Annotated in this window: 53 protein-coding genes (2 of these 53 only partly in view); 28 read left to right on the forward strand and 25 right to left on the reverse strand. The window is 69.3% G+C overall.

Translation table 11 applies throughout. From position 1 onward, the window contains the following. Positions 1–568, reverse strand: partial view of a purine-nucleoside phosphorylase gene (locus ACWGKS_RS22865; protein ID WP_358510329.1) — the 5' portion only. Its footprint begins 251 nt before the window's first position; 568 of the gene's 819 nt are visible here — the first part of the coding sequence; its start codon is at positions 566–568; its stop codon lies off the left edge, out of view. Positions 569–920: 352 nt separating this feature from the next. Between ACWGKS_RS22865 and ACWGKS_RS22870 the strand changes: the two genes are divergently transcribed. The 3 genes from ACWGKS_RS22870 (at position 921) to ACWGKS_RS22880 (ending at position 3,399) form a co-directional block, all read left to right on the forward strand. Continuing rightward, positions 921–2,303 carry an NAD(P)H-quinone dehydrogenase gene (locus ACWGKS_RS22870; protein WP_358510326.1) on the forward strand — a complete coding sequence of 461 codons (1,383 nt, stop codon included), beginning with the start codon at positions 921–923 and terminating at the stop codon, positions 2,301–2,303. 99 nt (positions 2,304–2,402) lie between these two features. Next, positions 2,403–2,735 (forward strand): TFIIB-type zinc ribbon-containing protein, encoded by a 333-nt coding sequence (locus ACWGKS_RS22875; protein ID WP_358510323.1) that lies wholly within the window; start codon positions 2,403–2,405, stop codon positions 2,733–2,735. A gap of 19 nt (positions 2,736–2,754) precedes the next feature. Further along, positions 2,755–3,399 carry an AAA family ATPase gene (locus ACWGKS_RS22880; protein WP_452524003.1) on the forward strand — a complete coding sequence of 215 codons (645 nt, stop codon included), beginning with the start codon at positions 2,755–2,757 and terminating at the stop codon, positions 3,397–3,399. Positions 3,400–3,461: 62 nt separating this feature from the next. On the opposite strand, the gene ACWGKS_RS22885 is transcribed toward ACWGKS_RS22880, so the two are convergent. From ACWGKS_RS22885 to ACWGKS_RS22905, 5 genes are all read right to left on the reverse strand, one after another. Continuing rightward, the gene (locus tag ACWGKS_RS22885; RefSeq protein ID WP_358510464.1) at positions 3,462–4,703 is read right to left on the reverse strand and encodes a chemotaxis protein CheA; all 1,242 of its coding nucleotides are present in this window, start codon (positions 4,701–4,703) and stop codon (positions 3,462–3,464) included. 203 nt (positions 4,704–4,906) lie between these two features. After that, entirely contained in the window at positions 4,907–6,346 is a 1,440-nt protein-coding gene (locus ACWGKS_RS22890) for a dicarboxylate/amino acid:cation symporter (protein ID WP_358510317.1), read from the reverse strand. 422 nt (positions 6,347–6,768) lie between these two features. Further along, complete coding sequence (locus tag ACWGKS_RS22895; RefSeq protein WP_358510314.1) at positions 6,769–8,526, reverse strand: acetyl/propionyl/methylcrotonyl-CoA carboxylase subunit alpha; 1,758 nt, start codon at positions 8,524–8,526, stop codon at positions 6,769–6,771. Positions 8,527–8,614: 88 nt separating this feature from the next. Then, positions 8,615–8,854 (reverse strand): acyl-CoA carboxylase subunit epsilon, encoded by a 240-nt coding sequence (locus tag ACWGKS_RS22900; protein WP_358510311.1) that lies wholly within the window; start codon positions 8,852–8,854, stop codon positions 8,615–8,617. Beyond that, positions 8,851–10,461, reverse strand: coding sequence for an acyl-CoA carboxylase subunit beta (locus ACWGKS_RS22905; protein WP_358510308.1), 1,611 nt, complete (start codon positions 10,459–10,461; stop codon positions 8,851–8,853). The genes ACWGKS_RS22900 and ACWGKS_RS22905 overlap by 4 nt, the downstream gene beginning before the upstream one ends. Positions 10,462–10,723: 262 nt before the next feature. On the opposite strand from ACWGKS_RS22905, the gene ACWGKS_RS22910 reads away from it, so the two are divergent. Continuing rightward, positions 10,724–13,369 (forward strand): phosphoenolpyruvate carboxylase, encoded by a 2,646-nt coding sequence (locus tag ACWGKS_RS22910; RefSeq protein ID WP_452524007.1) that lies wholly within the window; start codon positions 10,724–10,726, stop codon positions 13,367–13,369. Between the two features lie 59 nt (positions 13,370–13,428). Here the strand turns inward: ACWGKS_RS22910 and ACWGKS_RS22915 are convergent, their stop codons facing one another. After that, positions 13,429–14,043, reverse strand: coding sequence for a Uma2 family endonuclease (locus tag ACWGKS_RS22915; RefSeq protein WP_452524008.1), 615 nt, complete (start codon positions 14,041–14,043; stop codon positions 13,429–13,431). 129 nt (positions 14,044–14,172) lie between these two features. On the opposite strand from ACWGKS_RS22915, the gene ACWGKS_RS22920 reads away from it, so the two are divergent. The 4 genes from ACWGKS_RS22920 to ACWGKS_RS22935 all read left to right on the forward strand — a co-directional run bounded on the left by ACWGKS_RS22920 (position 14,173) and on the right by ACWGKS_RS22935 (position 17,467). Further along, positions 14,173–15,015 (forward strand): biotin--[acetyl-CoA-carboxylase] ligase, encoded by an 843-nt coding sequence (locus ACWGKS_RS22920; RefSeq protein ID WP_358510302.1) that lies wholly within the window; start codon positions 14,173–14,175, stop codon positions 15,013–15,015. 72 nt (positions 15,016–15,087) lie between these two features. Continuing rightward, positions 15,088–15,609, forward strand: coding sequence for a PH domain-containing protein (locus ACWGKS_RS22925; RefSeq protein WP_358510299.1), 522 nt, complete (start codon positions 15,088–15,090; stop codon positions 15,607–15,609). 131 nt (positions 15,610–15,740) lie between these two features. Continuing rightward, positions 15,741–16,736, forward strand: coding sequence for an adenylate/guanylate cyclase domain-containing protein (locus ACWGKS_RS22930; RefSeq protein ID WP_358510296.1), 996 nt, complete (start codon positions 15,741–15,743; stop codon positions 16,734–16,736). A 95-nt stretch (positions 16,737–16,831) separates the two neighbouring features. Continuing rightward, positions 16,832–17,467, forward strand: a complete 636-nt coding sequence (locus tag ACWGKS_RS22935) for an MBL fold metallo-hydrolase (protein WP_452455219.1) — start codon at positions 16,832–16,834, stop codon at positions 17,465–17,467. A gap of 64 nt (positions 17,468–17,531) precedes the next feature. Here ACWGKS_RS22935 and ACWGKS_RS22940 read toward each other — a convergent pair whose 3' ends face one another. From ACWGKS_RS22940 to ACWGKS_RS22960, 5 genes are all read right to left on the reverse strand, one after another. Continuing rightward, entirely contained in the window at positions 17,532–18,653 is a 1,122-nt protein-coding gene (locus ACWGKS_RS22940; RefSeq protein WP_358514310.1) for a DNA alkylation repair protein, read from the reverse strand. A gap of 211 nt (positions 18,654–18,864) precedes the next feature. After that, positions 18,865–19,659: a succinate dehydrogenase/fumarate reductase iron-sulfur subunit gene (locus ACWGKS_RS22945; protein ID WP_358514312.1), complete on the reverse strand. Its 795-nt coding sequence runs from the start codon at positions 19,657–19,659 to the stop codon at positions 18,865–18,867. Further along, positions 19,656–21,641: a fumarate reductase/succinate dehydrogenase flavoprotein subunit gene (locus ACWGKS_RS22950; protein ID WP_452524012.1), complete on the reverse strand. Its 1,986-nt coding sequence runs from the start codon at positions 21,639–21,641 to the stop codon at positions 19,656–19,658. Before ACWGKS_RS22950 ends, ACWGKS_RS22945 begins: the two co-directional genes overlap by 4 nt. Before the next feature lie 22 nt (positions 21,642–21,663). Continuing rightward, positions 21,664–22,473 carry a hypothetical protein gene (locus ACWGKS_RS22955; RefSeq protein WP_358514316.1) on the reverse strand — a complete coding sequence of 270 codons (810 nt, stop codon included), beginning with the start codon at positions 22,471–22,473 and terminating at the stop codon, positions 21,664–21,666. Positions 22,474–22,842: 369 nt separating this feature from the next. Continuing rightward, entirely contained in the window at positions 22,843–23,844 is a 1,002-nt protein-coding gene (locus ACWGKS_RS22960) for a LysR family transcriptional regulator (RefSeq protein ID WP_358514318.1), read from the reverse strand. Between the two features lie 131 nt (positions 23,845–23,975). Between ACWGKS_RS22960 and ACWGKS_RS22965 the strand changes: the two genes are divergently transcribed. From ACWGKS_RS22965 to ACWGKS_RS22975, 3 genes are read left to right on the forward strand one after another with little or no spacing between them, the layout of a single operon-like run. Next, positions 23,976–24,626, forward strand: a complete 651-nt coding sequence (locus tag ACWGKS_RS22965) for a succinate dehydrogenase cytochrome b subunit (protein ID WP_358514351.1) — start codon at positions 23,976–23,978, stop codon at positions 24,624–24,626. Next, positions 24,627–26,573, forward strand: a complete 1,947-nt coding sequence (locus ACWGKS_RS22970; protein ID WP_358514320.1) for a fumarate reductase/succinate dehydrogenase flavoprotein subunit — start codon at positions 24,627–24,629, stop codon at positions 26,571–26,573. Further along, positions 26,570–27,316, forward strand: a complete 747-nt coding sequence (locus tag ACWGKS_RS22975) for a succinate dehydrogenase/fumarate reductase iron-sulfur subunit (protein ID WP_067603574.1) — start codon at positions 26,570–26,572, stop codon at positions 27,314–27,316. The genes ACWGKS_RS22970 and ACWGKS_RS22975 overlap by 4 nt, the downstream gene beginning before the upstream one ends. Before the next feature lie 13 nt (positions 27,317–27,329). Here the strand turns inward: ACWGKS_RS22975 and ACWGKS_RS22980 are convergent, their stop codons facing one another. The 6 genes from ACWGKS_RS22980 to ACWGKS_RS23005 all read right to left on the reverse strand — a co-directional run bounded on the left by ACWGKS_RS22980 (position 27,330) and on the right by ACWGKS_RS23005 (position 31,755). After that, complete coding sequence (locus ACWGKS_RS22980; protein WP_358514323.1) at positions 27,330–27,950, reverse strand: AAA family ATPase; 621 nt, start codon at positions 27,948–27,950, stop codon at positions 27,330–27,332. A 32-nt stretch (positions 27,951–27,982) separates the two neighbouring features. After that, complete coding sequence (locus ACWGKS_RS22985) at positions 27,983–28,618, reverse strand: GNAT family N-acetyltransferase (RefSeq protein WP_452524015.1); 636 nt, start codon at positions 28,616–28,618, stop codon at positions 27,983–27,985. A 78-nt stretch (positions 28,619–28,696) separates the two neighbouring features. Continuing rightward, entirely contained in the window at positions 28,697–29,332 is a 636-nt protein-coding gene (locus ACWGKS_RS22990) for a GNAT family N-acetyltransferase (protein ID WP_358514327.1), read from the reverse strand. Between the two features lie 17 nt (positions 29,333–29,349). Continuing rightward, positions 29,350–30,222 carry an RNA-guided endonuclease IscB gene (gene iscB / locus ACWGKS_RS22995; RefSeq protein WP_358514353.1) on the reverse strand — a complete coding sequence of 291 codons (873 nt, stop codon included), beginning with the start codon at positions 30,220–30,222 and terminating at the stop codon, positions 29,350–29,352. A gap of 365 nt (positions 30,223–30,587) precedes the next feature. Next, the gene (locus tag ACWGKS_RS23000) at positions 30,588–31,289 is read right to left on the reverse strand and encodes a TrmH family RNA methyltransferase (RefSeq protein WP_358514329.1); all 702 of its coding nucleotides are present in this window, start codon (positions 31,287–31,289) and stop codon (positions 30,588–30,590) included. Between the two features lie 67 nt (positions 31,290–31,356). Continuing rightward, positions 31,357–31,755, reverse strand: coding sequence for a DUF3054 domain-containing protein (locus ACWGKS_RS23005; protein WP_452455221.1), 399 nt, complete (start codon positions 31,753–31,755; stop codon positions 31,357–31,359). A gap of 199 nt (positions 31,756–31,954) precedes the next feature. Here ACWGKS_RS23005 and ACWGKS_RS23010 point away from each other — a divergent pair, with 199 nt between their 5' ends. The 3 genes from ACWGKS_RS23010 (at position 31,955) to ACWGKS_RS23020 (ending at position 37,808) form a co-directional block, all read left to right on the forward strand. After that, complete coding sequence (locus ACWGKS_RS23010) at positions 31,955–33,691, forward strand: serine/threonine-protein kinase (RefSeq protein WP_358514333.1); 1,737 nt, start codon at positions 31,955–31,957, stop codon at positions 33,689–33,691. 46 nt (positions 33,692–33,737) lie between these two features. Next, positions 33,738–35,648, forward strand: a complete 1,911-nt coding sequence (locus ACWGKS_RS23015; protein WP_452524018.1) for a serine/threonine-protein kinase — start codon at positions 33,738–33,740, stop codon at positions 35,646–35,648. Positions 35,649–35,714: 66 nt separating this feature from the next. After that, complete coding sequence (locus ACWGKS_RS23020; RefSeq protein WP_358514337.1) at positions 35,715–37,808, forward strand: serine/threonine-protein kinase; 2,094 nt, start codon at positions 35,715–35,717, stop codon at positions 37,806–37,808. A gap of 77 nt (positions 37,809–37,885) precedes the next feature. On the opposite strand, the gene ACWGKS_RS23025 is transcribed toward ACWGKS_RS23020, so the two are convergent. Continuing rightward, positions 37,886–40,081, reverse strand: coding sequence for a prolyl oligopeptidase family serine peptidase (locus tag ACWGKS_RS23025; protein WP_452455222.1), 2,196 nt, complete (start codon positions 40,079–40,081; stop codon positions 37,886–37,888). 110 nt (positions 40,082–40,191) lie between these two features. On the opposite strand from ACWGKS_RS23025, the gene mshB reads away from it, so the two are divergent. Continuing rightward, complete coding sequence (gene mshB, locus ACWGKS_RS23030) at positions 40,192–41,058, forward strand: N-acetyl-1-D-myo-inositol-2-amino-2-deoxy-alpha-D-glucopyranoside deacetylase (protein WP_358514341.1); 867 nt, start codon at positions 40,192–40,194, stop codon at positions 41,056–41,058. A 60-nt stretch (positions 41,059–41,118) separates the two neighbouring features. Then, on the forward strand, positions 41,119–41,688 hold the full coding sequence (locus ACWGKS_RS23035; protein WP_358514343.1) for a hypothetical protein: 570 nt from the start codon (positions 41,119–41,121) through the stop codon (positions 41,686–41,688). Between the two features lie 39 nt (positions 41,689–41,727). On the opposite strand, the gene ACWGKS_RS23040 is transcribed toward ACWGKS_RS23035, so the two are convergent. The 3 genes from ACWGKS_RS23040 to ACWGKS_RS23050 all read right to left on the reverse strand — a co-directional run bounded on the left by ACWGKS_RS23040 (position 41,728) and on the right by ACWGKS_RS23050 (position 44,650). Continuing rightward, positions 41,728–42,777, reverse strand: coding sequence for a site-2 protease family protein (locus ACWGKS_RS23040; protein ID WP_452455223.1), 1,050 nt, complete (start codon positions 42,775–42,777; stop codon positions 41,728–41,730). A gap of 102 nt (positions 42,778–42,879) precedes the next feature. Then, complete coding sequence (locus ACWGKS_RS23045; protein ID WP_358514347.1) at positions 42,880–44,241, reverse strand: hypothetical protein; 1,362 nt, start codon at positions 44,239–44,241, stop codon at positions 42,880–42,882. Positions 44,242–44,404: 163 nt separating this feature from the next. Continuing rightward, entirely contained in the window at positions 44,405–44,650 is a 246-nt protein-coding gene (locus ACWGKS_RS23050) for a putative acetyltransferase (protein WP_358514349.1), read from the reverse strand. A 182-nt stretch (positions 44,651–44,832) separates the two neighbouring features. Between ACWGKS_RS23050 and fdxA the strand changes: the two genes are divergently transcribed. Both fdxA and dapC read left to right on the forward strand, forming a co-directional pair. After that, a complete protein-coding gene (gene fdxA / locus ACWGKS_RS23055) occupies positions 44,833–45,153 on the forward strand; it encodes a ferredoxin (RefSeq protein ID WP_087101814.1) in 321 nt (106 codons plus the stop codon). 143 nt (positions 45,154–45,296) lie between these two features. Next, positions 45,297–46,406 (forward strand): succinyldiaminopimelate transaminase, encoded by a 1,110-nt coding sequence (gene dapC / locus ACWGKS_RS23060; RefSeq protein WP_452455224.1) that lies wholly within the window; start codon positions 45,297–45,299, stop codon positions 46,404–46,406. Between the two features lie 71 nt (positions 46,407–46,477). On the opposite strand, the gene ACWGKS_RS23065 is transcribed toward dapC, so the two are convergent. After that, the gene (locus tag ACWGKS_RS23065) at positions 46,478–47,350 is read right to left on the reverse strand and encodes a hypothetical protein (protein ID WP_452524022.1); all 873 of its coding nucleotides are present in this window, start codon (positions 47,348–47,350) and stop codon (positions 46,478–46,480) included. Between the two features lie 253 nt (positions 47,351–47,603). Here ACWGKS_RS23065 and ACWGKS_RS23070 point away from each other — a divergent pair, with 253 nt between their 5' ends. The 3 genes from ACWGKS_RS23070 (at position 47,604) to ACWGKS_RS23080 (ending at position 50,517) form a co-directional block, all read left to right on the forward strand. After that, the gene (locus ACWGKS_RS23070) at positions 47,604–48,440 is read left to right on the forward strand and encodes a 2,3,4,5-tetrahydropyridine-2,6-dicarboxylate N-succinyltransferase (RefSeq protein ID WP_358514672.1); all 837 of its coding nucleotides are present in this window, start codon (positions 47,604–47,606) and stop codon (positions 48,438–48,440) included. A gap of 121 nt (positions 48,441–48,561) precedes the next feature. Next, complete coding sequence (gene dapE, locus ACWGKS_RS23075) at positions 48,562–49,626, forward strand: succinyl-diaminopimelate desuccinylase (protein ID WP_358514670.1); 1,065 nt, start codon at positions 48,562–48,564, stop codon at positions 49,624–49,626. A gap of 114 nt (positions 49,627–49,740) precedes the next feature. Continuing rightward, positions 49,741–50,517, forward strand: a complete 777-nt coding sequence (locus ACWGKS_RS23080) for an LOG family protein (RefSeq protein ID WP_358514668.1) — start codon at positions 49,741–49,743, stop codon at positions 50,515–50,517. 6 nt (positions 50,518–50,523) lie between these two features. Here ACWGKS_RS23080 and ACWGKS_RS23085 read toward each other — a convergent pair whose 3' ends face one another. Then, positions 50,524–50,913, reverse strand: a complete 390-nt coding sequence (locus ACWGKS_RS23085; protein WP_358514666.1) for a hypothetical protein — start codon at positions 50,911–50,913, stop codon at positions 50,524–50,526. Positions 50,914–50,975: 62 nt separating this feature from the next. Between ACWGKS_RS23085 and ACWGKS_RS23090 the strand changes: the two genes are divergently transcribed. The 4 genes from ACWGKS_RS23090 (at position 50,976) to ACWGKS_RS23105 (ending at position 54,541) form a co-directional block, all read left to right on the forward strand. Further along, the gene (locus ACWGKS_RS23090) at positions 50,976–51,503 is read left to right on the forward strand and encodes a hypothetical protein (RefSeq protein ID WP_358514664.1); all 528 of its coding nucleotides are present in this window, start codon (positions 50,976–50,978) and stop codon (positions 51,501–51,503) included. A gap of 195 nt (positions 51,504–51,698) precedes the next feature. Next, positions 51,699–52,280: a hypothetical protein gene (locus ACWGKS_RS23095; protein ID WP_358514662.1), complete on the forward strand. Its 582-nt coding sequence runs from the start codon at positions 51,699–51,701 to the stop codon at positions 52,278–52,280. Between the two features lie 463 nt (positions 52,281–52,743). Further along, complete coding sequence (locus tag ACWGKS_RS23100; protein ID WP_014909697.1) at positions 52,744–52,911, forward strand: DUF3117 domain-containing protein; 168 nt, start codon at positions 52,744–52,746, stop codon at positions 52,909–52,911. Positions 52,912–53,026: 115 nt separating this feature from the next. Continuing rightward, positions 53,027–54,541, forward strand: coding sequence for a leucyl aminopeptidase (locus ACWGKS_RS23105; RefSeq protein ID WP_358514660.1), 1,515 nt, complete (start codon positions 53,027–53,029; stop codon positions 54,539–54,541). 146 nt (positions 54,542–54,687) lie between these two features. On the opposite strand, the gene ACWGKS_RS23110 is transcribed toward ACWGKS_RS23105, so the two are convergent. After that, a complete protein-coding gene (locus ACWGKS_RS23110; protein WP_358514658.1) occupies positions 54,688–55,278 on the reverse strand; it encodes an O-methyltransferase in 591 nt (196 codons plus the stop codon). A gap of 286 nt (positions 55,279–55,564) precedes the next feature. Here ACWGKS_RS23110 and sigE point away from each other — a divergent pair, with 286 nt between their 5' ends. The 3 genes in view from sigE to ACWGKS_RS23125 are tightly spaced (at most 2 nt apart) and all read left to right on the forward strand, a layout consistent with a single transcriptional unit that may run on beyond the window. Continuing rightward, on the forward strand, positions 55,565–56,158 hold the full coding sequence (sigE, locus tag ACWGKS_RS23115) for an RNA polymerase sigma factor SigE (RefSeq protein ID WP_358514656.1): 594 nt from the start codon (positions 55,565–55,567) through the stop codon (positions 56,156–56,158). A 2-nt stretch (positions 56,159–56,160) separates the two neighbouring features. Then, positions 56,161–56,820 (forward strand): anti-sigma factor family protein, encoded by a 660-nt coding sequence (locus ACWGKS_RS23120; RefSeq protein ID WP_358514654.1) that lies wholly within the window; start codon positions 56,161–56,163, stop codon positions 56,818–56,820. Beyond that, positions 56,817–57,391 carry the 5' portion of a transcriptional regulator gene (locus tag ACWGKS_RS23125; protein WP_358514652.1) on the forward strand. The gene runs 469 nt beyond the window's last position, so the window shows 575 of its 1,044 coding nt (coding positions 1–575); its start codon is at positions 56,817–56,819; the stop codon falls past the right edge of the window. Before ACWGKS_RS23120 ends, ACWGKS_RS23125 begins: the two co-directional genes overlap by 4 nt.

The raw sequence follows: 57,391 nt of genomic DNA on the forward strand, positions 1-57,391 counted from the left end.
GACCCGAGGTCGCCACGTACACGCCTTCGGGCAGTGACGCGTCCACTTCGCGGGCGATCTCGCGCAGTCGCGTGCTGTAGGCCGCGCTCATGTCCACGAAGTCGGGGCCCACCAGGGGCGACCGCGCGGTCAGGTTGATGTGGTCGCGCAGGATCACCGGTTGCCCGGGCGCGAAGTCGGTGCGCAGGGAACCGGATGATCCGGTGAGCACGACCACCTCGGCGCCGGCGGCGATGCCGGTGCGCACGGCGTGCGCGACCGTCATCGCGTCGTGCCCCTCGTACATGTGCACCCGCCCCATGAACGCGACCACGCGCTTGTCGCCCACCCACATGCTGCGGACGCGTCCGCTGTGTCCCTCGGCGGTGGGTTCGACGAACCCGGGTAGTTCGACGGCGTCGAACTCGATGTCCGCCGAACCCAGGGTGTCGACCGCTCCGGTCCAGCCGGAGCCGAGCACCACCAGGGCGTCGAAACTGTCGGCGCCGGCCCGGGTGAGCAGCTCCTTGGCCGCCTCCGTCGCCAGCGCCTTCGCGTCACCGGTCGTCCGTTGCTCTGATTCACTCACAAGTCGGATGCTATCGCTGGGTCATCACATAACTCCGGAACGCAACGCTCTGTGGTGGTGTCGGCCTGGTGGGCGTTCTGAGTCGGAACGGAGGCGAACGAATCGGTCACCGTTGGTGAACTCCCCTGGTGCCCACGGGTGGTGTTCGTCGCATCCGGGCAGGTCGTGGGTTCGGACACGAGGGGCCACCTGCGTGCGGGGCGGTGACGTGCGGGGCGCCTGCGGTTTTCGGCGGTCCGTATGGCCGACAATGGAGGAAAGCGATAAATCCTAGTGGTGGCCTGTCGTGCCCGAATGTCCACCCGGACCGGGAACGGGCATGGCGCATCACCGGCAGAGGGAGTGAGGCAGCGTGACGAAGGTCGTGATCATCGGTGGCGGGCCCGGGGGCTACGAGGCGGCATTGGTCGCAGCGCAGCTCGGCGCGGACGTGACGGTGGTGGAACGCGACGGCATCGGCGGCGCCTGCGTCCTCACCGACTGCGTTCCCTCCAAGAGCCTCATCGCCACCTCCACCCGTACGACCTATGTACGCGAGTCGTCGTTCCTGGGCATCAACATCCCCGAGGTCGCGGAGGGCGAGCAGGCGGTCGAGGTCGACATCCGGCACGTGAACGGTCGGATCAAGCGCCTGGCCCGGGCCCAGTCCGAGGACACCCGAGCGCGCCTGGTCAAGGAGGGGGTCGACGTCCTGGTCGGCGAGGCCCGCCTGGTCGACCCGCACATCGTGGCCGTCGGCGACCAGCGCATCCGCGCCGACGTCATCCTGCTGGCCACGGGAGCCCACCCCCGTGAGCTGCCCACCGCGGTGCCGGACGGGGAACGCATCCTCACGTGGCGCCACCTCTACGACCTGGAGGAACTTCCCGAGCGGCTCATCGTGGTCGGTTCCGGTGTCACCGGGGCCGAGTTCGCCAGTGCTTACCAGGCGCTGGGCTCCGACGTCACCCTCGTCTCCTCGCGCAAGCTGGTCATGCCCACCCAGGACTCCGACGCCGCCCAGGTGTTGGAGGGCGTCTTCGCCCGCCGTGGCATGACGGTCCTCAGCCAGACCCGCGCCGAGTCGGTGGTACGCACCGAGGACGGCGTACGCGTCACCCTCTCCGACGGTCGCACGGTCGACGGCAGCCACTGCCTCATGACCGTCGGCATGATCCCCAACACCGACGGACTGGGCCTGCAGGAGGCCGGGGTCGGTCTTGGCGACGGCGGCTTCGTCGAGGTGGACCGGGTCTCCCGCACCACCGTCCCCGGTGTCTACGCCGCCGGTGACTGCACCGGCGTGAACATGCTGGCGTCCGTCGCCGCGATGCAGGGACGCATCGCGATGTGGCACGCCCTGGGCGAGGCCGTGGCCCCGCTCCAGCTGTCCACCGTCGCCTCCACCGTGTTCACCCACCCCGAACTGGCCGCGGTGGGCATCAGCGAGGACGACATCCGCAGTGGTCGGGTGGACGGCCGGATCGTGACCCTGCCGCTCAACACCAACCCGCGCGCCAAGATGACCCAGGTCAAGGAGGGCTTCGTCAAGCTCATCTGTCGTCAGCACACCGGCATCGTCCTGGGCGGCGTCATCGTGGGCCCGCGCGCCAGTGAGCTCATCCTGGGTGTGTCGATAGCGGTCCAGCAGCGCCTGACCGTGGACGACATCGCGCACACCTTCTCCGTGTACCCGTCGCTGTCCGGCAGCGTCACCGAGGCGGCCCGCTCCCTCATGCTGGCCTCGCCCGAGTAACCGCGGAACCCGCCCGCCGTGTGGATCTGTGCAGGACACACGGCGGGTTCCGGTCAGGTCTTTAACCGTTTTTGACGGGAATCCTCCTAGCCTTCGGGCGTGATCTGCCCGAAATGCCAAAGTCCAATGCGCACCTTCGACCGTCAAGGCGTCCATATCGACCGCTGCGACGGTTGTCAGGGCATCTTCCTCGACCGGGGTGAACTGGAGCGCATCGTCACCGCCGAAGAGCGCCATTACGGCATCACGCCGTCCGCTCCGACCATGCCACCGCCCCCGGACCCCTACAGCCCGAGCCGCGGCCGAGGTGCCTACCCCGACTCTCCGGGTGGTTACCGACCGGACTCCCCACGTGGATACCGCGGCTACCGTGACTCGCCCCGGCCCTACCGCCGTCGGCGCAAGGGTTTCCTGGAACAGCTCTTCGACTGATCCGGGTGGTGAGTCGACCATGCACCCCTTGATCTGCGGACACTGCGGCGATTGGGATCCCGAGCCGGACACGAGCGCGGGACCGCATCTGCTGCGTTGTGCCTCCTGCGGGCACACCCGGCCCTTCCAGCGGTTGCCGTTGCTGTGCGTGGCCGGGCCCAGCGGGACCGGGAAGTCCACCGTGGCCCGTGCCCTGCTGACCGGGTTGAGCGACCGTTTCGTCGTCCTCGAACAGGACCTGCTGTGGGTGGGCGGCCTACGGGACCCCGCCGACGACCACCGTCTGTTCCGTTCCACCTGGCTGCGTACCGCCGCCATGGTGCAACAGAGCGGGCGGCCCGTCGTGCTGTGCGGGACGGTGGCGCCACCGGAGTTGGAGTACCTGCCCGAGCGGGCCCTGTTCGACGGGGTGCACTACCTGGTGCTCACCTGCGACCCGCAGGTCCTCGCCCGTCGGCTGCTGTCCCGACCGGCCTGGCGGGACTGGGACCGGGAACGTGTCGACGAGACCCTGGAGTACCAGGAGTGGCTGGTGGCCGAGGCCGACCGGCTCGAAGCGCCGCTGACCCTGCTGGACACCACGGGTACGCCCCCGGCGCAGACCGCCGAGGCGGTGCGCCGGTGGGTGCTCGAACGGGCGGAGACGTTCGTTCCCGCCGAGTGAGACGACGAAGGGCCCCGGGAACGGTGTGAACCGTTCCCGGGGCCCTCGTTCGTCGTCAGGCGTCAGAAGTCGAAGCCGCCGAAGTCCCCGAAGTCGCCACCGCCGTCGAAGTCGCCGCCACCGAGGTCGCCACCGGCGTCCTCCATGCCCGCGCCCATCATCCCGGCGCCCATCATCGACCCCATCATGGAGCCCATCATCATGCCGGTGAACATGCCCATCATCATGTTCATGCCGAAGTAGCCGCCCGCGTAGGGGGCGTAGGCCGGACCGGCTTCGTAGTAGGGACGACGGTCACCGTCGACCTCCACCATGCGCACGTCCGGCTGTCCTCCGGTGCGCACCGCCTGGGCGCACACGGGGCACGCGGTGACCGAACGGGGAGAGCCACCGGGCGGTGCCCAGGTGACGTCCTCGCTGGACGGGCCGTGCTGTGGGTTGAAGAAGCAGGGGCCGCGTCGCGCGGGTACCGGGTCGCCGTTCATCCGGGCCCGGGTGGCCGTCATGTAGTACCGGCCGTCCTCCAAAGCGCCGGTGACCGCCTTGATCTGCTCCGGCTCCTGGATGGTGTCCAGCAGCGACTTGGCCTGGTCGTAGGAGTCCATGGCCCGCGAGTAGTCGTTGCGGGTCGCTTCGTCCACCGCCGAGAGGTCGATCTCCAGTCGGGCGACGTCCTCGCCGAGGCGTACGACGTCCTCGGTGGCCATCTGCTTGATCTCCTGGAGCTGCTTGGCCTTCTCGGCCTCGCGCTTTTGCCGGCTCTTGTACACGTACCAGCCGCCGGCCGCGACGACCAGTGCGAGGATGACCAGCATCACCAGACCGGAACCGCCACCTCCGGGCGCCTCGGCCGGGGCCTCGGTGGTCTCCACGGCCTGTGGCACCGCGGCGAGGGTGTCGATCTGGTTGCCGCCATCGTTGAGCGCGGTCTCCCGGATCGCCTCGGTGTCGTCCAGGTTCGGGGAGGTCACGTAGAAGTGGTCGCTACCGCCCAGGATCCCGTAGGCGCCGTCACCGACCTCGGACATGACGGGGGCCATGAGCGTGTTGACCCCGGCCTCGGAAGTGGCGGCCTCGAAGGGCAGGATCACGTAGTAGACGGGGGAGTCCGCGGCCTCTGCCGCGGCTTCCAGGGCTCCCTCGTCGGCGGTGGAGATCTGCTCGATGGACGGGTCGATGAAGACACCGTCGCCCTCCAGCTCCTCGACGATCTCCTGGGTGGTGGGTGCCTCGATCTCGGTGTCAGCCGCGGCGGGCATCGCCGCCGCGGTCATCACCGCCGCCGCGAGTCCGGCGGTCAGCACTGTGGTTCTTACCAAGCGGTGCGACATTTCGTTCCTCTCGCCTCCCTTATCCACGGTGACGAACAGGAGACCCGCTCAGTTCCCGAAGACGGGCCGATGTGCGCGGTTTCTCCATCGAGGTCGCCAGGTCACACGGGTACCCGACGCGAAGAGGCCCGTCGGAACACTTCCGACGGGCCTCTTGATCGGTTCGTGCGCGAGGGCTAGCTCTTCGCGCTCGTACCGGCGGTGGCGCGTTCGGCCTCGGGGTCGCGCTCCTCCGCCTCGGCGGACCGCTCCTCGGCGGACAGGGTGCCCGGCTCGTCCAGCGGGACGAAGCCGGTGGAACCCCGGGGGGCGTTGTAGCGGACAAGGTCGAGGATGCCCTCGCGCTTGGAGACGACGGCCGGGATCAGGGCCTGACCGGCGACGTTGGTCGCGGTGCGCCCCATGTCCAGGATCGGGTCGACGGCCAGCAGCAGACCCACGCCCTCCAGGGGCAGGCCCACCGTGGACAGGGTCAGGGTGAGCATGACCGTGGCGCCGGTGGTGCCCGCGGTCGCGGCCGAACCGATGACCGAGACGAACACGATCAGCAGGTAGTCGGTGAACGCCAGATCGATCCCGAAGAACTGGGCGACGAAGATCGCCGAGATCGCCGGGTAGATCGCGGCGCAACCGTCCATCTTGGTGGTCGCGCCGAACGGCACCGCGAACGCCGAGTAGTAGCGGGGCACGCCCAGGTTCTGCTCGGTGACCCGCTGGGTGACGGGCATGGTGCCCATCGAGGAGCGGGACACGAAGCCCAGCTGGACCGCGGGCCACACTCCGGAGAAGTACTTGGCGGGCGAGAGCCCGTTGACCAGGGCGACCAGCGGGTAGACGACGAACAGCACCAGCGCCAGGCCGACGTAGATGGTGATCGTGAACTTGCCGAGTGCGCCGATGGTGGTCCAGCCGTAGCTGTAGACGGCGTTGCCCAGCAGACCCACGGTGCCGATCGGGGCCAGGCGGATGACCCACCACAGCGCCTTGAGCACGACCTGCAGGGTCGACTCGGTGAAGTTGATGAAGGGCTCGGCCGGCTTGCCGACCTTGATGGCGGCGATGCCCAGCACGACCGCGATGACGATCAGCTGCAGGGCGTTGAAGCTGAGGGAGGTGCTCAGGTCGTCGGCGTTGGTCTCGGCGGCCAGACCCAGGAAGTTGGCCGGCACCAGGCTCTCGATGAACGCGAGCCAGGAACCGTGGCTGGACGGTTCGGCCAGGTTGGAGTCGTCCACGGCGCTGTTGAGGCCGGGACGGATCGCCAGCCCGAGGGCGATGGCGATGGCGACCGAGACCAGCGCGGTGATCGCGAACCACAGAAGGGTCTTCCAGGCCAGACGCGCGGCGTTGGTGACGTTGCGCAGGTTGGCGATGGAGGAGATGACGGCGAGGACGATCAGCGGCGGCACGATCGTGCGCAGCAGGGTGACGAAGGTGCTGCCGATGGTCTCCAGGGTGGTGGCGAGCCAGTTCGGCTCACCGTCGCCCACCGGTCCGATCTGGAGGGCGACCACACCGAGGGCGAGGCCGAGGACGAGGCCGAGGAGGACCTGGACTCCGAAGGACGGAAGCGGAAAGCGCCGCCTCTGCTTGACCTGGTCGGTCTGAGTGGACACGGAAGTGGCTCCAAGCGAGATGCCGGAACGAGGGCACGCCATGGTGTGCGGGCGTACGAGGACTCCGGCTAGGGGAAACGGGTGGGTGTCACCGGAAAGGATGGTGACGACGGGGAAGGCGTGGCGGCGCGCAGCCCGGACGGGCGCGCGTGGACCTAGCTACACGCGTGGCTGGCGAAGCGGCACAGGTCGATGTGCCACCTTCGTGTCAGTCCCCAGATGTTCGTCACGATCGAGAACACTAGTCCGGTTTCCTTATGTTTTCCATACGCCCTCGAACGATTTCTGTCGCACCTCGACCCGGAAGCCTTGCTGTGCTGGATCTTCCCGCTTTCGAGGGCGATGAGGATCACCCCGAAGGGCCCGGACGGCGCAGGGGCGCCGCGGGACCCGCCCGCGACGCCCCTGGAACGAACCGACGCTCAGGCGTCCTTGATCTCGCAGATGATGGCGCCGTTGCCCACGGTCTCGCCCGGGGCGACCTTCAACCCGGTCACCGCACCGGCCTTGTGCGCGCTCAACGGCTGCTCCATCTTCATGGCCTCGATGACCACCACCGTGTCACCCTCGGCGACCTGGGCGCCCTCCTCGGCCACGACCTTGACCACGGTGCCCTGCATCGGTGAGACCAACGCGTCACCACTGACCACCGCCGCGCCGCCGCCCTTACGGGGGGCGCGCTTCCTCCTGCCATCGGTGGCGGGGGCGGCGGCCACGCCCAGGGAAGCGGGCAGGACCACCTCCACGCGCTTACCGCCGACCTCCACGGTCACGGTCTCCCGCTCGGCCGGCTCGGCGGAACCCGCCTCGCCCTCCCACGGGGTGATCGTGTTCTCGAACTCGGTCTCGATCCAGCGGGTGTAGACCCCGAACTCCTGGTCGGGGTCGGCGGGGGCGAACGCCTCGTCGGTCACCACGGCCTGGTGGAAGGGGATCACGGTGGGCATCCCACCGACGGTGAACTCGGCCAACGCCCGCCTGGAGCGCTGCAACGCCTCGGCGCGGGTGCGGCCGGTCACGATCAGCTTGGCCACCATCGAGTCGAAGGCCTGCGGGACGGTGAACCCGGCCTCGCAACCGGTGTCCACCCGCACCCCCGGGCCGGTGGGCAGGGACAGCTCGGTGATGGTGCCCGGGGCCGGCATGAAGCCCCGGCCCGGGTCCTCGGCGTTGATCCGAAACTCCAAGGAGTGGCCGCGCACGGCCGGGTCGTCATAACCCAGTTCCTCGCCGTCGGCGACGCGGAACATCTCCCGCACCAGGTCGATACCGGTCACCTCTTCGGTGACGGGGTGCTCGACCTGCAGACGGGTGTTGACCTCCAGGAAGGAGATGGTGCCGTCGACACCGACCAGGAACTCACAGGTGCCCGCGCCCACGTACCCGGCCTCCTTGAGGATGGCCTTGGAGGAGGCGTACAGGCGTTCCATCTGATCCTGATCGAGGAACGGCGCGGGGGCCTCCTCCACCAGTTTCTGGTGGCGGCGCTGCAGCGAGCAGTCGCGGGTGGAGACCACCACGACGTTGCCGTGGGCGTCGGCCAGACACTGGGTCTCCACGTGCCGGGGCTTGTCCAGGTAGCGCTCCACGAAGCACTCACCACGCCCGAACGCCGTCACCGCCTCGCGCACGGCCGACTCGTAGGCGTCGGGGACCTCTTCCAGGGTGTAGGCCACCTTCAGTCCGCGCCCGCCACCGCCGAAGGCGGCCTTGATCGCGATCGGCAGCCCGTGCTCTCGGGCGAAGGCCACGACCTCCTCGGCCGAGGTGACCGGGTCGGGGGTGCCGGCCACCAGAGGGGCGCCGACCTTCTGCGCGATGTGGCGGGCCTGGACCTTGTCGCCCAGCGCGGTGATCGCCGCCGGGGGCGGACCGATCCAGGTCAGGCCGGCGTCGATGACGGCCTGGGCGAACTCGGCGTTCTCGGCCAGGAACCCGTATCCGGGGTGCACGGCGTCGGCGCCGGCGGTGGCGGCGATGGCCAGGAGTTTGTCGATGGCCAGGTAGGAGTCGGCCGGGGTGGACCCGCCCAACGAGTGGGCCTGGTCGGCGATCTTGACGTGCAGGGCGTCCAGGTCGGGTTCGGCGTAGACGGCCACGCTCTCGATGCCGGCGTCACGGCAGGCGCGGGCGATGCGTACGGCGATCTCACCACGATTGGCGATCAGTACTTTGCGCACGATGGGAAAACCTCCAGCTGGGGCGCGGAGCGGATCACGCGCCGACCGCTCAACGAAGAGTCTAGGGAACGAAGGAGCACGGCAAAGCTCATCTCGTGCTCATGCGCCAGGCGCCGGGGCCGGGGCGCAAGGGGGTACGCATACCGCGTGATCGGTCGCGCCATCCGGACGTGGACCGCGCGGGTTCGCCCTTCTCGGCCGCGGCACGGGCCGCCGCCGCGCGGGCGGTGAGCACGGCCGTGAGCGCGGCGAGCTCCTCGGCGGAGGGTTCACCGCGCACCACGACCAGGTGCGGTGGTCTGTCCGATGACGGGTTCGGCGCGCTCACAGCGGAATGTTCCCGTGCTTCTTGGGCGGAAGCTGCTTGCGCTTGTTGCGCAGCGCCTTGAGCGCCTTGGCGATCTGGGTCCGCGTCTCGGAGGGCATGATGACTCCGTCGACGTAGCCGCGCTCGGCCGCCGCGTACGGGTTCAACAGGGTGTCCTCGTACTCGCCGACCAGACGGGTCCGCTCGGCCTCGACGTCCTCGGCCCCGGCCAGGGTGCGCCGGTGCAGGATGTTCACCGCGCCCTGGGCGCCCATGACCGCGATCTGCGCGGTGGGCCAGGCCAGGTTGATGTCCGCGCCCAGGTGCTTGGAGCCCATCACGTCGTAGGCGCCGCCGAAGGCCTTGCGGGTGATCACCGTGATCAGGGGGACCGTGGCCTCGGCGTAGGCGTACAGGAGCTTGGCGCCACGACGGATGATGCCGTCCCATTCCTGGTCGGTGCCGGGCAGGAAGCCGGGCACGTCCACGAAGGTCAACACCGGGACGTTGAAGGCGTCACAGGTGCGTACGAACCGGGCGGCCTTCTCGGAGGCGTCGATGTTCAGACAACCCGCGAAGCTCATCGGCTGGTTGGCGACGATACCGACGGACCGTCCGTCCACCCGGCCGTAGCCCACCACGATGTTGGTCGCGAAGCGCTCGTGCACCTCCAGGAAGTCACCGTCGTCCAGGACGGCCTCGATGACCCGCTTGATGTCGTAGGGCTGGTTGGCCGAGTCCGGGATGAAGGTGTCCAGGGCCAGGTCGCCGTCGGTGACCTCTTCACCGAGGTCCTCCTCGGGGGCCAGACTCGGCGGGTCCTCAAGGTTGTTGTCCGGCAGGTGCGACAGGAGCGTCTTGACGTAGTCGATGGCGTCTTGTTCGTCGGCGCCCATGTAGTGGGCCACGCCCGACGTGCCGGAGTGGGTGGCGGCGCCGCCCAGCTCCTCCATGGACACGTCCTCACCGGTGACGGTCTTGATCACGTCGGGTCCGGTGATGAACATCTGGGAGGTCTTGTCGACCATCACCACGAAGTCGGTCAGGGCCGGCGAGTACACGTGTCCGCCCGCGGTGGCCCCCATGATCAGGGAGATCTGCGGGATCACCCCTGAGGCGTGGGTGTTGCGCTTGAAGATCTCGGCGTACAGCCCGAGCGCGACCACACCCTCCTGGATGCGGGCGCCGCCACCCTCGTTGATGCCCACCACGGGGCACCCGTTGGTGAGGGCGTGGTCGAGGGCTTTACAGATCTTCTCACCGTAGACCTCGCCCAGTGATCCACCGAAGACGGTGACGTCCTGGCTGAACACCGCGATCGGGCGCCCGTCCACGGTTCCGTGCCCGGTCACGACGCCGTCGCCGTAGGGGCGGTCGGCGTCCAACCCGAAGTTGGTCGAGCGGTGGCGGGCCAGGGCGTCGAACTCCACGAACGAGCCGGGATCGAGCAGTGCGTCGATCCGCTCGCGCGCGGTCATCTTGCCCTTCGCGTGCTGTTTTTCGACAGCCCGTCGGGACCCGGCGTGCACGGCTTCGTACCTACGTCGTTGCAGGTCCGCGAGCTTGCCGGCGGTCGTGTGTATGTCGATCTCGGAAGCGGAGAGCGGTTCAGGGGCTTCGGTGGCCATAACTGCTCAGGGTAGCTCCGGGGATCCCGTGGGCCCGAAGGTGCCCCTTGCTTACTTGTCGGGTCGGGGGGTCCGGGTGGACTCGGAGTCAGGAGGGCGCGTCGGGCCGGGAAGGGCGGGAAAGCCGTCCGATATACCGAAAAATGCGTGAGCCGCTGTGAATTCGCCCGCCCTCGGCACAATTGTTAACGCGATGGCAAAGCGAGCACGAACACACCCCCGACCGTGTGTGCGCAGGGGCGATCTCGGTATCGTCGGCCACATGACAGCGGTTAGCGCAGAACGTGACAGTGCCCGGCAGGAAGTACCCGAGCAGCTCAGGAATGACGTCAAATTGCTCGGCGAGATGCTCGGAACGGTCCTCGCCGAAAGCGGCGGTGAGGAACTGCTCGCCGATGTCGAGAAACTCCGCCACGCCGTGATCGGGGCCCGCGACGGCTCCGTCACCACCGAGGAGATCACCGCGATCGTCGGTGCCTGGCCGCTGGAACGCGCCAAGCAGGTCGCCCGCGCGTTCACGGTCTACTTCCACCTCGCCAACCTGGCGGAGGAACACCAGCGCATGCGCGCCCTGCGCGAGCGCGACGACGCCGCGAACCCGCCCCACGAGTCCCTGGCCGCCGCGGTGCGCGCCATCCGTGCGGGCGACGGCGGCGAGGAACGGCTCGCCGAGCTGGTCGCGGGCATGGAGTTCCACCCGGTCCTCACCGCCCATCCCACCGAGGCGCGACGCCGCGCCGTGTCCACCTCCATCCTGCGGGTCAGCTCCGAACTGGACGCCTGGCACGGCGCCCACGAGGGCAGCACCGCGGCGGGCGAGGCGCACCGTCGCCTTCTGGAGGAGATCGACCTTCTCTGGCGCACCTCGCAGCTTCGCTACACCAAGCTCGACCCGCTGGACGAGGTGCGCACCGCCCTGGCCGCCTTCGACGAGACGATCTTCTCCACCATCCCGCAGGTGTATCGGACCCTGGACGCCGCCATCGACCCCGAGGGCACCGGCACCCGCGCACCCCGGGCCACCCCCTTCGTTCGTTACGGCAGCTGGATCGGCGGCGACCGTGACGGCAACCCGTTCGTCACCCACGAGGTGACCCGGGAAGCCGTCACCATCCAGTCCGAACACGTCCTCCGTGCCCTGGAGAAGGCCTGCGAACAGGTGGGACGCACCCTCACCGTCTACTCCAACCTCACCCCCGCCGACCGGGGCCTGCTCGACACCCTCGCCGAGGCCAAGGCCGCCTACCCGTCGCTGATGGCCGAGGTCGAGAAGCGTTCGCCCAACGAACCCCACCGCCAGTTGCTGCTCCTGGCCACCGCACGGCTGCGTGCCACGCGCGAACGCGACGCCGACCTCGCCTACCCCGGCGCCGAAGCGTTCCTCGCCGACCTGCGCCTGGTGCAGGAATCCCTGGTCGCCGCCGGGGCCGTACGACAGGCCTACGGCGAACTCCAGCACGTGGTGTGGCAGGCCGAGACCTTCGGTTTCCACCTGGCCGAACTGGAGATCCGTCAGCACAGCGAGGTGCACGCGGCCGCGCTCGCCGAACTGGAGGCGGGCGGCACGCTCTCCGAACGCACCGAGGAGGTGCTGGCCACCCTGCGCACCATCTCCTGGATCCAGGAGCGCTTCGGTGTGGAGGCCTGCCGTCGCTACATCGTCAGCTTCACCCGTACGGCCGAGGACATCGAGGCCGTGTACAAGCTGGCGACCTATGCCCTGCCGCCCAAGCGGGTGCCGGTCCTGGACGTCATCCCGCTGTTCGAGACCGGTGCCGACCTGGAGGCCTCGCCCCACGTCCTGGCCGGCATGCTCGACCTGCCCCAGGTGCGGCAGCGGCTGGTCGACAACGACCGTCGTCTGGAGGTCATGCTCGGCTACAGCGACTCCGCCAAGGACGTCGGCCCGGTCAGCGCGACCCTGCGCCTGTACGACACCCAGGCCCGCCTGGCCACGTGGGCCCGCGAGCAGGACGTACGCCTGACCCTCTTCCACGGTCGGGGCGGTTCCCTGGGCCGTGGCGGCGGCCCGGCCAGCCGTGCCCTGCTCGCCCAGGCCCCGGGCTCGGTGGACGGCCGGTTCAAGGTCACCGAACAGGGAGAGGTCATCTTCGCCCGCTACGGGCAGTCCGCCATCGCCCGTCGCCACATCGAACAGGTCGGCCACGCCGTCCTGATGGCCTCCACCGACGAGGTTCAGGAACGCGAACGCGCCGCCGCCACGCGTTTCCGTCCCCACGCCGACACCATCGCCACCGCAGCCCAGGACGCCTACCTGGAGCTGATCGGCACCGAGGAGTTCGCGGTGTGGTTCTCCCAGGTGAGCCCGTTGGAGGAACTGGGAGAGCTGCGACTCGGGTCGCGTCCCTCCCGGCGTGGGGCGGCCAAGGGCCTGGACGACCTGCGGGCCATCCCGTGGGTGTTCGCCTGGACCCAGACCCGCGTCAACCTGCCCGGTTGGTACGGGCTCGGCACCGGCCTGGCCGCCATCGACGACCTGCCCACCCTCCAGGCCGCCTACCGGGAGTGGCCGATGTTCGCGTCGTTGCTGGACAACGCGGAGATGAGCCTGGCCAAGACCGACCGCACCATCGCGGAGCGGTACCTGGCGCTGGGCGGCCGTCCCGAGCTCACCGAGAAGGTGCTGGCCGAGTACGACCTGACCCGAAGCCTCGTCCTGCGAGTGACCGGGCATAGCCGTCTGCTGGAGAACCGCGCGATCCTGTCCCGCGCCGTGGATCTGCGCAACCCGTACGTGGACGCGCTCAGCCACCTACAGTTGCGGGCCCTTGAGGCGCTGCGCGGCGAGGAGGCGGACTCCCTGTCGGAACAGGACGGCCAGCACCTGGAGCGGCTGCTCCTGCTGTCCGTCAACGGCGTGGCCGCCGGCCTCCAGAACACCGGCTGATCGGCCCTCGACCGGACTCGGGCCCCGCACCCCTCGTGGGTACGGGGCCCGATCACGTGTCAGAGGGGGAACTCGCCCGTGTCCAGCGTCAGGTCGAAGGGGGCGGGAAGGAGGAGTTCCTTACCGAAGGGCACCTTGGTGATGCTCGTGTAGCGGCCGTTCTCCGGATCGGAGAAGAGCGTGATCTCGCCGCCACCACCGTCCGGATCCCAGCGATCCACCAAGAGGTACAAGGGCACCCCGGCATGCGCGTAACCCCAGAGCTTGGGCTTACGATCCATCTTCGCGGTGCTCTGGGAGGTCACCTCGACCAGCAGCAACGCGTCCTCGGCCGAGTGCTCGGCGCTCCGCATCATGATGGAACCGGGGAGTACGACCAGATCGGGAATGTAGAGACCGCTGCGCATCGGTACCCGGACATCGATGTTCTGGTGTACCTCGGCTTCACCGATGGCACTGCCTTCACGCAGGATCTCCTTGATGATCCATTTGTTGATCAAGGCGATGATGCGTGCGTGCTCGTCCTTGGGGGGAGCCATGATGCTGATCGCGCCTTCGATGATCTCGGCCCGCCAACCTTCGGGCAGGTCCAGCTCTTCCCAGGCACGCAACACGACTTCCCAGTGAGACGGCATGTCGACCGCGCTCTCCGACTCCGCTTCCGCGATGGCCATGTGTCGCGACACCTCCAGTAGCTGAACGTAGCGGCGCACGATCACCGATGTGGTGGTTTCAGCCTAACCTGTGCCCTCACGAGGCGAAGGTGTTTCCATCGGAGATTCCGGCGCTGCTGTAATGGGGCTATGACCGGCGAACACAGCGACGAGATCCCCGCTCTGGACCAGACCGCTCTCACCGACGCCATCGTGCGTCCCGGGGGGCTCTGGCGGAGCGTGGAAGTGGTGCCCGAGGCCGGGTCCACCAACACCGACCTGGCCATCCGCTCCAAGGACGGGGCCCCCGAGGGGACCGTGCTGGTGACCGAGCACCAGACCGCGGGGAAGGGCCGACTGGGGCGCGGGTTCACCACCCCGGAGCGGGTGGCCCTCACCTTCTCGCTGTTGGTGCGGCCGTCCGTCCCCTCGGAACGCCTGGGTTGGGTGTCCCCGTTGATGGGGGTGGCCGCCGTCGTCGCCGTGCGAGAGGTGAGCGGGGTGCCGGCCGCGCTGAAGTGGCCCAACGACGTCCTGGTTCCGGGGGAGGAACGGGACGGCAAGCTCGCCGGGATCCTCGCCGAGGCCGACTTCTCCGACCCCGACCGGATGGGGGTGGTGGTGGGCATGGGCCTCAACGTCTCCCAGGGGCGGGCCGAGCTGCCCGTGGAGACCGCCACCTCACTACGGGCCGAGGGCGCGGGTGGAGTGGGGCGCGACGAACTGCTGCGGGCCGTCTTGGCCGCGTTCGAGGAGCGCTACACCGCCTGGGTCGACGCCTCAGGGGACGCAGAGGCCAGTGGGCTGGCCGACGAGTATCGCCTCATGTGCGTCACCCTGGGCCGCGCGGTCCGGGTCCACCTGCCCGGAGACCGCCTGTTGGAGGGCACCGCCGCCCGGGTGGACGACCAGGCCAGGCTGGTGGTGGCCGGACCGACCGGGGAGAAGGCGCTGAACGTGGGCGACGTGGTCCACGTGCGCCCCGGCGATTAGGTCACGGAGAGTTGTCCACAGGGACCATTCGGCGTCTCCCGTGGCGCGGAAGCTTGTGTCATTATCACCGGTATGGCTATCGCGGACCGTTATCTCTCCGACGACGAGGAACTCGTCTACGTCGCACGGCAACACTGGACCGTCCTCGCGGGTGAGTTCGTGATGCTGTTCGTCATCATCGCGGTGGCGGGTACGGCGCTGTTCTTCATCCCCTGGAGTGAGGACTGGAGCCTCATCGCCGGGGGCATCGTGGTGGCCGTCGGGGTCGTCGCCGCGCTGGCCTTCTGGTTCGTCCCCATGCTCAAGTGGTCGACCACCGTCTACATCCTCACCAACCGGCGGCTCATGATGCGCGACGGCATCATCTCCAAACAGGGCCGCGACATGCCGCTCACCAGAGTGAACGACGTTTCGTTCAACATCTCCCTGTGGGAACGGATCATGCGGTACGGAACGTTGTCCATTCAGTCGGCGTCCGAACAGGAGGGCATGGTCCTTCAGAGGGTGCCCCGACCCCAGTGGTTCCAGTCGGAGATCTACCGCCAGGTCAACTCGGCCCAGCGACCGGACTACCCGGCCGGGCCACCGGTCTGACCAGCGGTTTCGTCACCCGGGCCCCGAGGGGTTCGGGAGTAGGCTGGAGCCGGAACCAAGGCCGCGCCCCCGGGCCGGTGCCATAGTGATTGCTCCCCGCCAGGCGGGGAAGGTCCCGTGAAAGAGAACGTATGCCGTCGCGTCCTGACCCGAAAGCGATCGAGTCCGCCCTACTCGGTGGTGAAGCGGTCTACACCAGGGAACAGGCGGTCGAGCTCTCCGGAGCCGATCCCGAGCTCGCCGGCCGAGTCTGGCGTGCCCTGGGCTTTCCCACCCTCGGTGACGACACGATCATCTTCACCGAGAGCGACGTCGAGGCCCTGCGCATCGCTCACTCCCTGCTGGACGAGGGCGTCCTCGACGAGGAGGGAGTGGTCCGTTTCGCCCGCGCGATGGGACAGACCATGGCCCGCCTGGCCGACTGGCAGACCAGCATCCTCAGCACGCTCATCTTCAAGGACGGTGGGGAGGACCCGGCCAACAGCCCGCTGATGAACCAGGTCAAGGAGCTGTTGCCGGACGTCGAACGCCTGCTGCTGCACATCTGGCGTCGGCAACTGGCCGCGTCCACGGCGCGCACGCTGGCCGTGATGTCCAACGGCAACGACGCCATCCCGAACTACTACCCGCTGATCGTGGGCTTCGCCGACCTGGTCTCCTTCACCACGCTCAGCCGTGAGCTCGACGAGATGGAGCTCGCCGGTGTGGTGGAGGGCTTCGAGGCGACCGCCGCCGACATCGTCGCCTCCGGGGGCGGACGGGTGGTCAAGACCCTCGGCGACGAGGTGCTCTTCGTGGCGGACTCGCCCACCCAGGCGGCCGACATCGCGCTGCGCCTGGCCTCGGGGGTCAAGACCCACGTGGAGGTCCCCGACGTACGGGTGGGTGTGGCCTACGGCCCGGTGCTGACCCTGCACGGAGACGTCTTCGGCACCACGGTCAACCGATCCAGCCGGCTCACCTCCTTCGCACGGCCGGGGACCGTCCTCATCGACGATGCCCTCGCCGAGAGCCTCGAAGGGGTGGAGGGGATCCAGGTGGTGCAGGTCAGGGCCCGACACGCGCACGGCCTCGGCCTGATCCAGCCCTACACGCTGCGTCGCGACTTCGACGCCCCGAACCCTTGACACACCGGGGAGGTCGACGCGAACAGCGTGTGCGAGGGGACCGCGCCCGATAGGCTCGAAGCTCCTGCCCCGTAAGACGTTCAGGTGGTGAGCCTGTGAGTTCCCAGTCGCCCGTCCAGCGGCTACGTACCTCGGGAATCTTCAGTTTGGAAGGTTCCGAGTCCAATGTCGAGAACAACGTGTGGATCGTCGGCGACGACGACACCGCCGTGGTGATCGACGCATCCCACGACCACGAGCGAATAGCCCGAGGTCTGGGTGATCGCGAGCTCATGGCGATCGTGTGCACCCATGGACACAACGATCACATCGATGCCGCGGTGGCCTTGGCCGACCTCACCGATTCCCCGATCCTGCTGCACCCCGACGACGCCGAGCTCTGGCAGCAGGTGTACCCCTACCGCGAACCCGACGCCCCGTTGTTGCACGGCGAGGTACTGACCGCGGGCGGGATCGAGCTGACCATCCTGCACACCCCGGGGCACACACCCGGTGGGGTGTCCCTGTACGCCCCCGAACTCGGGGTGGTGTTCAGTGGGGACACGCTCTTCCCGGACGGTCCCGGTGCCACCGGCCAGCCGTCGTCGGACTTCCCGACCATCATCGCCTCCATCCGCGACCAGCTGGCGGTCCTGCCGGGTGACACCGTGGTGCACCCCGGCCACGGCGAGTCCACCACGATCGCCGAGGCCGCCGCCCACCTGGAGGGTTGGGCCCAACGCGGCTTCTGACCGGAGTCCCCGCGGAGCGCGTCGAACCCGCGGGGCCCGGGGCCGCCCGTTCGCCGGTGACCGCTCAGACGCGGAGGTCGAAAGTGGCGGACGCCTTGACCAGGCCGTTGACCTGGATCTCCACCAGGTGTTCGCCCGGGTGGTAGGCGCGGGTGCTGATCGGGCGCACCGGGTGTTTCTTCTCCAGGACCCGACGTTCCCCGGAGCACAGCTCCACCTTGGTCCACTTGAACACCTTGCGGCCCAGGGAGCCGTCGGCGCGGACGTGGTGCACCACGTAGTCGACCACCATCATGTGCGGACGGATGTCGGTGTTCTCCAGTTCGATCCGTACCAGCAGGGTCTGGCCCAGGTCCAGTAGGCCCGGGGACAGAACGAGCCCGTGGGCTCGGGCGTGCTCGCCGCCGGTGGCGCCGAGCAGCGCCAGGGCCCGCTGATCGCCCTCCTTGACCAGGGTGCGCAGGGCGTGCCGAACGGTCCACGCGGTCTCGGGGGTGGGGCTCTGCCGGGTCCACCGCTCGGCCAGGTCCAGGACCAGTTCGGGGTGCTCGCGGGCGATGTCGTTGAGGTTGTTGGCCACCGACGTGCGCACGTGCTTGGAGGGGTCGCTGCGCAGCGCCTCCAACACGTCGAGCACCGGTAGTGGATCGGTGACGAATCCGGGGAGCCGGCGTGCCCAGGGCAGTCGGGGTCGGATGCCCTCACTGGCGAACCGGCGCACGTGGTGATCGGGGTCGACCGCGCAGGCGCGCATCAGCGCCATGGTCGCTTCATAGTGCCGCAGCACGAACGGCCGGACGGCGAACTCACCGGTGTGCCGCTTGGTGATCTCCACCAGGGCGGGCAGCGAGACCTCCGGGTGATCCAGCCCGTACTCCTCCACGAACCGGGCCACGGGCATGAGGTGGAACCCGTCGTTGAACATGCCGTCGTCCTCGCCCAAGGGGTCCTTGAGGGAGGCGACCAGCACGGCGATCGCCTCGGGGTAGTGCTCGGGGAGCCGGTCCCGCAGCCCCCGCGCCATCACCAGCACCCGATCCTTGAGTTCCAGGGGTTCGACTTCGCGATCGACCTGCACGGCGTAGGATTCCACGTCGAATCCTGGAAACACCGTGCGAATGGAATCACCGAGCACGCGCGCCGCCGCGCCGTCGAAGTGCTTCTTGAGGCTGTATGCACCGGCCATGCCCGCCCACTCCCGCCGTCGATTGGGGGTAAAGCTATCCCGCTCCTACGACGAAGTCGAGAATTTCCTGAATCCATGACAAAGGTGATTCCCAAGGCCTTTTCGGTGTTCTTGTAAGAAAACCCCGGTCGAAACCGGAAATGGATCACGGGTGTTTCCGAGGGGCGGCGGGAGAACACCCGCCGCCCGGCCCCTTCGATCCGACTCCGGCTCACTCCCGCCGAGGTTCGGAGTCGCGGACGTTCGGCACCATCGGGGTGTCCTTCGGTCGCATCCCGATCTTCGACCCCAGCCACACCAACGGGTCGTACTTGCGGTCCACCACCCGTTCCTTGAGCGGGATCAGCGCGTTGTCGGTGATGCGGATCCCCTCGGGACACACCTCCGTGCAGCACTTGGTGATGTTGCAGTAGCCCATCCCGAACTCGTCCTGGGCGATTCGGCGACGGTCCGCGGTGTCCTCCGGGTGCATCTCCAGTTCGGCCACCCGCATCAGGAAGCGGGGCCCGGAGAAGTGCTCCTTGTTCTCCTCGTGGTCACGGATCACGTGGCACACGTTGTTGCACAGGAAGCACTCGATGCACTTGCGGAACTCCTGGGGACGCTCCACGTCCACTTGCCGCATCCGGAAGTCGCCCGGCGAGGTGTTCGGGTCCGGGGTGAACGAGGGGATCTCGCGCGCCTTGTCGTAGTTGAACGACACGTCGCACACCAGGTCCCGGACGACCGGGAAGGTGCGCATGGGCGTCACCGTCACCACCTCGTCCTCCTCGAACACGCTCATCCGCGTCATGCAGGACAGCCGCGGCATCCCGTTGATCTCCACCGAACAGGAACCGCACTTGCCGGCCTTGCAGTTCCACCGCACGGCCATGTCGGGGGCCTGGGTGGCCTGGAGGCGGTGCAGTACGTCCAAGACCACCTCGCCCTCGTTGACCTCGACCTCGTACTCGGTGAGTTCGCCCTCGTCCGATCCTCGCCACACCCGGAACGTCCGCTCGGTCATGACGTGCCCTCCTCGGTCGTGTCCGTCCTCTCCGCGTCCTCGTCGGTGTCGGTACGCGGACCCTCCTCCGGTGGCCCCTCCTCGGGCAACTCCTCCTCGGTGAGGTACTTGGCCAGTTCCTCCCGCTCGAACAGGCGCAGCAGTTCGGCGGGGACGTCGGCGAGCGGACGCCGGGTCAGCTCCACCCGACCGTCGACCGCCCGGGCGGCCAGGTTCACCCGCCGCCATCGCGCCGACATGTCGGGGAAGTCGTCACGGGTGTGCCCACCCCGCGACTCGGTGCGTTCCAGGGCGGCCCTGGTGACGGCCTCCGACACCAGCAGCATGTTCGGCAGCGCCAACGCCAGGTGCCAACCCGGGTTGTACACGCGATCGCCCGGAGCGCTGATCACCTGTACGCGTTCGGTCAGCTCCGACAGTCGCTCCAGGGCCTTCTCCATCTCCGGTCCCTTGCGGATGATGCCGACCAGGTCGTTCATGGTGTCCTGAAGCTCGGAGTGCAACGTGTAGGGGTTCTCGCCCTCGCCCTGCTTGAGCGGGGCCAACGAGGAGCGGACGGCCGCCGCCACCACGCGATCCACCGGACCGGGGGAGGGCTTCGACTCGGTCAATGCGTCGACGTAGGCGGCGGCGCCCAGTCCGGCCCGCCGCCCGAACACCAGCAGGTCCGACAGCGAGTTGCCGCCCAACCGGTTGGAGCCGTGCATCCCGCCCGCCACCTCCCCGGCGGCGAACAACCCAGGCACGTCGGAGGCGGCGGTGTCGGCGTCCACCCGGACCCCGCCCATGACGTAGTGGCAGGTGGGGCCGACCTCCATGGGTTCGGCGGTGATGTCCACGTCCGCCAGTTCCTTGAACTGGTGGTGCATGGACGGCAACCGGCGCCGGATCTCCTCCGCCGGCAACCTGGTGGACACGTCAAGGAACACGCCGCCGTGCGGCGACCCGCGCCCCTCCTTCACCTCGTTGTTGATCGCCCGGGCCACCTCGTCGCGGGGCAGCAGCTCCGGTGGCCTGCGGTTGTTCGCGGGATCGTCGTACCAGCCGTCGGCCTCCGCCTCGGTCTCGGCGTACTGGGAGCGGAACACGTCGGGCACGTAGTCGAACATGAACCGATCGCCCTTGGAGTTGCGCAGCACTCCGCCGTCACCGCGGACCGACTCGGTGACGAGGATGCCCTTCACCGAAGGTGGCCAGACCATCCCGGTGGGGTGGAACTGCACGAACTCCATGTTGATCAGCGACGCCCCGGCGCGCAGGGCCAACGCGTGCCCGTCACCGGTGTACTCCCAGGAGTTGGAGGTGGTGCGGAAGGCCTTGCCGATCCCGCCGGTGGCCAGCACCACGGTAGGCGCCTCGAACAACACGAAGCCGCCGTCCACACGCCGGTAACCGAACGCGCCGACCACCCGGCCCTCGTCTCCGGGCTCGCGCAGGAGGTCGGTGACCGCGGTCTCGGCGAACACCCGCAACCGGGCGTCGGGGTCGCCGTGCTCGACGGCGTCCGCCTGCTGGAGCGCCACGATCCGCTGTTGGAGGGTGCGGATCAGCTCCAGCCCCGTGCGGTCGCCCACGTGCGCCAGTCGCGGATACTCGTGCCCGCCGAAGTTGCGTTGGCTGATGCGCCCGTCGGCGGTGCGGTCGAACAGGGCGCCCCAGTACTCCAGCTCCAGGATCCGGTCGGGGGACTCCTTGGCGTGGAGTTCGGCCATGCGAGGGTCGTTGAGGAACTTGCCGCCGCGCAGGGTGTCGCGGAAGTGCACGGTCCAGGTGTCGTCGGCGTTGGTGTTGCCCAGGGCGGCCGCGGCCCCGCCCTCGGCCATCACCGTGTGGGCCTTGCCGAAGAGCGACTTGGAGATGATCGCGGTTCGTTTGCCCTGTTCACGGGCGGCGATCGCGGCGCGTAGACCCGCTCCGCCCGCGCCGATCACCACGACGTCGTAGCTGTACCGGGTGACCCCGGCCTCTGTTTTGGGGGGCATGCGATGCTTCTTCCTTCCCCGCTCAGTTGAGGATGCGAAGGTCGGTGATGGTGCCGCTCGCGACCAGCGCGACGTAGGCGTCGGTGATCATCAGCGAGGCGATGCTGAGCCAGCCGTAGAGCATGTGCCGGTTGTTCAGCGTGGAGACCCGCGACCACAGCCAGTACCGGACGGGGTTGCGGCCGAAGCTGCGCAGCCGGCCGCCCATGATGTGTCTGCACGAGTGGCAGCCGAAGGTGTAGGCCCACAGCAACAGCACGTTCGTGAGCATGATCAGGTTGCCGACCCCGATGCCGAAGCCGCCGTCCACGCCGTGGAAGAAGGGGACGAGCATGTCCCAGGTGTTGATCAGGACGATGGCGCCCGCGGCGTAGAAGAAGTAGCGGTGTCCGTTCTGCGGGAGCATGAGCGGCCGGGTCTCGCCGGTGTAGTTCCGGTGCGGTTCGCGGACCGCGCAGGCCGTCGGCGCCTGCCAGACGGAGCGGTAGTAGGCCTTGCGGTAGTAGTAGCAGGTCACCCGGAACAGCAGCAGGATCGGCAGGCTGAGCAGGGCGTACGGCAGGAAGGGCGGGAACTCCCAGGGGACCCGGCCGAAGAGTGACGCGTCCGGGACGCACTGCTGGGCCAGACAGGGGGAGTAGAAGGGCGTCAGGTAGTGGTGTTCCTGGACCCAGTAGTGGTCCTGTTGGAAGACCCGTGCGGCTCCGTAGACGAGGAAGGTGGCCAGGCCCAACGTCGTCAGCGTCGGACCCAGCCACCATCGGTCGGTTCTGAGCGTGCGCCCGGGGACGCGCGCCCGCCCGGCGGGGTTTGCGTCTTGTGTCGAGGTCACCGTGGACTCCACCTCCTGTGGAGAGCGACCCGGACGGGGATACGGGTGCGGGCCCGCGCCCCTCCGGTGGCCGTGACCGCCCCTGGTTCTGGACGGCCGGGGGAAGCAGTAGGGAACCGGTCTGCTACGCAACGCTAGGTCGCTGTGATCACGGTCACGTTCCGGGGCTGGGGAATCCGCGAGAAATGGCTGTGATGTACGCCACTATCGCCATGCGATTTGCGAAGAAAGGAGAACTATCAGGCCATTTATCCGCGATGCGGTTTTCGGGGCTGCTGGCGAGAAAGTGCCCGGAGTTGATATAGGGGCCCAGGTGATCACGATCGTGGCCCGCGGCGTCCTCCGGGCGCGAACGGCGCGAGAGGCGCTTCAGGGGGACATGGACAGTCCGTCGTCCCGCGTCTCGCCATGACGGTTCCGTGGCCCTCCGGCGTCCGTGGCGGAGATGAGGACCTCCAGGTCGGGTCCCAGGTCCTGCGGTCCCATCGCCAGCAGGTACGCGTGCAGGTGCCGGCGGAACGCGTCCGCCGAGTGCGAGGGCTCCACGTCCTTGCGCCGGGCCAACGCCACGGTGCGCAGCAGACGGGGACGGGACAGCGGGGTGCCGCGCAGCCCGGGCCGGTTGCGCAACACCATGCTGGGCACCACCGCCAACCCCAGACCGGCCTCGACGAACCTCAGGACCGCGTCCATCTCGCCGCCCTCCACGGCCAACTCCGGCTCGAAACCGGCGGCGCGGCAGGCGCGGAGCGTCGCCTCGCGAACGTCGTAACCCCGCCGGAACATGACCAGGGGGCGCCCCTGGAGTTCGGTGATGCGCATCGAGGCGCGCCCGTTCGGCGCGGGCTCCGACGTAGGGCTGGCCACCACCAGGTTCTCCCGCAGGATCGGGGTGGTGGAGAAGTCCGGATCGCTGCTTTGCAGCGGGAGGATGATCAGGGCCATGTCGAGTTCGCCGCGACCCAGGTTGCGGATGAGGTCGCGTGAACCGCTCTCCTCCACGTGGAGTTCGATCCCGGGGAAGCGGGTATGGAAGTCGGCGAGAACGTCCGCCAGTAGTCCCGCGCACAAGGATGGGGTCGCCCCCAGTCGCACCCGGCCGCGCCGCACGCCGGCCAGTTCCGCCACCTCGCGACGGGCCGTTTCCAGGTCGGTGAGGATGCGTTGGGCGAGCGGAAGCAATGCCTCACCCGCTGGAGTGAGTGTGATGTTTCCCCGGGCACGACTGAATAACGGCGCACCCAACTCCTTCTCAAGGCTGCGGATCTGTTTGCTCAAACTCGGCTGAGCGACGCGTGAAAGCTCGGCTGCACGGGTGAAATGGCGCGTGCGGGCCACAGCGACGAAGTAGGCGAGCTGCTGGAACTGCATGCTTCATAGCCTAAGGCTATGGACACGAGGGTCGCGATGACTTGGACGTTGGGCTTAACTCGAATTTAGAGTGGCAGGCTGTGGCGAACAGTACCTTGACCAAGAAGCGGTCTACGGCCTACGGATCCACGGTGGCGCTGAAGGCGGCAATGGCGACCTCCGGTGCGATCCTTGTGCTGTATTTGATCGCGCACATGTACGGCAACCTGAAAGTCTTCGCGGGCCAGGAGGCCTTCGACGGCTACGCTCACGGACTCCGTGAGATCGGCTATCCTCTCCTGCCCGAGAGCGGCTTCCTGTGGGTCTTCCGGATCGTTCTCCTCGCGAGCATCCTGATCCACATCTATTCGGCGGCGGTGCTGACGATCCGCGCGCGCAAGGCGCGTCAGCAGCGCTACGTGGTGAAGAAGAGGGTGAAGCGCACCTACTCCTCGTACACCATGCGGTACGGCGGAGTGCTGATCGCGCTCTTCGTGATCTTCCACATCCTGCACCTGACGGTGAACGTGATCGCCCCCGGCGGCAAGTCGGACAGCCCCTACGAGCGACTCGTGAACGGTTTCCAGCCCGAGTTCTGGTTCGTGACGCTGTTCTACATCGCCGCGGTGATCGCGGTCGGCTTCCACCTGCGACACGGCATCTGGAGTGGCATGGCCACCCTGGGCGCCAACACCGCCGCGCGCCAGGGCAAGATCAACGCCGTGGCCGTGGCCATCGCTCTGGTCGTGACCGTCGGGTTCCTGCTTCCGCCCCTGGCGGTCACCTTTGGACTGGTGAGTTAATTGTCTGACATCGACCTTTACACCGAGGGCTCCCCGATCCGGGACGAGAAGGCTCCTGAGGGGCCGATCAACGAGCGCTGGGACCAGCGCCGTTTCTCGGCCAAGCTGGTCAACCCCGCGAACCGGCGCAAGCTCTCCGTCATCATCGTCGGCACCGGCCTGGCCGGTGCCTCCGCCGCGGCGACCCTGGGCGAGGCGGGCTACAACGTCTCCTCGTTCTGCTACCAGGACAGCCCCCGGCGCGCGCACTCCATCGCCGCGCAGGGTGGCATCAACGCCGCGAAGAACTACCGCAACGACGGCGACAGCATCCACCGGCTGTTCTACGACACGGTCAAGGGCGGTGACTTCCGCTCCCGCGAGTCGAACGTCTACCGCCTCGCGCAGACCAGCGTCGAGATCATCGACCAGTGCGTCGCCCAGGGCGTCCCGTTCGCCCGCGAGTACGGCGGTCTGCTCGACAACCGTTCCTTCGGTGGCGTGCAGGTCTCCCGTACCTTCTACGCCCGCGGCCAGACGGGTCAGCAGCTGCTGATCGGCGCCTACCAGGCGCAGGAGCGGCAGATCGCCGCCGGCACCGTCAAGATGCACACCCGGCACGAGATGCTCGAACTGGTCATCGTGGACGGCAAGGCGCGCGGCATCATCGCCCGCGACATGGTCACCGGTGAGATCGAGACGCACTTCGCCGACGCCGTGGTCCTGGCCACCGGTGGTTACGGCAACGTGTTCTTCCTGTCCACCAACGCGATGGGCTCGAACGTCACCGCCGCCTGGCGTGCGCACCGCAAGGGCGCGTACTTCGCCAACCCCTGCTACACGCAGATCCACCCGACCTGCATCCCGGTCAGCGGCGACTACCAGTCCAAGCTGACCCTGATGAGCGAGTCGCTCCGTAACGACGGTCGGATCTGGGTGCCCAAGAAGGGCGGCGACGACCGCGACCCGCGGCAGATCCCCGAGGACGAGCGCGACTACTACCTGGAGCGCATCTACCCGGCCTTCGGCAACCTGGTGCCGCGTGACATCGCCTCCCGCGCCGCCAAGAACGTCTGCGACGAGGGCCGCGGTGTCGGCCCCGGTGGTCTGGGCGTGTACCTGGACTTCACGGCCGCCATCGAACGCATGGGCCGGGACGCCGTCGAGGCCAAGTACGGCAACCTGTTCGACATGTACCAGCGCATCACCGGTGAGAACCCGTACGAACTTCCGATGCGCATCTACCCCGCGGTGCACTACACCATGGGTGGCCTGTGGGTCGACTACGACCTGCAGAGCACCATCCCGGGCCTGTTCGTGACCGGTGAGGCCAACTTCTCCGACCACGGCGCCAACCGCCTGGGCGCCAGCGCGCTGATGCAGGGTCTGGCGGACGGCTACTTCGTCCTGCCGAACACCATCAACGACTACCTGGCGGACGGCCCGTTCGAAACGGTCGACGAGCAGCACCCCGAAGCCGTCAAGGCCAAGGACCTGGTCACCAACCGGATCGACAAGCTGCTCTCCACCAACGGTTCCCGCACCGTCGACTCCTTCCACAAGGAGCTCGGCCACATCATGTGGGACTACTGCGGCATGGAGCGCAGCGAAGAGGGCCTGCGCAAGGCCATCGACCTCATCCGCGAGCTGCGCGCCGAGTTCTGGCGCGACGTCAAGGTGCTCGGCACCAATGAGGAGTTCAACCAGGCTCTGGAGAAGGCCAACCGCGTGGCCGACTTCCTGGAGCTCGGTGAGCTCATGTGCGTCGACGCCCTGCACCGCCGCGAGTCCTGTGGTGGTCACTTCCGAGCGGAGAGCCAGACCGAGGACGGCGAGGCGCTGCGTCACGACGACGAGTTCGCCTACGTCGCCGCCTGGGAGTTCGCCGGCGTTGACAGCAAGCCCGTGCTCCACAAGGAAGCCCTGGAGTACGAGTACGTCGAGATGAAGCAGCGGAGTTACAAGTGAACATCACCCTGCGCGTTTGGCGCCAGAAGGGCCGTGACGACGAAGGCCGGATGGTCACGTACAAGCTCACGGACGTCTCCGAGGACATGTCCTTCCTTGAGATGCTCGACGTTCTCAACGAGAAGCTCACGCTTGAGAACGAGGACCCGGTCGCCTTCGACCACGACTGTCGCGAGGGCATCTGTGGTGCCTGTGGCGTCGTGATCGACGGCGAGGCGCACGGCCCCGAGCGTACGACCACCTGCCAGCTGCACATGCGCAGCTTCAACGACGGCGACACCATCACGGTCGAGCCGTGGCGGGCCAAGGCGTTCCCGGTCGTGAAGGACCTCGTCGTCGACCGTGGTGCGTTCGACCGCATCATCCAGTCGGGCGGTTTCATCAGCGCGCCCACCGGTACCGCCCCGGACGCCCACGCCAACCCGATCCCGAAGCCGGACGCGGACCGCGCGTTCGACGCCGCGACCTGCATCGGTTGTGGCGCGTGCGTGGCGGCCTGCCCGAACGCGTCCAGCATGCTGTTCACCGCCGCGAAGGTCACGCACCTGGGCATGCTCCCGCAGGGACAGCCCGAGCGTGCCTCCCGCGTGGTGAAGATGATCAACCAGCAGGACGAAGAGGACTTCGGCGGCTGCACCAACATCGGTGAGTGCGCCGCGGTCTGCCCGAAGGGCATCCCGCTGGACACCATCTCCCAGCTCAACCGCGACCTGCTGGGCTCGCTCGGCAAGGGCATCGGCTAGTCACGATCCCCGGTCATGAGTCGGGGCCGTCTCCCTCGGGGAGGCGGCCCCTTCGTGTTGGATTCCCCGACCGGCGAAGCGAGTCGACATCCTCCTCGGCGATCCCACACGTGATGCCACGAACCCGGGCGGTACGCAGATGGTCCAGAGCCGTCTCGACGTTGGTTTGCGGCTCTCGGACCGAATCGAGGATCAAGCGTTCGTCCATCCACGCCGCAAGACCCGGTCGACGCGTCTCCAACGACGCCCAGGCGGGTTCGGGGAACCCGGGTAGGTCTCGCTCACGCCCCGCCAACCTGCGGCGATGAAGGTCGGGGTCGGAACAGACCACCTCGATCCAGACCAGGGGAGCCCTCTGCCGTTCGGCCAGGTTCCGCCACTGTTCGCGAGCCTCCTCTGCGTCGTTGACCGCGTCCACGATCACCGCCTGTCCCAGGGAGAGCAGGTCGGCCGCCATCGCCTCCACCACCACGTACGCGGCCAGACCGGTGGGCTGTTCCCGTTCGATCCCCGAACGCAGGAGCGCGGCCTCGACGGGGTCGACGGACAGTACCGGGGCGGGCGAGTGGCGTCCGAGCGCGCGGGCGATGGTGCTCTTGCCGGAACCGGGCAGACCGGCGAAGACGATCAGCATGGCCGAACCCTCCCAGGCGGTACCGACAGGGGTCAGACGGCGGGGCGGAGCATGCAGTAGGTGGAGGGGAAGTCCGGGTCGTTGACCGCTCGGACGACACGGAACTCGAACCGCTCGAAGAAGCCGATGTCGGCCGGGTTCGTCGTGTCCAGGTACACCGGGACCCCGTCGCTGTCGGCCTGGGCGAGCCCGGCGCGCACCAGGCTGGAACCCACACCGGTGCCACGGGCGGCCGGGTCGGTGCCCAGGGCCCTCAGGTACCAGTGCGGCTCCTCGGGGGCCGACCCCTTGAGTTCGGCGACGTAGCGCATGATCCGGGGCAGGCGCCGCACGCCCAACATCGACGCGAGGTGCGGCAGGGACCGCAGCATCGTCACGCCCTCCTTGGCGTCGTCGCCGGGCGGCTTCCACAGGCCGGCGCCGCGCACCACCCGGCGCCCGTCCTCGTCGGTCTCGAAGACGTGGGCGTCACCGCCGGGAACGCGGTCGAAACCGGCGGTGAGGGCGCACATCCGGATGGAACGTGCCATGCGGGTCTCGTTCTCGGGGAAGAACCACCGGAACAGCGGGTCACTGTGGTAGGCGCGGCCGAGCACCCGTGCGATGGCGGGGACGTCGTCCATGGTGGCGGTACGAATCGACTTCACAGAGCTGGCCGTCGCGGGCATCGGTTCCGTCCTTCCGAGGGGCGTCATCGCCATGCTAGATCACGGTCACGTCACGGGTGGGCGGTTCCGCGGGAACGGTCAGGACGGTTGCCGCAGCAGGAAGTAGCCGGTCCCGACGTCCTCGTGCGGGATCTCGTGGACGACCCGGAACCCGAACCGTTCGTAGAACCCGATGCTCTTGTCGTTGAGCGTCTGGGTGAACACCGGCAGCCCCTGGGAGTCGGCCTCGTCCAGCCCCGCGGAGAGCAGTCCACCGCCCACCCCGGTACCGGCCACGCTCGGGTCGACCCCGAGACCGGCCAGGTACAGGTGGGGCTCCTGAGGGGCGGCCATCTTCCACTCGGCGAAGACCCGGACGAACGCGGCGACCCGGCCACGTCCGAGCAGGGACGCCCAGTGCGGCCAGGTGCGCGGCGACACCAGCGGCCCCTCGGGGTTGCTCGTGGGCGGCGCCCACAGCGCGGCGGCGCGGGGGACCGGGACGGAACCCTCGGAGTCGGCGATGGCGGTCAGACGGGTGTCACCACCGGGGACGTAGCCGTAGCCGGTGGTCAGAGCGAAGAAGCGTCGCACCTTGGCCATGCGGTTCTCGTCGTCGGGGAAGAGCCAACGGAAGAGCGGGTCGTCGTGCAGCGCACGGCTGAGGACACGGGCGAGGTCGGGGACGTCGTCCAGGGTGGCGGCGCGAGCGACGGACGTGACGATCGGGCTCATCGATTTGTTGGGCGTGGTTACCCGGTCCTTGAGGGCCGGGAGGAAACGCCCTCTCCCTTCCAGGTGTAGCCGTAGCCGTCCGCTCTTTGGAGCAGACGCATGTACTTGTGTCCGATGCCTTGGATGGTGCCGTGGGTGGTGGTGATGTTGAAACTGCCCGAGGCGCGTACCGCGACCCGGCCGGTGTGGGTGCCTGCCTTCTTTCCCTGGGGGACCACGGCCCGGACCAGGTCACCGGTGGTGAACCCGAAGAACCCCTTTGTTCGGGGCAGGCTCAGCCTCGGGAATCCGTGTTTGTCGGGTCGGGTGCGGGCGTAGGAGCCCCGGCCCGCGCATCCGGCGATCAGGACCCGGTCGGTGGTCTGGGTGATGGTGTCGACCTTGCCCACCGCGAGGGCGTCCAGGGCGTGGGTGTCGAAGGCGACCCGTTCCATGTGCACTGCTTTGACCGGTGCCCACCTGGTGAGCCGGTCCACCCAGGCGGTGGTGGTCTCCACCCGGTGTCGCAGGGACGGGGCGAGCCATCCTTGGGGGCGGGTGCGGTTGGCGAACCTGGGGGCGCGGTGGCGCAGATTCGCTGTCCGGCGGCGCCGCCGATAGGCGGAGCGTTGCCCCATCTTCTTACGGACCTGCGCACCACGATGATCCAGCTGGATGCTGTACCGGCCGCGCCGCTGCCCGCCCTGATGGGTGAACACGGCGATGCCGGTGTGCTTACTGCCCGGGTCGATACCGACCTGGACACCGTCCACCTCGGACTCGGCGATGGTGCGGTCCTTGAGGCGGATGGTGAAGGGGGTGTGCCGAGCCACGACCGCCCGACCCTTGTGCAACAGTTTGCGGGCCCTGGCCGGATGACAGGGCTGGAGCGGAATCTGGTTCTTGTCCAGGACGAAGACGGATGGGTGCCGCTCACGCGGCCTCTCCCCAGCTTGAAGCTGGGGGGTGACGCCGGAACCGCCAGGTGCTGCGGTACCGGTCTCCCCTCGCACATGTTCCGCACCGGGTACCACCCTGGGGTGGGGCCGGAGTCCCGTTTCGTGCCCGATCCGGGGCGTGTCTACTGACTCCGATTCCAGAGCAGGCCGCTGAGGAAGCACGGCCTGGTGGGTCTTCTGTCCTGTGCGGAACGTAGCCATCGAGGTCACCTCCTCATAGGCGATGGCTGGTGCCGGTAAAGGCGGCTCTCAGCCACAAGGGGCTGAGAGCCCGGTCCTTCAAGGCCGGGATCCCTTTACGTTAGATCACGGACGAATCACGGAGTGGGTGTGGTCGCCGTGTCGGGAACGGGCTGCGCGAACACGTGTGCCCGGACCCAGGCGTGCATGGCGATCGCCGCGGCGGCCCCCGCGTTGATCGACCGGGTCGAACCGAACTGGGCGATGGACAGGACCGCCGCGCACACCTGACGGACCTCCTCCGACAGACCCGGGCCCTCCTGCCCGAACACCAGCACGGCGTTGCGCGGCAACGGGTGGGTCTCCAACGGCACGGCGCCCGGCAGGTTGTCCACGCCGATCAGTGTCAGGTCGTGCTCGGCGGCCCAGGCCACCAGCGAAGCGGTGTCGGGGTGGTGGTGCACGTGCTGGTAGCGGTCGGTGACCATGGCGCCCCGTCGGTTCCAACGGCGCTTGCCCACGATGTGCACGGCCGCGCAGCCGAACGCGTTGGCGGTGCGCACCACCGATCCGATGTTGAAGTCGTGCGACCAGTTCTCCACGGCCACGTGGAAGTCGTGGCGGACCATGTCCAGGTCGGCCACGATCGCCTCACGGCGCCAGTACCGGTAGTGGTCGACCACGTTGCGCCGGTCGCCATGGGCGAGCAGCTCGGGATCGTAGTGGTCGCCGTCCGGCCAGGGGCCGGGCCAGGGACCCACCCCGACCTCGCGTGCCTCGTCCTCACCACCGGTGATGGTGGTGTCGGAGTCGGCCTCTGGATCCGGTTGTTCGTTCATCGAACCAAGCTTACGAACGGTCCGTACCCGGTCGTCCCGACGAAGGTCACACGCGACCGGGGCCGACTCACGCCTGCGGGCCCACCGTTCGAGCCTGTGCTCGGCCCTTCCGTCGGGAGACCAACAGCGTCACGACCCGCCAACCGAGCATGGTCGCGGCCAGGAACAGCGACGTCACCACGACGAAGGAGAGCGGCGCGCCCTCCCCGGTGAGCAGGCGCAACGGCATCGCACCGATCACGGTCACCGCCCACACGAACACTCCGGTCGGCCAGATCCGGGCGGGCGAGCGCCACGCCAGGGTGGCGAGCCAACCGGCGAGCAACGCGGCCACGAACGGCCACGCGGTCCCGGCCACCGCGGCCGGGGTGAGCCCGGTCGCGTGGTCGGCCTTGCCCACCACGACGAAGACGAGTACGCAGGCCAGGTCGGCCATCAGGGCCAGGAGCGGGGTGTACGAACGCATGCCCCCAGGCTAGGCCCGCTCCCGGCGTCCATCACTCCGGGTCGCCGTCCGGAAGGCTGCGTCGAAAGGCCCCGACCACCGCGCCGGGCATGGCCGGAACAGGACGATCCCGAGACGAACACACCGTGAGAACGTGGCATCAGAGCCATTGGAGCGCTTCCACCGTGCCCCCGTCCGCCTCGACCCCCGGAACCCTCACATGACTCCATCCTTCGACCTGCCCGTCGGCGTCCTGCCCCTGGTCCCGGACGATCCCGCCCACCTCGGACCATTCCGCCTGCTCGGGCGCCTGGGCTCCGGAGGCATGGGTGTGGTCTACGCGGCCCTGGACGGACGGGATCGACGGGCGGCGGTCAAGTGCGTGCACCGCTCCCACGCCGCAGACCAGGAGTTCCGGGCCCGCTTCGCCCGCGAGGTGAGGCTGGTCCGTCGGGTGCGTGCGCCCGGCCTTCCGGCCTTCCTCGGCGCCGACACCGGCGCCGACCTGCCCTGGTTGGCCACCGAGTACGTGCCCGGGCCCACCCTGGACGAGTACGTGCGCGGGTACGGTCCTCTGCGAGGGGAAGCACTGACCTCCTTCGCCGCCGGGGTGGCCGAGGCGCTCGCCGCGATCCACGCGGCGGGTGTGGTGCACCGTGATCTGAAGCCGGGCAACGTGATCCTGTCCCCGGACGGATCCAAGGTGCTGGACTTCGGTATCGCCCGCGCGGTGGAGGAGACCGCGCTGACCCGTACCGGCGGTCTGGTGGGCACGCCTGGGTGGATCTCACCGGAACAGTACCGTGGCGCGGACGCCACCGACCGTTCGGACGTGTTCGCCTGGGCCGGGCTGGTCGCCTACGCCGCCATCGGGCATGGGCCGTTCGGTACGGCCGCCTCGGACGTCCTGGTCTCCCGGGTACTGTCCGAGGCGCCGAACCTGGAGGGGGTCCCCGCGGGGCTACGCGGACCGGTGGAGCGCGCCCTGGCCAAGGACCCCGCGCGGCGTCCCGACGCCAACGGTCTCCTGGCCGAACCGGGGCTCGTGGCCCCCCGGCCCCGGGCCGTCGCCACCTCGGCCGAACCCGTACCCGCCCCGGAGCTCGACCCGTGGCGCGCACACGCGCCACGTCGGCGTTCCTGGGCCGAGCGTCATGGTGGGGTCCTGGCCCTGGGCGCGGCCGGGCTCGCGCTCGTCCTCGTCGCTGGAACCGGTGTGTGGGCGGTGGCCGACGGGCGGCTCGGCGGTGGCCCGACCGATGTCCCCACCGACGGTCGGGAGACCTCGGATGTCACCGTCGCCGGGGGCGAGGCCGCGGACGGCGCCGTGCCCGAGGACGTCCCCGACGAGTATCGGGACCTCTACGAGACCGGCACCGTGACCGTGGCCCCGGACCCGGAGGCCGGCGACGTCCTGGTCCGCACCCTGGAGACCGACGGGGGAGGGGAGGGCCTGGACCAGGTCCGGCTCGACATGGGCGAGCACTCCTGGTCGGACACCATGAACCTGACCGTCACGGTCACGGCCGAGTACCTGCCGGACTTCGGTGAGCTACGACTGCACAGCAGCGACTTCGTGAAGGTCGAACGGATCGATCCCGGGGACGAATACCTGACCACCACCGCCGCGAACAGCGGGGGGAACCTGGCCGCACTCTCCCCCGAAGAGCCCACCGCGGAGTTCGAGGTGACCTTCATGGACAGGACCAACGGTTCCCAGCTGGACGACGTGTTCGCCGTCTACTACGCCCCCACCGCCGCCGTGCCGGACGATACCCGCCCGGAGGTCGGCTACCCGGGCGGGCTCTGTTACCCCTGGCGTGGCCCGGGTGTGGGCGAGGTGATGGTCGCGCCCGAACCGGAAGAGGTCACCCCACTCGACGCGACCCTCACCGACGGCTCCCCGGTGAACGGTTGTGTCTACGGACCCGACGAGGACGCCGCCGAGGAAGGCTGACCTCGGCCCTCGCCCCGTGCCCACCCCCCGACATCGACAGGAAACGATGATGCCACGGAACACCCCCTTCGACCGGGATCACCTACCTCCCGGTGTGGACCCGCCGGGTCGCGGCGATCCCGAACGGCTCGGCGATTATCGAGTGGTCGGGCGTATCGGCGCGGGTGGAATGGGCGCGGTCTACGCAGGGGTCACCGACGCGGGGCAGGCCGCCGCGGTCAAGGTGATCCACTCCCGGTTCGCCGCGGACCCCGATTTCCGGGACCGTTTCGCCCGTGAGGTCGGTCTGGTCTCCCGTGTGAGGGCCACGTGCGCTCCTGCCTTCCTTGGCGCGGACGTCGCCGCCGCCACGCCGTGGATGGCCACCGAATACGTTCCCGGCCTCACCCTGCGCCGGCACGTGAGACAGCACGGTTCGTTGACCGGGGGCGTGCTCACCGCGTTGGCGGTCGGTCTGGCGGAGGCGCTCACCGCGATCCACGCGGCGGGTGTGGTGCACCGTGACCTGAAGCCGGGCAACGTGATCCTGGCGCCCGACGGCCCCAAGGTGCTGGACTTCGGTATCGCTCGGGCCGTCGACGGGACGGTGCTGACCGCCACCGGTGGTCTGCACGGCACCCCCGGCTGGGTCGCCCCCGAACGGTACAGGGGAGAGGACGCCACCGGTTACTCGGACATGTTCGCCTGGGGCGGGTTGGTCGCCGTCGCGGCGACCGGCAGGGACCCCTTCGGGCGCGGCACCGTCGCCGGGGTCGTTCACCGCAGCCGGCACGAGGAGCCGGACCTTGACGGGGTGCCCGAGCCCCTCTTGGGCCTGGTCCGGCGTTCGTTGTCCAAGGACCCGGGAGAGCGGCCCCGGGCGGACGAGGCCCTGGCGGAGTTGACCCGTGGTTGGTCGGCCACTCGCGTCATGCCGAATGGGGCACTGCCGCCCACCCGTGTGGCCGAACCCGTTCAGGACGCGCACCCCACCGAGATCGTGCCCGAGCTGCTGGCCACCGAATGGACCGGAGTGGCCGACCCGGGCGTCCGCAAGGTGCGTCGGTCGGGCCGGGCACGCCGGGCGCTGTGGTTGTCCGCGGCCGCCGCCGTGCTGGTGGTCGCGCTGGTCGGAGGACTGCTGTTCCTCGACCGGATCGGGACCGGATCCTCCGGCGATGGAACGAACGGCCAAGGGGAGGACCCCACCGGTGGGGCGGCCGTGGGAGAGGCCGAGGGCCCGACGGTCCAGAGCGATCCCGAGGACGGAGTGACGGTGGTCGCCGAGGCGAGCGATCTGATGGCCGACGCACCCGACTACCTCTACCGGCACGAGTTGCAGGCCGACCAGGAACAGGCCCACCCGGCCGCCACCGTCACCGAGTACACCGAGGACCCGGGGCGGGCCATCCAGCGCAGAAGCTACGACCTCGCCGGGGTCCGCATCGACCTGCGCCACGGCGACGACCTGGAGGAACAGGTTTTCGCCCTGATCACCATCAGTGAGAGCGGCGCCCAGTCCCCCCGGTACTACCGGCAGGAGGGGAACTCCGGGGAGGACCAAGACCTTGAGGAGGAACTCGGCTGGGGGCTGGAGTGGATCCTGGAGCCGGACGCCGAGATCGAGTACCAGGGCCGCGACCGCGTCCCCTACGAGCAGGAGTTCACCGATGGTGGGGTCAGCGCGGGCCTGGAGTTCGAGGACGCCGAGGGCCACCACTACAGCGGCACCGTCACCGAACAGGTCGCCCGGTGGGGCGAGGAGGAAGGCACAGAGGGACGTCCCATGAACTTCGACCTGTGGATCGACGACGAGGGTTACCCGCTGCGCTTCGCCGGTTCCAGCGTCAGTGTCCCGGAGAATCCCGAGCACGAAGAGGTGGCCGTCAGCCAGGTGCGGGACTACACGTTCCACGAGCCCCGCGACGTCCACATCCCCGAGGAGTCGGAGATCCTGCCCGAACGCCCCGTCTTCTGACCGAACCCGGCGGCACACGGTGTGAACGCGACTTCCGCGTCGGCCCCGTCACCGTGAAAGGAAACGATGAGCACATCCCCCACCCCCGCCGAGGAGCCCACCCCTGGGCCGCACCACGTTCCCGCCGTGGGGCCGGACCACCCGCCAGAGCACCCAAAGGGCCTTCCACCCGGCCTCGACCCGCTGACCGAGACCGACCCCCCTCTGATCGGCCGCTACCGGTTGGTGGGCCGGATCGGAGCCGGCGGAATGGGAGTGGTGTACGCGGGGCTGGATTCCGAGGACCGCTGTATCGCGCTCAAGACCGTCCACGCGAAGTACGCGGACCGGCCCGGACACCGGGAGGCGTTCGCCCGCGAGGTCCAGATGCTGCGCCGCGCCGACGGGATCAGTACCGCTCGCGTCCACGGAGCCGACCCGACGGCACCGGTGCCGTGGTTGGCCTTCGACTACGTGCCCGGCCGGGACCTGCGCCGTCACGTGCGCGAGTTCGGCCCCCTGCCCGCAGACATGCTGCGCACGTTCGCCCTGGGCACGGCCGAAGGGCTGGCCGCACTGCACGCGGCGGGGATCGCGCACCGCGACATCAAGCCGGGCAACGTGATCCTGGCCCCGGACGGGCCCAAGATCGTGGACTTCGGGATCGCGATCGAGATCGGCACCGACCCAGGACAGGACGCGTCGGCCTCCTACGGGACCCCCGGCTGGACGGCGCCCGAACGTTACGCCGGTGCCGTCGCCGATCCGGCCGCGGACGTGTTCGCCTGGGGCGGTCTGGTGGCCCTGGCCGCCACCGGCCGGAGCCCTTTCGGCAAGGGGAGTCCGGCGGAACTGGCCGAACGGGTCAAGGCGGGCGACCACGACATCGAAGGGGTGCCCGAGGGCCTGCTCCCCCTGGTGGAGGGGGCCCTGTCGGTGGCCCCACTGGAACGGCCCGCCGCCGTCGACCTCTTGGCAGCGCTACTGCCCGTCATGGAGGTCGAGAACGTCGACGCCGGGACGGCCCCGGCCCCCGACCGCGCCCGTACACAGCGGGTACTGCGCGCGATGCTGGCCGACTACTGGCGCGGTGTGGACATGGCCGGACACGATCCCTCCCGCTGGGCGGTCGCGCTGGGAACCGCCTCGGCGGTGGGTCTGGGCGCGGTCGGCACGGGAACGGTGGGCTCGGGGGCGCTGGGCTCGGGCGCGGCGGGCACCGCTTCGGGGATGGCCGCGGGTGGGGCCGTAGGTGGTGGAGCCGCGGGTGGCGGCGGGATGCTCGGTGCCCTGTCGGGCGTCAAGGGGATCATGGCCGTTCTGGGTACGTTGACGCTGGTCGGAACGGGCGCGGCGGCCGGAGCCTGGTACCTCCGGGACGAGGAACCGGTCGAGGAGACGGTGGTCGCCGAGGAGGAGAACACCCTCGCCGTCGAAGCGGACCCGGAGGACGGCGAGGCCGTGCTGGCCGAGGCCTTCACCCTCGCGCTGGAGGCCGACAGCTTCACCGGTTATCGACTGCCCACCCACAACGACGCGGGACCCATGCGCACGAGCTACCACATGTACACGCGGGAACCCGAGCGCTTGATGTTGGAGGGCGGGCTCCTGGGACCGGGCGGGTCCGGTGTCCTCGCCGGTGGCGAGGACCTGGACGATCGCATCTACTTCTCGGACATTCGAAACGGGATCTCGTTCGGCGATCCGATCGAACGCCACTACAGCAGGGTGGCGCCCGGCCCCAGCGAGGTCGAAGCCGACCTTCACGCCGAATGGGCGAACCAGTTGAACCTTTTCGAGGAGATCCTGGACCAGGAGACGGAGATCGCGTACACGGGCCGCTCCGCTACGGACGAGCACGACGTCCCCGATAGTTTCGTGCAGCACGACCTGCTGGAACGGTTGGACCCGGGGGGTGCGGAGTTCGGTCGGGAGGGGCACCACTACACCGGCACCGTCGTCCACGAGTTCGACCACTTCGAGAACCTCATGATGTTGGAGACGGAATTCGAGATCTGGGTCTCCGACGAGGGGTATCCGATGGGCTACTACGTGGAGGCGGAGGCCGACGAACCCACGCGGAACTCGGAGGAGATGCTGGCCCTCACCCGCACGGTGCGGTTCTACCGCTTCGATCAGCCGGTCGAGATCGAGTACCCGGAAGAGCACGAGATCTCATAGGGGGCGGTCGACACCCCACCGCAAGCGGGTCCCGACGCGTTCACCGGCGCCGGGGCCCGCTTCGGACGTTTCGAGGGTTACGCCCCCCGGTCGCCCTTGAGGTTCTCCTTGAGGAAGTCCACCTGGAGCAACAGCAGGTTCTCCGCCGTCACCGGGTCCGCAGGGCTGTGCGTCACCCCGGCCAGCGGCAGCACCGTGTGCGGGCGGCCCGCGGCCAACAGCGCCTCCGACATCCGCTGGGTGTGCGCGAACACCACGTTGTCGTCGATGAGTCCGTGGACGAGCATCAACGGACGTTCCAGCTTCGCGGCGTCCGAGAGCAATGACGAACCCGCGTACACCTCCTCCTGTTCCTGCGGCAGGCCCAGGTAGCGCTCGGTGTAGTGGGTGTCGTACAGGGTCCAGTCGATCACCGGGGCGCCCGCCACCGCCGCGTGGAACACGTCCGGGCGGCGCAGTACGGCCAGCGCCGCCAGGTAACCGCCGAAAGACCAGCCGTGGATGCCCACCCGGGAGGTGTCCAGGTGGTCGAACCGTCGGGCGGCGTCCTCCAACGCCTCGACCTGGTCGGCCAACACCGGATCGGCGAGGTCGTGGTGGACCGCCTGCTCCCACTCCACACCCACGCCCGGGGTGCCACGGCCGTCCGCGATGAGCACGGCGAAGCCCTGCTCGGCGAACCACTGCGAGGACAGGTAGGCGCCACGGGCGTTGAGCACCCGCTGCGCGTGCGGACCGCCGTAGGGGGCCATCAGCACCGGCAGCGGCGCCTCACCCTCGCGGTACCAGGACGGCAGGACCAACGCCGTGGGGATCTTCCGTTCCCCGGCGAGCCAGGTGGTCACGCGCGGCTCCGGCAGGTCCGGGACCTCGGCGACGCTCTCGATCTCCCCGTGGGTTCGGCGGGTCTCGGTGCTCGCGCCCCGCACCACGAAGGTCCGTACCCCGGTGAAGTCCATCGACCTGTGCTGCAGCACGAGGGTGTCGCCGCGCAGCCGACCGGCACGCAGACCACCGTGGCCGTCGTCGGCGCCCTCGGGCAGCTCCACCGGTGCGCACGTGCCCTGACGGGTGTCGGCCAGCCACAACGACTGGTCCCCGGGGCGGCCGGCGGGAGAGGCGGCGAACAGCACCCGGTCGCCGTCCACGCCCACCACGGCGCGGACGTAGGAGTCGCCGCTGATCGCCTTGTCGCCCACGTACACTCGGCGCTCGCCGGTGCCGTTCTCCCGACCGATCCACACCAACGCACCGGAGGCGGTGAAGTCCGGAACGCCCGGCATGATCTCCACCCACACGCCGTCGCCCTCGGTGCGGATGCGCGAGACCAGGCCGGTCGCCGGGTCGGCGCTGAAGAGGGCGAGGGTTCGCTGGTCCCGGCTCTGGGCGGTGAACACCAGGGTGGCGTTGCCGTCCGGTCCGCTGGTCCAGCCCACGGTGGGCAGGTACGGCAGTTCTTCGCGGTCCCACTCGATCGGCGTGGGCTCGGGGCGGCCGTCGCGTCGGTAGGCGACGGGGGAGGGCACCCCGATCACGGCCAGGCGAACGTCCGGGTTGGCGGTGCCGGCCGCCGGGTAGCGCAGCGGCTGTGACTCCTGGTCGGGCCGGTTGGGGTCGCCGACGAACCAGCGATTCACCTCGGACTCGTCGACCCGGCTCACGGCCAGGGAGGCGCCGTCGGGCGACCACCAAAAGCCCCGCATCCGGTTCATCTCCTCGGCGGAGACGAGGTCGGCCAGACCCCAGGTGACGTGTTCGCCATCCGGTTCCACCAGCACGCGGTCGCGGTCCTCGTCGCCGTTGTCGACGATGTCGATCACCCGGACCGCGCCCTTGTGCACGTACGCGACCCGTTCGCCCGCGGGGCTGATCCGGGGATCCACCGCGGGGGTGACGACGGGGAGCTCACGCGGGGCGGCGTCGTCACCGACCAGGTCCACGTAGAACACCCGGCCGGACAGGGTGAAGACCGCGCGGGTGAAGGCGTCGTCCACCGTGTACGACACGATGCCGCCACCGTGTTCGCGCATCCGCTCCCTGCGGGCGCGCTCCTCGGGAGGAAGGTTCTCGTCGTCGGCGCCGAGCGCGGTGGGGTCGGCCAGGACCGTCGAGGTCCCGGTCTCGGGCAGGTACTGCCACAGACAGGTCGCCTTGTCCGTGCCGTGCCGGCCGCGCAGGAAGGTGACGCGGTCGCCCTGCGGGGAGACCTGGAAGTTACGGGGGACCCCGATCGTGAAGCGTTGGGTCCGGGCCTGTTGGCGAGGAAAGCTCATAGGCCGATTGTGTCCCATCGCATCCACCGGGCGCTCCGAATGTCGATCGACCTGCCCTGATCTGGGTGTTCCATGGGAAAGAACCCCATCTGGACGGTATCGTTCCGCATGTGAGCGACAGGCGACTGATGATGGTCCACGCGCACCCCGACGACGAGAGCATCGTCACGGGGGCGACGTTGGCGAAGTACGCGGCGGAAGGGGTCGACGTCACCCTGGTGACCTGCACCCTGGGTGAGGAGGGCGAGGTGATCCCGCCCGAGCTCGACCACCTGACCTCCGAACGCGACGACACGCTCGGGGAGTACCGGATCGGTGAGCTCGGCAAGGCGTGCGTGGCTCTGGGCGTACGCGACCACCGGTTCCTCGGCGGTCCCGGACACTACCGGGACTCCGGAATGATGGGCGGTCCCACCAACGAACACCCCAAGGCCTTCTGGGGCGCCGACGTGGAGGAGGCGGCCGGACTGCTCGCCGAGATCATCCGTGAGGTGCGCCCGCACGTCCTGGTCTCCTACGACGAGCATGGCGGTTACGGGCACCCCGACCACGTCCAGGCCCACCGGGTCACCCGCCGAGCCTGTGCCAGGGCCAACGAACGGGCCCTGCCGGGCACGCCTTGGAAGGTCGACAAGCTCTACGCCGTCGCACAGCCGATCTCGCGGATCGAGGAGTCCATCGCTCGACTGAACGAGGAGGTCGGGCCCTTCACCCCGCCCCGCGAGGTCTCCGACATCGCCCGAGGCACCCCCGACTCGATCGTCACCACCAGGATCGACGCCACCGACCACTGGGCGGCCAAGACCCTGGCGATGCGCGCGCACGTCACCCAGATCACCGTGGACGGGGAACGGTTCGCGCTGTCCAACGACATCGCCCAGGAGATCGACGCGGTCGAGCACTTCACGCTGTTGATGGGGCCGCCGCCCAAAGCCGACGTCGACGGTTACGAGAGTGACCTGTTCGCCGGACTGTGACGGCCCGCTCCCGGCCCCCCGGCCACGTCCACGGTCGGGGAACGCCTACTCTCGTCTTTCGTGACCACACCTGAATCCGTCGCGGGGCCCCGGAGCCGGCCGCCCGCCATCCTGTCCTCGGCGATGACCGTCCTGTCGTTCCTCGTCCTGCTTCCGACCGGGGCGGCGGTGGGGGTGCTGTCCGGGTTCGGGCTGTCCTGGTTCTCTCACCACTGGCCGCTCGGCCTCCCCGTCCAGGCCGGGGCCGTCGTCGGGGTGGTGGTCTTCCTGGTGCTGCTGTACACCCTCACCAGGCTGGCGGCGTGGGGCAGCCGACGCCAGTCCGGCGCCACCGGGTTCGCGGTCGGCTACGTCCTGTCCCTGCTGGGCATGATCGGCTACCTTCCGGGCGGGGACATCGTGTTCTCCGCCGCGCTGGTCAACTACGTGTACCTGTTCGGATCCATGATCGCCCTGGCCGCCGCGGTGATGCGCAGCGTCACCCTGCCCGGGCCGATCCCCTGGGAGAAGCAGACCGCCGCTCGGGGGACGACCACGGCGAGTGGCAGGGTCAACCTGACACCGCCGGACATGAGGCCAGGGACGCCCGACAGCCCCTTCGACCCGCCCAAGGGTGGATCGAAGGACTGAGCGACCGCGAAGGAGCGGGAGCGCCGCCCGGTGGGCCGGTCAGGCCCAGAACTGCAGCAGCAGCTTGCCGTGGAACATCATCCCGGGGATGGTCGGGTTGGGCAGGATCTGCTCGAACATCGTGTAGATGAGGGTGTCGAACAGGTCCCGGATCCCCGGCAGCCACAACACGGCGAACACGGCGATCGAGCAGAACAGCCCGTTGGCCACCACGAACCCGGTCCACTTGGCGCCTCGGAAGGCCGCCAGGACGTGATAGCCGTCCAGACCGGGGATCGGCAGCAGGTTCACCAGGGCACTGGTCATGTTGGCGAAGGACAGGAAGGCCAGTGAGGAGATCGCCCAGTTGACGCTGTCCTGCCCGGCCGGCACCAGCAGTGTGACGGTGAGCGCGAGCACGGCCGACAGCGCCAGGCTCGTCAGGGGGCCGGCCAACGCCACCATGACGCGGCGACCCCGGCTCGGGATGGCGTCCCAGTCCACGTAGGTGGGCGGGCCGTTCAGACCGAAGCCGCCCAGACCCAGGTAGGCCACGGGCAGGACCAGCCCGCCGAAGGCCTGCCGGTATCCGAACGGGTTCAACCGCAGGTAGGCGGAGCCGCGCAGGGAACGGTCACCGGACAGGTAGGCGGCCAGGGCGTGCCCGAACTCGTGCACCGCCACCGACACGATCCAGCCCAGCAGGATGAGCAGCGGCGGGATGAGCGGGGTGACCGCGGTGCCCTCCGCGGCCCATTCCAGTTCGATGGCGCGCCAGGACAGCCAACCCGCGAACCCTGCCAGGCCCAGCACCAGGACGAACAGCGGGCTGGGCATGAAGTCCGCCCGGCTCGGTGCGGCGGGAGCCTTCTCGTCGTCCTTGGAGCCCGTGGCCTCGGACTCCTCGGAGCGCGCGGCCTCCCCGGTCTCTTCGGTCACCTCGGTCTCCGCCGAACCGTCCACACCGACCCCGGCACGGTTCAGGGCGTCCTCGGGCATCTGCTCCCACGGGTCCGCGGCGCGTGCCTGGTCACCGGGGCCTTCGCCATCGGTGCCGGTCACGGTCGCGTCGTCGGGTTCCGCCTTGTGGGGCGGTTCGGGCGTGGGCATGATGCTCCTGCTGGTCGCGGGTGGTTCGCGCTCCAGGTTAGGGCCTGTTCGGGGCCCCCGAGCAGCGGGTGCCGTATCCCGAAGGACACCCGAAGGACGGCCTCAGACCACCGCGCGCGGAGCCACGGCGGACTTGTGCAGACAGGCGATCGCGAACGCCCGGCCCACGGGGGTGAGCTCCCGACGCCCCACGTTCTCGTCGCCCACGACCAGCCCCAGCGCCTCCAACAACCACCCCACCGCCATCACCATGGCGCGTACCTGGTCCGATGCCGTCTCGGCGGCCCGACGGTGCGCCGCGGCGTGTCTGCCGGCGGGCACCGGGGGTTCCACCGGACGCCACCCGGACTCGATGAGCACCCGCTCGGCGGACTCGGCGTCCGAGTCACCACGCCGGGCGTGCGAACCCAGCCCCTGGGGTGAGCGGGTCAACAGGATGCCCAGGAGGGTCTCGGCGGAGGCCTGTTGGATGCCGCCGGTGCGGCACAGGGTCTCGGTCGCGGCCTGCCACAGAGATTCGGGGTCCTCCCGAAGTCGCTGGCCCCGCCGGGTCAGTTCGAGTCGGCGCCCCGAACGGCGCACGGCGCGCATGGAGCGCAGCACCTGGTGCAAGGCGATGATCTGGGTCGCGTCGGTCTCACTGCGCGGTGGATTCGGGGAGCCGTGCCAACCGAACTCCTCGCACAGGGCCCGCACCACGCTCGGGGAGATGTAGCCGATCTGAGTGAGGGCGATCCCTTCCGAGGCCAGGTCGAGCAGCCGACACAGCGGGGCCATGGCGGACTCCACGTCACGCGGCACGTCCGCGCCCGCGATGATCTGGCCCACCAGCGGCCACAACCGTTGCCGGTGTGGATGGGCCGAGGAGGACAACCAGGCGCGAACCCGTTCCTCCCGAACCCGGTCCAGCCGGCTGAGACCACGATGGTCCGGGTTGGTGAGGAAGGAACGCGCGAACCTCTCCTGGGCGGGCCGCCAGCCGCGTTTGCCCGGCCGGATGTCGCCCAGTGAGATCGCCAGTTCGAGGGCGGCCGCGGTCTCCCTGCGCGCGCTCAGCTCCACGTCGCCCACGGCGGTGCCCCAGGTCAGCTCCGGCAGGTCGGGGGGTTCCACCCCGGACTCCCACATGAGCCGTTCGAACATGGCCAGTCCGGCGGTGTGGTCCTTCTCGTACAGCTTGAGCAGGGTGGTGGTCTCGGGGGAGGAGCACACGTTGGCGTAGCGGTACAGCTGCAACAGCTGGAACAGGTGACCCAGGGAGCGCACCGCGAACAACTGGTCGTCGGGGGAGTTCTGGAAGCGGACGGGCAGTTCGTACCAGCAGAACCGCTGGACGATGTGCTGGTTGAGTCGTTGCAGGTCCTGCTCGGGAGCGAGAGTGTCCAGTGCCAGACGGGCCATGTCGGAGGCCCGCTCGTCTCGCCGGGACAGTTCGGCGAGGGCGGACGCGACTGCCTCCCTCATCTTGGGCACCACCTCCCCGCGTGCCTTGTGCCCGTCCGTCCGGGGACCGGGACGGACGGGCGCGATGCATCGTTGTCGGCCCGAGGGCGCGGTCGGGGGGAACCGCCGTCGGGGCTGAGTCTCTTCTACCCTGGAAGAGGCGAAGAATGCCTGCGTGTGGGGTCTAGGGGCGCTTGCCGCGCCGTCTTGGGGGTACGGGGGGAACGACACGACTGGCGGCGATGTCGTGTTCGGCGACCTCCACCGTCGAGTCGTCTCGGCGACGTAGGGTGAGAACACCTTCGGCCCAAGACTCCACGACTCCGACGATATCGGTGAAGCCGCCTTCGGGGAGGATGATTCGCAGTGAGACACGCCGACCGACGTCGGCATGGGTGATTCTGTGGACCAGTCGTCCGCGCAAGTGCATGAATCCGGGCCCCCGAGTGTGCGCTGGCTGTTCTCCAGCGCCATACTAAGAGAACGACATCTGTGCCAATAGCTTGCAGAGCCCCACGGATCCGGTGACGCCCGCACGTCGTCCGTTTCCCTGGGAGGCTCTGGAGTCCCGCCTCCCCCGTGGGCAAGCGGGGGTGAGACAAGGAGTACGACGTGACCTACGTCATCGCGCAGCCCTGTGTTGATGTGCTGGACAAGGCGTGCATTGACGAGTGCCCCGTGGACTGCATCTACGAGGGTGACCGCATGCTCTACATCCACCCGGACGAGTGCGTGGACTGCGGTGCGTGTGAGCCGGTGTGCCCCGTCGAGGCCATCTACTACGAGGACGACCTGCCCGAGCAGTGGTCGGAGTACTACAAGGCCAACGTCGATTTCTTCGACGACCTGGGTTCCCCGGGGGGTGCTTCCAAGGTCGGCAAGATCGACCGCGACCACCCGATCATCGCCAAGCTGCCTCCCCAAGCGGAGTAGCCGCACACAGCCACGGCTTCCCCTTGGCGCAGAGGTCGCGTGGCGATAAGGCCCACGAGAACGTGACGTGTCGCGCCGGCCCCCGCCGGGGGCCGGCGCGACGCTGTTGTGTAAGGACCACGAACAGGATGGAGAGTGCCCCGATGGGTGAACGGCGACCGGTGACCGACCGGCTTCCCACCTTTCCCTGGGACCGGCTGACGCCGTTCAAGAAGACGGCGGCGGCCCACCCCGACGGCATCGTCGACCTGTCCGTCGGCACCCCGGTCGACCCGGTCCCGGTGAGCCTGCGCGAGGCGCTCGCCGCCGCGGCCAACTCGCCCGGTTACCCGCTGACGTGGGGCACCCCCGAACTGCGCGCCGCGATCCAGGGGTGGTTGGAGCGCCGTCACGGGGTGCGCGTGGCCGACGGCGCGGTGCTGCCCACCGTCGGTTCCAAGGAACTCGTGGCCTGGCTGCCCACCCTGCTCGGTCTGGGGCCGGGCGACACGGTGGTGCTGCCCGAACTGGCCTACCCCACCTACGACGTGGGCGTCCGGATGGCCGGCGCGACCCCGATGGCCACCGACGGGCTCGCCGCCCTGGGGCCCGCGCCGGTGAGGCTGGTGTGGGTGAACTCGCCCGCCAACCCGACCGGTCGGGTGCTGGGCAAGGACCACCTGCGCAAGGTGGTGGACTGGGCCCGCGAGCGCGGCGCCATCGTCGCCTCCGACGAGTGCTACCTCGACCTGGGCTGGGACGACGCCGAACCGGTGTCGATCCTGCACCCCGACGTTTGTGGCGACTCGCACGAGAACCTGCTGGCCGTGCACTCGATGTCCAAGCGCTCCAACCTGGCCGGCTACCGCGCCGGTTTCGTCGCGGGCGACCCCGCGCTGGTCTCGGAGCTGCTCGCGGTGCGCAAGCACGCCGGAATGATCGTGCCCGCCCCGGTCCAGGCCGCCATGAAGGCCGCCCTGGACGACGACGACCACGCCACCGAGCAGAAGGAGCGCTACCGCGCCCGCCGCACCTTGCTGCGCGATGCCTTCGAGGGCGCCGGGTGGCGGATCGAGCACTCCGAAGCGGGCCTGTACCTGTGGGCGAGCCACCCGGACCACGACGCCTGGGGCGCCGTGGGAGCCCTGGCCGAACGCGGCCTGCTGGTCGCCCCGGGAGCCTTCTACGGCCCGACGGGCGAGCGCCACGTACGGGTGGCCTTCACCGCGACCGACGACCGCGTCAAGGCAGCGGTCCAACGCCTGGCCGAGTAACCTCCGGTGTTCCCGCTCGCGGCGCCCGTCCCGAAGTCGAGACCGGCACCGCGAGCGGGCACCTGGCGGACCTAACGGAGGACCACGCGGCCGCCGGTGTCGTCGTCCACCTCGGTCCAGACCTGGCCGTCGTTCAGGCCGTCGGAGGCCTGCCAACGCATGTCCTCGTAGGTCACCGAGCTCAAGCCGTACTCCTCGGCGTGCACCACGGCCCACATGGCCATCGCCCAACCCAGGTCACCGTGGGCCGGCTCCTCCTGCGGGGGCAGCTCGGCGGGATCGGTGCCGAACACCTCCGCCATGGCCTCCTGCGCGCCGGTGGCGTCGGCTTCGTCGCTCTGCAGGGACTCCACGGTCTCCTGGTCGAACCAGCAGGTCACCTGGCCGCCGTTCTCACCGCCCAGGGTCACCGCCATCCGTTCCGACAGCGCCTCATGCTGGTCGTAGGCGAACCCGTCGGCGCTGTGCTGCACCTGCTGGGCGGCCTCGTAGACCGGCATCCTCTCCCAGTTGTGGACCTCGGTCAGCTCGTCGTAGAACGCCCGGCTGGAGTACACCGGGTCCATGACCTCCTCCGGGTCTCCCCACTCCTGGGAGGGGCGCTGCTGGAAGAGCCCCAGCGAGTCCCGGTCGCCGTACTCGATGTTGTAGAAGCGCGACTCCTGCCACACGGTCGCGTAGGCGATCGTCACCGCCTGGGTCGGCAGGTCCCGGCTGAAGGCCACCCCGCCGACGGTGGCCGCGTTCTGGGCCTGCTCGTGCTCCATGTCGAACCGTCCGTTCGACAGGTCCAGGCGGCACCCTGGTTCCGGGGGCTCCTGGGTGTCCAGGGGCTCGAACGTGGTCAGCACGTAGTAGGCCCCACCGACGAGCAGACCGCATACGAGGGTCAGGGCGAGCAGAATCTTGGCGAACGCGGAGAACTTCCTGCGCTTACTGGGCACGGGCGAACCAAGGGTCGGGGACGGGTGGGACGCACATGGGCGTTCCCGCGCGAAGGCGGGGACGGGGCCGTGCGCCGGGCCGCCGGGGGTCCATCAGGAAGGGTGATCGGCGTGCCTGCGCGCATTCTAGTAGGCGCGTGGAAGCGCATCCGTGAAACCCGGGGGAATCGGTTCGCGGGAGTGGCCAACCGCTCAGCGTGGGCGGGCGGGCCGCATGCCCCGCGCCCTCATCGAGCGACTAACGTGTGTTCACATGACCAGCTCGTACACCAGTCCGCTGCCCGACCAGATCGACGAACTCTGGGAGCAGCGCTCCGAACTGACCCCCGGCCACACCGAGGCGCGTGAGATCATCACCGGCGCCATCGACCAGCTCGACGAGGGCAAGGCCCGCGTGGCCTTCGTCGACCCCGCCACGGACGACGTGGTGGTCGACGAGCGCGCCAAGCGCTCCATCCTCCTGGGCTTCAAGGTCCTGGACATGAAGGAGTCGCTGGTCGGCGACTTCTACCACCACGACCGCGTGCCGCTGAAGACCCGCTTCGACGGTGTCCGCGTCGTCCCCGGCGCGATCGCCCGCTGGGGTTCCTTCCTGGCCCCCGGCGTGGTCCTCATGCCGTCCTTCACCAACATCGGCGCCTACGTGGGCTCCGGCACCATGGTCGACACCTGGGCCACGGTCGGTTCCTGCGCCCAGGTCGGCGAGAACGTCCACCTGTCCGGTGGCGTCGGCGTCGGCGGCGTCCTGGAGCCGCCGCAGGCCTCCCCGGTCATCATCGAGGACGAGGCCTTCCTCGGCTCGCGCAGCATGGTCGTCGAGGGCGCGCGCGTTCGTAAGGGCGCCAAGCTCGGCGCCGGCACCATCCTCACCTCGTCCACGCGCGTCTTCGACGCCGAGACGGGCGAGGAGCTGCCCCGGGGCGAGGCCCCGGCCTGGTCGGTGTGCGTCACCGCCAACCGCACCAAGAGCTTCCCCGGCGGCGACTTCGGCATGCCGGTGCTGCTGGTGCTCAAGCGTCTGGAGGAGGGGCAGGAGCACGACAAGCTCGCCCTGAACGACCTCCTGCGCGAGCACGGCGTCAACGCCTAGCGGCTCCGGGTTCGAAGAAGTAAGACGCCCCTTCCGGTATCCGGGAGGGGCGTCTCCTGTTCTAGGGTGGCGACGGACCCTTCACTCCACTCGCGAAGCACACCTGAAACGGGGCGACACCATGCTGGACCTGACCTCGGACGTGGCGGACCTGACCGCCGCCCTCGTGGACACCCGTTCCGAGAGCGGTGACGAGAAGGCCCTCGCCGACGCGGTCGAGAGCGCCCTGTCCGCGCTGCCCCACCTGACCGTCACCCGTGACGGCGACGCGGTCGTCGCCCGCACCGACCTGGGCCGCGAGCGCCGGATCGTGATCGCCGGTCACCTCGACACCGTGCCGATCGCCGACAACGTGCCCTCGCACGTGGACGGCGACCGCCTCTATGGCTGTGGCACCACCGACATGAAGTCGGGCGTGGCCGTCCAGCTCAAACTCGCCGCCCTGGTGCCCGAGCCGGTGCACGACGTCACCTACGTCTTCTACGACAACGAGGAGGTCGACGCCTCCCAGAACGGCCTGCTCCGGCTGAGCCGCAACGACCCCGCGTCGCTGCACGGTGACTTCGCCATCCTCATGGAGCCCACCGACGGTGTCATCGAGGGCGGTTGCCAGGGCACCATGCGCGTCGACGTCAAGACCACCGGCAAGCGCGCCCACAGCGCCCGCTCCTGGATGGGCGAGAACGCCATCCACAAGGCCGGCGAGATCCTCGACGTGCTGCGCGCCTACACGCCGCGACAGCCCGAGGTGGAGGGGCTGACCTTCCGAGAGGGCCTCAACGCGGTTTCCGTGGAGGGCGGCGTCGCCGGCAACGTCATCCCGGACGAGTGCGTGGTCCGCGTCAACTACCGCTACGCCCCCGACCTCTCCCCGGCCGACGCCGAGGCGCACCTGCGCGAGGTGTTCACCGGTTTCGAGGTGACCGTGACCGACTCCGCGGCCCCGGCCCGCCCCGGCCTGGACGACCCCTCGGCGGCCGCCTTCGTCACCGCGGTGGGAGAGGGACGGGCCCGCGCCAAGTTCGGGTGGACGGACGTCTCCCGCTTCTCCGAGTTGGGCGTCCCCGCCGTCAACTACGGTCCCGGCGACCCGATGCTGGCGCACACCCGCGACGAGTACGCGAAGATCTCGCAGATCCGTGAGGCGGAGGAGCGCATGGTGGGCTGGCTCACCGGCCGTCGTTGACCTCTTTTGGAAGGCGCGTCATCGCAGGTGGGAACCGGATCGGCCACCACTGGCCACCGATCGGTCACGTGTGGTTCAAGTGTGAGGCGGTCCTGGGCGGATAGCTTTACGAACATGACGGAAGAAGAGAACGTGAGGCGAGCCGGTCCGCTCACCTACCGCGGCCGCGCCATCCCCGACACCACCACAGACCAGCGCCTGCTCGACCGCAGGGGTCCCTCCGACTGGGTGCACACCGACCCCTGGCGGGTCCTGCGCATCCAGTCGGAGTTCGTGGAGGGTTTCGGGCTGCTGGCCGAGTTGCCCTCCGCGGTGAGCGTCTTCGGGTCCGCCCGGATCCAGCCGGGAACCGAGTACTACGAGCTGGGTGTCCAGATGGGGGCCAAGCTCGCCGAAGCGGGCTACGCCACCATCACCGGTGGTGGGCCCGGCATGATGGAGGCGGCCAACAAGGGCGCCCAGCAGGCGGGCGGGATGTCCGTGGGGCTCGGTATCGAGCTGCCCTTCGAACAGTCCCTCAACGAGTACGTCGACGTGGGTGTCACCTTCCGGTACTTCTTCGTCCGCAAGTTGATGTTCGTGAAGTACGCGCAGGCCTTCGTGGTGATGCCGGGTGGGTTCGGCACCCTGGACGAGCTCTTCGAGGCCATCACCCTGGTGCAGACCAGGAAGGTGACCCGTTTCCCCGTGATCCTGGTGGGCACCGAGTTCTGGGGCGGTCTGCGCGAGTGGGTCGAGTCGAGCCTGCTCAAGCACAACCTGATCTCCCCGCAGGACATGGACCTGCTGCACGTGACCGATGATCCCGACGACGTGGTCGAGACCATCCGCCAGGCCCACGTGCACCTGGAGAACAAGTTCGAGAGGACCGAACCCGGTCCCAGCGCCTGAGCCGACTCAGGCCAGACCACGGCGCACGGCGGCGGGCGGACGCTCGCCCCGGATCGAGGCGATCATGTCCAGCGCGCGCCGGACCCGTTCCGGGTACCGCGTGACGAACACCCGCGCCCCGGCCCAGGCGTAGGAGGAGGCCAGGGCGACCTCCTCCGCGACGTCCACCGGCACCGTTCCCGTGTGCGCGGGCGCGGACCCGGGTGTGGGCGGCTCGTGCCCGGGCGCGGGGTCACAACGCACCCGGACCGTGTGGCCGGCGTCGACCAGTTCCGCGACCAGTGCGGTCGGAGGCCGATGCCCGGTGTCGACCACCGTGTCGTCCGTGGCGCGGTCGTCGGTATCCAGGGTGGTGAGGGCGTCGGGAGTCAGGACTCGGAAAGGCTCGTTGGGCACCTGGCGAGTCTCCCACGGCGCACCACTCCCGGGGCGGCGGGCCATGTGGCACGATCGGAACCGTGCCCTACTTCATCATGATCCTGGTGGCCGTCGCCGCGCTCGCCGTTCTCGTCGGCGTGGTCTTCGTCGTACTCGGCAAGGGCGGGCAGCTCGCCCGGTTCGAGGCCGACTTCCCCCCGCTCGACCTTCCCGAGGACGGGCCCGTGGGCTCCCGCGACCTCGGTGGGTTGCTCCTGCCGTTGGCGCTGTGGGGCTACCACGTGCGCGCGGTCGACGCGCTGCTGTTGCGGCTGACCGCGACACTGCGCGAGCGCGAGGAGCGGATCGAGGACCTGGAGTGGCGGCTGGCGCGCCTGGACCCGTCATACGTGCCCCGGGGCACCGGCCCGAGCTTCGGCTCGTACCTGCCCGGTGACACCCCGTCCGGAGAGAGCGCCCAGATGGATGGCGCCACGGACGGCGGCGCGGACACCGGTGCCGAGGAGGTGGGGGTGACCCCGAACCCGGAGGCGTACGCGCCTCAGGGAGACGACGTCACCGTCGGTGGCGGTGAGGGGAAGGATCGGGGTCGAACGGATCGCGAGTAGGCGCCATCGACTAAGGCCAGGCTCCCACCGCCCCTTCCGGTCATGCCGGAATCCCTCGGGTGTCTATGTCGTGCATCACACCGGATCCGTCCCTCATGGCCCTTTCCCGAGCGTTCGGGTGCTCTATTCTCGTTCGCTGTACATGCGTACCCCCCGCTCCGTCGGAGCGGACGGATCGTCGTGAGGATGGCGAGGATGGACACAACTGCCGAACTCAAGGCGGGCGCGGACGAAGAGCCCGAGGATTCCGCCACCCCGGTGCGCCAACTGGCCCTGTGGCCCCCACCCCGTTCGACTCGGCACAACGGTAAGCGTCGACGGCGACTCACCCGGGTAGGGATCACGGCCATCGTGCTCCTGCTGGTGGCCGGTGGCGCCACCGCCGCCTGGGTCTACCTGGACGACTCGGAGCAGGCACCGGTCACGGCCACCTCCGACCCCGACGAGTTCGTCGGATCCTGGTCGGGTCTGATGAGCCAGGTGAACACCGAGGGCGACCCGGTCGCCGAATGGGACGCCCAGGTGCGGATCGAGGAAGGCGCCGAACGCGGCAGCACGGCCTGGACCACCTTCTCCTGCTCGGGGACCCTGGAGCTGTCGGCCCGTGACGGTGACCGACTGGTGTACACCTACACCGAGACCTCCGACCCCGACGCGAGGTGCGTCGACGAGGCCGAACTCACCCTGTGGCCGACCGCGGACTCGGGGCTCAACGCCGAGTGGTCCTCGGTCACGAGGGAGGGGACCCGGATGATCTCCACCGGGACCCTCGACTGAGTTTCGGGAAACCCCCGCAGCGGGTGGGCCCGGTCGAACGCGGATGGAGCCGGTTCGAGCCGTGTGGACCCACCTGTGAAGTTCCCAGGTGAACCCGTGTTCCAGACGCCCACGCGGCGACGGATCCAAGTCGTCGCCCCGGGACGGAAGTCGGAAGGGGTGCGCTCGCTCCGCCCCCGCTCCGGCTTGGTCCGATCCGGTTTCGGCCAGGACCGATATAACCTTGGTGACTAAAGCTTCCTCGTTATCTGATGCTCACGGCGGTGGTCCGGCTGTCGCCTGGCGCACACACAGGGGTCAACCTCCGAGATAATGGGCGAAGAGTGATTCACGTCCCTTAAGCCACACGGGCACGAGTCACCCGGAACCGGCCCACGGTTGCGGAGCCGAGACACACACGTGGATCGGCGCCGATGTTGTGGGTCGGCCCCGGCCGCGAGGAACACCTAGAAAGGGGAATGGCATGGCGGCGATGAAGCCGAGGACCAGTGACGGGCCGATGGAGGTCACCAAGGAGGGTCGCGGCATCATCATGCGGGTTCCGCTCGAAGGCGGAGGCCGTCTGGTCGTCGAGTTGACGCCCGATGAGGCGACCGAACTCCGGGACGCGCTCCAAGGCGTCGTCGGATAACAGGGCATCGTCGGCTGGTTCCGACACCTGATTCGTCCCCCACCTGGGCCGGAACGCCCTGATGACCCCCGAGGTTCCACACCTCCCACGATGAGCGAACGATTGTGAGCGGCCTGTGCCATTCGCCACGGAGATCCACCCCCTGGCGGGAACCCTCGCCGAATCCACCGCGGACCTGTTGGTCCTCCCCGTTCTCGCGGGTGAGGAAGGGCCGGAACCGGTAGAAGGGGTCGCCGACAGCGGACTCGCGGCGGTCCTTCCGGCCGCGCTCACCGATCTGTTCGCTCACTACACACTCACCGGAAAATCCGGCGAGTTCTCCCAGTTCCCGGTGACCCGGGACGGGGGCCTGGTCCGCCTGGCCCTTCTCGGAGTCGGTTCGGGAACCCCCGGCGACCTCCGGAAGGCCGGCGCCGCCCTCGCCCGGGCCGCCCGGGGCAGGAAGCACGTCGCCCTGGCCTGGCCGGGCGCGACCGGCCAGGCCGAGGCCGCCACGGCGCTGGCCGAGGGTGCTCTGCTCGCCTCCTACACGTTCACGCTGAAGACCTCCCGAACCCCCGAGGATCAGCGTCCCCCCACGAGGATCGACGTGGTGGGCGAGACCGAGGACCTCACCGACGCCTTGGCCCTGGGCTCCCACCTGGCCGGGGCCACGGCCCTGGCCAGGGACCTGATCAACACCCCTTCCCTGACCAAGGACCCCGAGTGGATGGCGACCCGGGCTCGGGAGACCTCCGAGGCCAAGGGTCTGACCCTGCGGGTCTGGGATGAGAAGGACCTGCGGAACGAGGGCTTCGGCGCGATCCTCGCCGTCGGCCAGGGTTCGTCCCGTCCGCCGCGCATGGTGCAGCTGTCCTACACCCCCGAGGACCTGGCCGGCGCGGCGGGACCCGCCGCGCACGTGGTGCTGGTCGGCAAGGGCATCACCTTCGACACCGGTGGTCTGTCCCTCAAGCCCAACGCCAACATGTCGCTGATGAAGACCGACATGAGCGGGTCGGCGATCGTCCTGGCGGTGCTCTCCGCCCTGGCGTCGGTCGGCTCCCGGGTGAAGGTCACCGGTCTGCTCGCGCTGGCCGAGAACGCCTTCTCCGGCGACGCCACCCGCATCGGCGACGTGCTCACCACCTACACCGGCAAGACCGTCGAGGTGCTCAACTCCGACGCCGAGGGCCGCCTGGTCCTGGCCGACGCCATGGGTTACGCCGTCTCGGAACTGGAGCCGGACCTCATCGTCGACGTGGCCACTCTGACGGGTGCCGCCAAGGTCGCGTTGGGAACCGGAATGGGCGCCCTGTACAGCACGGACGACGCCGTGGCCGGAGAGCTGATCGAGGCCGGCGAGGCGTCGGGGGAGCCGCTCTGGCGGATGCCCCTGACCGAGGAGTACGTGCCCACCACCGCGTCCCGGGTGGCCGACCTCGCCAACATCGGTACGCGTGGCACGGAGTTCGGCCCGGCGGGCGCCACGGACGCCGCGCTGTTCCTGCGCGAGTTCACCGGGGGCCTGCCCTGGGCCCACCTGGACATCGCCGGTCCGGGCCGTTCGACGCAGGAGAGCGGGCTGCTCAGCAAGGGCGGCACCGCCTTCGCGACCCGGACCCTCCTGCGCTGGCTCGCCCAGAAGTAGACGTTCGCCTCACACGGCCGTCACGAACCCACCTGCGCGACGCGAAGGCGTGCGCGGGTGGGTTTTTCCATGGGTCGGGGGATCGGCGGTGGCGCCGACATCGTGCCGCCCGCGACCACCCGGCCCACCCTTCGATCGAGCCGAGGTCAGGGTCGGATGGCCGCCAGGAGGCCTTCGCCCACCGGAATCAGGAGCGGGATGAACTCCTCGTCCTCGCGCATGCGGCGCATGACCTCGCGCACCGCGACCTCCGCCTGGTCGGGCACGCGCAGCGGCCCGTCGGGTTCGTTGGAGGTGACCATGACGTTGTTGAAGACCACCACGCCGCCCGGCCGGAGCAGACGCAGGGCCTCGTCGAGGTAGGTGGGGTAGGACGCCTGGTCGGCGTCGATCGACACCATGTCGTAGCCACCGTCGGTGAGGCGGGGGAGCACCTCCAGGGCCGCGCCGCGGATCAGCCGGGCGCGGCCGGCCCCGAACCCTGCCCGCGTGAAGGCGGCGCGAGCGTAGTCCTGGTAGGCGGCGTTGACGTCCACCGTGGTGAGGATCCCGTCCGGTGCCATGCCGCGGAGCAGCCAGATGCCCGAGGTTCCACAGCCCGTGCCGATCTCCACGACCGAGCGCGCGCCGATGGCCGCGGTGAGGAACCGCAGGGCGGCCCCGGTCGCGGCGTCCACGGGCGGGGCGGCGGAGCGCAGTCCCGTGTCGTAGGCGTCCGCCAGGGGGCCGTCGCCCATGGCGTTCTGCTCGAACCGTGCCTGTTCGGTCCGAACCCACGCGGTCCGAGCGACGCTCTCTTCAGCGCTGATGACGGCCTCCCATTTCCCTTACGGTCTGCGTTTCCCTTACGGTCCTGCGCTCTGACCGGTGGGATCGTCACTCACCGTGGAATGATGGTCGCGGTCAGGTGCTCTTCCTGGTCAAAAGACTAGCCTGAACGGGTGCGAACTTCCGCGCGTGACGGCGGGAACTTAATCGGCGCCTTTCGACGTTGAACACGTTGATCGCGATGAAGCCTCGGGGATGAAGGGAGCCGCGGTGCCAGAGACCGGCCCTGCCGTCGAGTTCGAGGCATGGGAACCCCCGAGCTGGGAAGAGGTCGTTCGGGTGCACTCCCCCCGGGTGTACCGCCTGGCGTACCGACTCAGCGGTAACAAGCACGACGCCGAGGACCTCACCCAAGAGGTCTTCATCCGGGTCTTCCGCTCCCTCGCCAACTACACCCCCGGAACCTTCGAGGGGTGGCTCCACCGGATCACCACCAACCTCTTCCTGGACATGGCCCGGCGCAAGGCCCGGATCCGTTTCGAGGGTCTGGCCGACAACGCCGACGAACGTCTCGAAGGCCGGGAGCCCTCCCCGGCCCAGCGCTACGACGACCGGCACTTCGACGCCGACATCCAGAGCGCGTTGGACGCACTCCCCGCCGAGTTCCGTGCTCCTGTCGTCCTGTGCGACATCGAGGGGCTCTCCTACGAGGAGATCGCCGCCACGCTCGACGTCAAGCTCGGCACCGTCCGCAGCCGCATCCACCGGGGTCGGGCGCAGCTGCGTCGTGCCCTCGAACACCGACGTTCCCTGGCGGCACAGGCGAACGCGAGCAAGGAGGCGGAGTGAGCATGGACCACCTCGGAGAGCGTCTTTCGGCGCTCATCGACGGGGAACTGGGCGCCGCCGAACACGAACGTGCCCTCATCCACCTGGCCAAGTGCGAACCGTGCCGGTTCGAGGCCGACATGATGCGCCGGCTCAAGCGCCGCCTCACCGGGCTCGGCGAACCGGAACCGGACCTGGACTTCATGGGCCGACTCATGGCCGGACCAGGGAGGGACGGCCCTTTCGGCTCCAGCCCACCCCTGGGTTCGTCCCGACCACTCGGAGGCTTTCCCGGGGAACCGCCCCGGAATCTTTCCGAGGAACCGACCAGGAAGGCCCCGGAGCGTCGCGAGCCGCGCACCAGCCCCGAACGGTACGTCCCCGTGCGTCGGCCAGAGGACGGGGGCTCGGTCCGGTCGCCGTACTTCTCCGGTGGACGCTACGCCGTGGCCGGCCTGGCGGTGGCCACCGCCCTGCTGGGCAGCGCGTTCGTCGCCGGTGGTGAGAACCCGGACAACGCTCCGGTGGTCGAGCCCCGCCTGTCCGACTACGCGGTGGAACACGCCGTGACCAGCCGGCAGATCCCCGTCGTCGACCCGACCACGGACCCGGTCGTCGCGTGGCCCGCCGGGATACCGAGGACGTCGGAGCGAACATCGGACCCGAACGAAACGACCCGGTGAGGCGCGGAGGTACCCGCTCCGCCGTCTTCTCCCTCGTCGTGACGTTGTGCGTCCTGTTGTGCAGCGCGGCGACGCATCCCGAGGCGTCCGAGATCCCCGCGGAAGGTGGGGACGACGGCATGGCGGTGTTGCGCGACGCCGCCGAGGCCGACGGCAGAGTGGCCTATACGGCGGTCCGCGGGCTGCGGGGTCCTCAGGGGGCTCTCGCGGTGCGGGTGGTCAGCAGACCGGGGGAGGGCCTGGCCATGGCCCCCGTGGGTGCGGAGGAGCAACCATTCGTGGTGCGCTCCTCCTCGGCGTTGGAGACCCTCGACGAAAGTCTCCTGGCCATGCTCGAACACACCTACCGGGTTGTGGAGACCGAACCCGAGGAACTCGACGGGCGCTCCGCCAAGGTGGTGGAGGCCAGACGGGCCGACGACACCGTCGCCGGACGGTTCTGGGTGGACGAGGCGACCGACCTGCTCCTGGGCCGCGACGTCTACGACCCCGCCGGCGAGCCGTCCTTCAGCAGCAGGCTCACCGAACTGAGACTCGGTGACCGGGACTGGCCGGAGGACACCTTGGGCGA

This window comes from Nocardiopsis sp. NPDC055879 (assembly GCF_053615935.1).

Coding starts and splice junctions, on each gene's coding strand:
- ACWGKS_RS23005 (WP_452455221.1), bottom strand. CDS start 31,755: ATGCGTTCGTACACCCCGCTCCTGGCCCTGATGGCCGACCTGGCCTGC.
- ACWGKS_RS23110 (WP_358514658.1), bottom strand. CDS start 55,278: ATGGGCGACGGCCCCCTGGCGGACGCCTACGACACGGGACTGCGCTCC.
- dapC (WP_452455224.1), top strand. CDS start 45,297: ATGGGTGAACGGCGACCGGTGACCGACCGGCTTCCCACCTTTCCCTGG.
- ACWGKS_RS22990 (WP_358514327.1), bottom strand. CDS start 29,332: ATGAGCCCGATCGTCACGTCCGTCGCTCGCGCCGCCACCCTGGACGAC.
- ACWGKS_RS22940 (WP_358514310.1), bottom strand. CDS start 18,653: ATGGCCGGTGCATACAGCCTCAAGAAGCACTTCGACGGCGCGGCGGCG.
- ACWGKS_RS23050 (WP_358514349.1), bottom strand. CDS start 44,650: ATGCACTTGCGCGGACGACTGGTCCACAGAATCACCCATGCCGACGTC.
- ACWGKS_RS23000 (WP_358514329.1), bottom strand. CDS start 31,289: ATGAACGAACAACCGGATCCAGAGGCCGACTCCGACACCACCATCACC.
- ACWGKS_RS23070 (WP_358514672.1), top strand. CDS start 47,604: ATGACCAGCTCGTACACCAGTCCGCTGCCCGACCAGATCGACGAACTC.
- ACWGKS_RS23120 (WP_358514654.1), top strand. CDS start 56,161: ATGGACCACCTCGGAGAGCGTCTTTCGGCGCTCATCGACGGGGAACTG.
- ACWGKS_RS22905 (WP_358510308.1), bottom strand. CDS start 10,461: ATGGCCACCGAAGCCCCTGAACCGCTCTCCGCTTCCGAGATCGACATA.
- ACWGKS_RS23100 (WP_014909697.1), top strand. CDS start 52,744: ATGGCGGCGATGAAGCCGAGGACCAGTGACGGGCCGATGGAGGTCACC.
- sigE (WP_358514656.1), top strand. CDS start 55,565: ATGAAGGGAGCCGCGGTGCCAGAGACCGGCCCTGCCGTCGAGTTCGAG.
- ACWGKS_RS23010 (WP_358514333.1), top strand. CDS start 31,955: ATGACTCCATCCTTCGACCTGCCCGTCGGCGTCCTGCCCCTGGTCCCG.
- ACWGKS_RS22945 (WP_358514312.1), bottom strand. CDS start 19,659: ATGACCGAGCGGACGTTCCGGGTGTGGCGAGGATCGGACGAGGGCGAA.
- ACWGKS_RS23095 (WP_358514662.1), top strand. CDS start 51,699: ATGGACACAACTGCCGAACTCAAGGCGGGCGCGGACGAAGAGCCCGAG.
- ACWGKS_RS23015 (WP_452524018.1), top strand. CDS start 33,738: ATGATGCCACGGAACACCCCCTTCGACCGGGATCACCTACCTCCCGGT.
- ACWGKS_RS22960 (WP_358514318.1), bottom strand. CDS start 23,844: ATGCAGTTCCAGCAGCTCGCCTACTTCGTCGCTGTGGCCCGCACGCGC.
- ACWGKS_RS23025 (WP_452455222.1), bottom strand. CDS start 40,081: ATGAGCTTTCCTCGCCAACAGGCCCGGACCCAACGCTTCACGATCGGG.
- ACWGKS_RS23040 (WP_452455223.1), bottom strand. CDS start 42,777: ATGCCCACGCCCGAACCGCCCCACAAGGCGGAACCCGACGACGCGACC.
- ACWGKS_RS22915 (WP_452524008.1), bottom strand. CDS start 14,043: ATGGCCATCGCGGAAGCGGAGTCGGAGAGCGCGGTCGACATGCCGTCT.
- ACWGKS_RS22980 (WP_358514323.1), bottom strand. CDS start 27,950: ATGCTGATCGTCTTCGCCGGTCTGCCCGGTTCCGGCAAGAGCACCATC.
- ACWGKS_RS22880 (WP_452524003.1), top strand. CDS start 2,755: ATGCACCCCTTGATCTGCGGACACTGCGGCGATTGGGATCCCGAGCCG.
- dapE (WP_358514670.1), top strand. CDS start 48,562: ATGCTGGACCTGACCTCGGACGTGGCGGACCTGACCGCCGCCCTCGTG.
- ACWGKS_RS22910 (WP_452524007.1), top strand. CDS start 10,724: ATGACAGCGGTTAGCGCAGAACGTGACAGTGCCCGGCAGGAAGTACCC.
- ACWGKS_RS23080 (WP_358514668.1), top strand. CDS start 49,741: ATGACGGAAGAAGAGAACGTGAGGCGAGCCGGTCCGCTCACCTACCGC.
- ACWGKS_RS22920 (WP_358510302.1), top strand. CDS start 14,173: ATGACCGGCGAACACAGCGACGAGATCCCCGCTCTGGACCAGACCGCT.
- ACWGKS_RS22985 (WP_452524015.1), bottom strand. CDS start 28,618: ATGCCCGCGACGGCCAGCTCTGTGAAGTCGATTCGTACCGCCACCATG.
- ACWGKS_RS23020 (WP_358514337.1), top strand. CDS start 35,715: ATGAGCACATCCCCCACCCCCGCCGAGGAGCCCACCCCTGGGCCGCAC.
- ACWGKS_RS22930 (WP_358510296.1), top strand. CDS start 15,741: ATGCCGTCGCGTCCTGACCCGAAAGCGATCGAGTCCGCCCTACTCGGT.
- ACWGKS_RS23045 (WP_358514347.1), bottom strand. CDS start 44,241: ATGAGGGAGGCAGTCGCGTCCGCCCTCGCCGAACTGTCCCGGCGAGAC.
- ACWGKS_RS22925 (WP_358510299.1), top strand. CDS start 15,088: ATGGCTATCGCGGACCGTTATCTCTCCGACGACGAGGAACTCGTCTAC.
- ACWGKS_RS22950 (WP_452524012.1), bottom strand. CDS start 21,641: ATGCCCCCCAAAACAGAGGCCGGGGTCACCCGGTACAGCTACGACGTC.